Annotated in this window: 55 protein-coding genes, 2 pseudogenes and 3 riboswitches (1 of these 60 cut by a window edge); of the genes and pseudogenes, 30 read left to right on the top strand and 27 right to left on the bottom strand. The window is 71.7% G+C overall.

Translation table 11 applies throughout. The features are described 5' to 3' along the window. From AB0C62_RS06945 to meaB, 5 genes are all read left to right on the top strand, one after another. Positions 1–677, top strand: the end of a protein-coding gene (locus tag AB0C62_RS06945) for an ABC transporter ATP-binding protein (protein ID WP_362970292.1). 1,174 nt of this gene lie to the left of the window's left edge; the window shows 677 of its 1,851 coding nt (coding positions 1,175–1,851); its start codon lies off the left edge, out of view; its stop codon occupies positions 675–677. After that, positions 677–1,735, top strand: a complete 1,059-nt coding sequence (locus AB0C62_RS06940; RefSeq protein ID WP_362970290.1) for an ABC transporter substrate-binding protein — start codon at positions 677–679, stop codon at positions 1,733–1,735. Before AB0C62_RS06945 ends, AB0C62_RS06940 begins: the two co-directional genes overlap by 1 nt. Before the next feature lie 182 nt (positions 1,736–1,917). Further along, entirely contained in the window at positions 1,918–3,726 is a 1,809-nt protein-coding gene (locus tag AB0C62_RS06935) for a methylmalonyl-CoA mutase family protein (protein ID WP_362970288.1), read from the top strand. Then, positions 3,726–5,897 carry a methylmalonyl-CoA mutase gene (gene scpA, locus AB0C62_RS06930; protein WP_362970286.1) on the top strand — a complete coding sequence of 724 codons (2,172 nt, stop codon included), beginning with the start codon at positions 3,726–3,728 and terminating at the stop codon, positions 5,895–5,897. The genes AB0C62_RS06935 and scpA overlap by 1 nt, the downstream gene beginning before the upstream one ends. Then, a complete protein-coding gene (meaB, locus tag AB0C62_RS06925; protein WP_362970284.1) occupies positions 5,894–6,877 on the top strand; it encodes a methylmalonyl Co-A mutase-associated GTPase MeaB in 984 nt (327 codons plus the stop codon). The genes scpA and meaB overlap by 4 nt, the downstream gene beginning before the upstream one ends. A 36-nt stretch (positions 6,878–6,913) precedes the next feature. Here meaB and AB0C62_RS06920 read toward each other — a convergent pair. From AB0C62_RS06920 to AB0C62_RS06885, 8 genes and pseudogenes are all read right to left on the bottom strand, one after another. After that, positions 6,914–7,278 (bottom strand): annotated as a pseudogene (locus tag AB0C62_RS06920) (DUF2083 domain-containing protein); the annotation flags it as partial. Positions 7,279–7,383: 105 nt separating this feature from the next. Continuing rightward, a complete protein-coding gene (locus tag AB0C62_RS06915) occupies positions 7,384–8,142 on the bottom strand; it encodes a CbtA family protein (protein WP_362970282.1) in 759 nt (252 codons plus the stop codon). A gap of 21 nt (positions 8,143–8,163) precedes the next feature. Further along, positions 8,164–8,385, bottom strand: coding sequence for a CbtB-domain containing protein (locus AB0C62_RS06910; protein ID WP_362970280.1), 222 nt, complete (start codon positions 8,383–8,385; stop codon positions 8,164–8,166). A 40-nt stretch (positions 8,386–8,425) separates the two neighbouring features. Further along, positions 8,426–8,572, bottom strand: a riboswitch (cobalamin riboswitch). 108 nt (positions 8,573–8,680) lie between these two features. Then, complete coding sequence (locus AB0C62_RS06905; RefSeq protein WP_362970278.1) at positions 8,681–9,781, bottom strand: enoyl-CoA hydratase/isomerase family protein; 1,101 nt, start codon at positions 9,779–9,781, stop codon at positions 8,681–8,683. Positions 9,782–10,006: 225 nt separating this feature from the next. Then, positions 10,007–11,008 (bottom strand): ABC transporter substrate-binding protein, encoded by a 1,002-nt coding sequence (locus AB0C62_RS06900; RefSeq protein ID WP_362970276.1) that lies wholly within the window; start codon positions 11,006–11,008, stop codon positions 10,007–10,009. A 9-nt stretch (positions 11,009–11,017) separates the two neighbouring features. Next, positions 11,018–11,785, bottom strand: a complete 768-nt coding sequence (locus AB0C62_RS06895; protein WP_362970274.1) for an ABC transporter ATP-binding protein — start codon at positions 11,783–11,785, stop codon at positions 11,018–11,020. Then, on the bottom strand, positions 11,785–12,807 hold the full coding sequence (locus AB0C62_RS06890) for an iron ABC transporter permease (RefSeq protein WP_362970662.1): 1,023 nt from the start codon (positions 12,805–12,807) through the stop codon (positions 11,785–11,787). Before AB0C62_RS06890 ends, AB0C62_RS06895 begins: the two co-directional genes overlap by 1 nt. Positions 12,808–12,983: 176 nt before the next feature. Beyond that, a riboswitch (cobalamin riboswitch) is annotated at positions 12,984–13,125 on the bottom strand. A gap of 79 nt (positions 13,126–13,204) precedes the next feature. Then, positions 13,205–13,714: a cupin domain-containing protein gene (locus tag AB0C62_RS06885; RefSeq protein ID WP_362970272.1), complete on the bottom strand. Its 510-nt coding sequence runs from the start codon at positions 13,712–13,714 to the stop codon at positions 13,205–13,207. Between the two features lie 139 nt (positions 13,715–13,853). Here AB0C62_RS06885 and AB0C62_RS06880 point away from each other — a divergent pair, with 139 nt between their 5' ends. The 13 genes from AB0C62_RS06880 to AB0C62_RS06820 all read left to right on the top strand — a co-directional run bounded on the left by AB0C62_RS06880 (position 13,854) and on the right by AB0C62_RS06820 (position 27,925). Further along, on the top strand, positions 13,854–14,288 hold the full coding sequence (locus tag AB0C62_RS06880; RefSeq protein ID WP_362970270.1) for an Rrf2 family transcriptional regulator: 435 nt from the start codon (positions 13,854–13,856) through the stop codon (positions 14,286–14,288). Next, a complete protein-coding gene (locus AB0C62_RS06875) occupies positions 14,285–15,223 on the top strand; it encodes a DsbA family protein (RefSeq protein ID WP_362970268.1) in 939 nt (312 codons plus the stop codon). The genes AB0C62_RS06880 and AB0C62_RS06875 overlap by 4 nt, the downstream gene beginning before the upstream one ends. Positions 15,224–15,713: 490 nt before the next feature. Beyond that, positions 15,714–17,285 carry an ABC transporter substrate-binding protein gene (locus tag AB0C62_RS06870; RefSeq protein WP_362970266.1) on the top strand — a complete coding sequence of 524 codons (1,572 nt, stop codon included), beginning with the start codon at positions 15,714–15,716 and terminating at the stop codon, positions 17,283–17,285. Positions 17,286–17,316: 31 nt separating this feature from the next. Next, complete coding sequence (locus AB0C62_RS06865) at positions 17,317–18,345, top strand: ABC transporter permease (protein WP_362970265.1); 1,029 nt, start codon at positions 17,317–17,319, stop codon at positions 18,343–18,345. Between the two features lie 2 nt (positions 18,346–18,347). Further along, a complete protein-coding gene (locus AB0C62_RS06860) occupies positions 18,348–19,238 on the top strand; it encodes an ABC transporter permease (RefSeq protein WP_362970263.1) in 891 nt (296 codons plus the stop codon). Further along, a complete protein-coding gene (locus AB0C62_RS06855; protein ID WP_362970261.1) occupies positions 19,235–20,128 on the top strand; it encodes an ABC transporter ATP-binding protein in 894 nt (297 codons plus the stop codon). Before AB0C62_RS06860 ends, AB0C62_RS06855 begins: the two co-directional genes overlap by 4 nt. Continuing rightward, a complete protein-coding gene (locus AB0C62_RS06850) occupies positions 20,125–21,012 on the top strand; it encodes an ABC transporter ATP-binding protein (RefSeq protein WP_362970259.1) in 888 nt (295 codons plus the stop codon). Before AB0C62_RS06855 ends, AB0C62_RS06850 begins: the two co-directional genes overlap by 4 nt. 34 nt (positions 21,013–21,046) lie before the next feature. Next, positions 21,047–22,387, top strand: coding sequence for an LLM class flavin-dependent oxidoreductase (locus tag AB0C62_RS06845; protein WP_362970257.1), 1,341 nt, complete (start codon positions 21,047–21,049; stop codon positions 22,385–22,387). 177 nt (positions 22,388–22,564) lie between these two features. Beyond that, positions 22,565–23,599, top strand: a complete 1,035-nt coding sequence (locus tag AB0C62_RS06840) for an LLM class flavin-dependent oxidoreductase (protein ID WP_362970255.1) — start codon at positions 22,565–22,567, stop codon at positions 23,597–23,599. Between the two features lies 1 nt (position 23,600). Next, positions 23,601–24,377, top strand: a complete 777-nt coding sequence (locus AB0C62_RS06835) for an alpha/beta hydrolase (protein WP_362970253.1) — start codon at positions 23,601–23,603, stop codon at positions 24,375–24,377. Between the two features lie 49 nt (positions 24,378–24,426). Beyond that, positions 24,427–24,984, top strand: coding sequence for an NADPH-dependent FMN reductase (ssuE, locus tag AB0C62_RS06830; protein WP_266853046.1), 558 nt, complete (start codon positions 24,427–24,429; stop codon positions 24,982–24,984). Between the two features lie 434 nt (positions 24,985–25,418). After that, positions 25,419–26,777, top strand: coding sequence for a bifunctional o-acetylhomoserine/o-acetylserine sulfhydrylase (locus tag AB0C62_RS06825; protein WP_362970251.1), 1,359 nt, complete (start codon positions 25,419–25,421; stop codon positions 26,775–26,777). Next, positions 26,774–27,925: a homoserine O-acetyltransferase gene (locus tag AB0C62_RS06820; RefSeq protein WP_362970660.1), complete on the top strand. Its 1,152-nt coding sequence runs from the start codon at positions 26,774–26,776 to the stop codon at positions 27,923–27,925. The genes AB0C62_RS06825 and AB0C62_RS06820 overlap by 4 nt, the downstream gene beginning before the upstream one ends. 42 nt (positions 27,926–27,967) lie before the next feature. Here the strand turns inward: AB0C62_RS06820 and AB0C62_RS06815 are convergent, their stop codons facing one another. From AB0C62_RS06815 to AB0C62_RS06770, 10 genes are all read right to left on the bottom strand, one after another. After that, positions 27,968–29,092: an LLM class flavin-dependent oxidoreductase gene (locus AB0C62_RS06815; RefSeq protein ID WP_362970249.1), complete on the bottom strand. Its 1,125-nt coding sequence runs from the start codon at positions 29,090–29,092 to the stop codon at positions 27,968–27,970. 16 nt (positions 29,093–29,108) lie between these two features. After that, entirely contained in the window at positions 29,109–30,200 is a 1,092-nt protein-coding gene (locus AB0C62_RS06810) for an LLM class flavin-dependent oxidoreductase (protein ID WP_362970247.1), read from the bottom strand. Beyond that, the gene (locus AB0C62_RS06805) at positions 30,197–31,573 is read right to left on the bottom strand and encodes an NtaA/DmoA family FMN-dependent monooxygenase (protein WP_362970245.1); all 1,377 of its coding nucleotides are present in this window, start codon (positions 31,571–31,573) and stop codon (positions 30,197–30,199) included. The genes AB0C62_RS06810 and AB0C62_RS06805 overlap by 4 nt, the downstream gene beginning before the upstream one ends. A gap of 20 nt (positions 31,574–31,593) precedes the next feature. Beyond that, entirely contained in the window at positions 31,594–32,805 is a 1,212-nt protein-coding gene (locus tag AB0C62_RS06800) for an LLM class flavin-dependent oxidoreductase (protein ID WP_362970244.1), read from the bottom strand. Between the two features lie 72 nt (positions 32,806–32,877). Next, complete coding sequence (locus AB0C62_RS06795) at positions 32,878–32,994, bottom strand: putative leader peptide (RefSeq protein WP_362970242.1); 117 nt, start codon at positions 32,992–32,994, stop codon at positions 32,878–32,880. A gap of 110 nt (positions 32,995–33,104) precedes the next feature. Then, complete coding sequence (locus AB0C62_RS06790) at positions 33,105–33,878, bottom strand: GNAT family N-acetyltransferase (protein WP_362970240.1); 774 nt, start codon at positions 33,876–33,878, stop codon at positions 33,105–33,107. A 90-nt stretch (positions 33,879–33,968) separates the two neighbouring features. Then, entirely contained in the window at positions 33,969–34,994 is a 1,026-nt protein-coding gene (locus tag AB0C62_RS06785) for an ABC transporter substrate-binding protein (protein ID WP_362970238.1), read from the bottom strand. Positions 34,995–35,144: 150 nt separating this feature from the next. Next, on the bottom strand, positions 35,145–35,909 hold the full coding sequence (locus AB0C62_RS06780) for an amino acid ABC transporter ATP-binding protein (RefSeq protein WP_362970658.1): 765 nt from the start codon (positions 35,907–35,909) through the stop codon (positions 35,145–35,147). A 98-nt stretch (positions 35,910–36,007) separates the two neighbouring features. Then, complete coding sequence (locus AB0C62_RS06775) at positions 36,008–37,012, bottom strand: amino acid ABC transporter permease (protein ID WP_362970236.1); 1,005 nt, start codon at positions 37,010–37,012, stop codon at positions 36,008–36,010. Between the two features lie 167 nt (positions 37,013–37,179). Further along, positions 37,180–37,314, bottom strand: coding sequence for a hypothetical protein (locus tag AB0C62_RS06770; RefSeq protein WP_266610415.1), 135 nt, complete (start codon positions 37,312–37,314; stop codon positions 37,180–37,182). Positions 37,315–37,470: 156 nt separating this feature from the next. After that, a riboswitch (SAM riboswitch) is annotated at positions 37,471–37,615 on the top strand. Between the two features lie 36 nt (positions 37,616–37,651). On the opposite strand from AB0C62_RS06770, the gene AB0C62_RS06765 reads away from it, so the two are divergent. After that, entirely contained in the window at positions 37,652–37,717 is a 66-nt protein-coding gene (locus tag AB0C62_RS06765; RefSeq protein ID WP_323178258.1) for a putative leader peptide, read from the top strand. A 120-nt stretch (positions 37,718–37,837) separates the two neighbouring features. Continuing rightward, complete coding sequence (locus AB0C62_RS06760; RefSeq protein WP_362970234.1) at positions 37,838–38,674, top strand: cell envelope biogenesis protein OmpA; 837 nt, start codon at positions 37,838–37,840, stop codon at positions 38,672–38,674. Positions 38,675–38,775: 101 nt separating this feature from the next. Here AB0C62_RS06760 and AB0C62_RS06755 read toward each other — a convergent pair whose 3' ends face one another. From AB0C62_RS06755 to AB0C62_RS06730, 6 genes are all read right to left on the bottom strand, one after another. Then, positions 38,776–40,062 carry an MFS transporter gene (locus AB0C62_RS06755; RefSeq protein WP_362970232.1) on the bottom strand — a complete coding sequence of 429 codons (1,287 nt, stop codon included), beginning with the start codon at positions 40,060–40,062 and terminating at the stop codon, positions 38,776–38,778. Positions 40,063–40,118: 56 nt separating this feature from the next. After that, positions 40,119–41,243, bottom strand: a complete 1,125-nt coding sequence (locus tag AB0C62_RS06750) for a PP2C family protein-serine/threonine phosphatase (protein WP_362970656.1) — start codon at positions 41,241–41,243, stop codon at positions 40,119–40,121. A gap of 237 nt (positions 41,244–41,480) precedes the next feature. Beyond that, a complete protein-coding gene (locus tag AB0C62_RS06745; RefSeq protein WP_164370096.1) occupies positions 41,481–42,239 on the bottom strand; it encodes an IclR family transcriptional regulator in 759 nt (252 codons plus the stop codon). 75 nt (positions 42,240–42,314) lie between these two features. Then, complete coding sequence (locus AB0C62_RS06740; RefSeq protein ID WP_362970230.1) at positions 42,315–42,773, bottom strand: MarR family transcriptional regulator; 459 nt, start codon at positions 42,771–42,773, stop codon at positions 42,315–42,317. Between the two features lie 61 nt (positions 42,774–42,834). Then, entirely contained in the window at positions 42,835–43,197 is a 363-nt protein-coding gene (locus AB0C62_RS06735; protein ID WP_362970228.1) for a DUF6204 family protein, read from the bottom strand. A gap of 145 nt (positions 43,198–43,342) precedes the next feature. Further along, positions 43,343–43,726 carry a hypothetical protein gene (locus AB0C62_RS06730; protein ID WP_362970226.1) on the bottom strand — a complete coding sequence of 128 codons (384 nt, stop codon included), beginning with the start codon at positions 43,724–43,726 and terminating at the stop codon, positions 43,343–43,345. 378 nt (positions 43,727–44,104) lie between these two features. On the opposite strand from AB0C62_RS06730, the gene sigK reads away from it, so the two are divergent. The 8 genes from sigK (at position 44,105) to AB0C62_RS06690 (ending at position 52,153) form a co-directional block, all read left to right on the top strand. Beyond that, positions 44,105–44,701 carry an ECF RNA polymerase sigma factor SigK gene (gene sigK, locus AB0C62_RS06725; protein ID WP_362970224.1) on the top strand — a complete coding sequence of 199 codons (597 nt, stop codon included), beginning with the start codon at positions 44,105–44,107 and terminating at the stop codon, positions 44,699–44,701. After that, the gene (locus AB0C62_RS06720; protein WP_362970222.1) at positions 44,698–45,435 is read left to right on the top strand and encodes an anti-sigma factor; all 738 of its coding nucleotides are present in this window, start codon (positions 44,698–44,700) and stop codon (positions 45,433–45,435) included. The genes sigK and AB0C62_RS06720 overlap by 4 nt, the downstream gene beginning before the upstream one ends. A gap of 204 nt (positions 45,436–45,639) precedes the next feature. Next, complete coding sequence (locus tag AB0C62_RS06715) at positions 45,640–46,494, top strand: MIP/aquaporin family protein (protein ID WP_267051802.1); 855 nt, start codon at positions 45,640–45,642, stop codon at positions 46,492–46,494. A gap of 24 nt (positions 46,495–46,518) precedes the next feature. After that, positions 46,519–48,036, top strand: coding sequence for a glycerol kinase GlpK (glpK, locus tag AB0C62_RS06710; protein WP_164370102.1), 1,518 nt, complete (start codon positions 46,519–46,521; stop codon positions 48,034–48,036). A 253-nt stretch (positions 48,037–48,289) separates the two neighbouring features. Further along, on the top strand, positions 48,290–48,781 hold the full coding sequence (locus AB0C62_RS06705) for a peptidylprolyl isomerase (protein ID WP_362970220.1): 492 nt from the start codon (positions 48,290–48,292) through the stop codon (positions 48,779–48,781). Positions 48,782–49,107: 326 nt separating this feature from the next. Then, complete coding sequence (locus tag AB0C62_RS06700; RefSeq protein WP_362970218.1) at positions 49,108–49,788, top strand: hypothetical protein; 681 nt, start codon at positions 49,108–49,110, stop codon at positions 49,786–49,788. Positions 49,789–50,078: 290 nt separating this feature from the next. Then, positions 50,079–50,525: a DUF485 domain-containing protein gene (locus AB0C62_RS06695; RefSeq protein ID WP_362970216.1), complete on the top strand. Its 447-nt coding sequence runs from the start codon at positions 50,079–50,081 to the stop codon at positions 50,523–50,525. Then, positions 50,522–52,153 (top strand): cation acetate symporter, encoded by a 1,632-nt coding sequence (locus tag AB0C62_RS06690; protein WP_362970214.1) that lies wholly within the window; start codon positions 50,522–50,524, stop codon positions 52,151–52,153. Before AB0C62_RS06695 ends, AB0C62_RS06690 begins: the two co-directional genes overlap by 4 nt. A 36-nt stretch (positions 52,154–52,189) precedes the next feature. Here AB0C62_RS06690 and AB0C62_RS06685 read toward each other — a convergent pair whose 3' ends face one another. After that, positions 52,190–53,788 (bottom strand): helix-turn-helix transcriptional regulator, encoded by a 1,599-nt coding sequence (locus AB0C62_RS06685; protein WP_362970212.1) that lies wholly within the window; start codon positions 53,786–53,788, stop codon positions 52,190–52,192. After that, positions 53,785–54,096, bottom strand: a complete 312-nt coding sequence (locus AB0C62_RS06680; RefSeq protein ID WP_362970210.1) for a helix-turn-helix transcriptional regulator — start codon at positions 54,094–54,096, stop codon at positions 53,785–53,787. The genes AB0C62_RS06685 and AB0C62_RS06680 overlap by 4 nt, the downstream gene beginning before the upstream one ends. Before the next feature lie 298 nt (positions 54,097–54,394). Between AB0C62_RS06680 and AB0C62_RS06675 the strand changes: the two genes are divergently transcribed. Together AB0C62_RS06675 and AB0C62_RS06670 are read left to right on the top strand one after the other, a co-directional pair. Then, on the top strand, positions 54,395–54,769 hold the full coding sequence (locus AB0C62_RS06675; protein ID WP_266610444.1) for a hypothetical protein: 375 nt from the start codon (positions 54,395–54,397) through the stop codon (positions 54,767–54,769). A 200-nt stretch (positions 54,770–54,969) separates the two neighbouring features. After that, a complete protein-coding gene (locus AB0C62_RS06670) occupies positions 54,970–55,392 on the top strand; it encodes a metalloregulator ArsR/SmtB family transcription factor (RefSeq protein ID WP_362970208.1) in 423 nt (140 codons plus the stop codon). A 45-nt stretch (positions 55,393–55,437) separates the two neighbouring features. Here the strand turns inward: AB0C62_RS06670 and AB0C62_RS06665 are convergent. Continuing rightward, positions 55,438–55,698, bottom strand: a pseudogene (locus AB0C62_RS06665) (toxin Doc); the annotation flags it as partial. Between the last annotated feature and the right edge of the window lie 82 nt (positions 55,699–55,780).

The following is a 55,780-nucleotide window of genomic DNA, read 5'->3' as shown; positions in this document are numbered from 1 at the left end:
GGGTCGCCCTGGTCGGCCCGAGCGGCGCGGGCAAGACCACGCTCGCCAAGCTCATCGCGGGCGTGCACCGGCCGACCGCCGGTTCGGTCCGGCTGGCCGGTTCCGGCCTTCCCGCCGACGGGCTGCCGGTCGCGCTGGTCACCCAGGAGACGCACGTCTTCGCCGGGCCGCTCGCCGAGGACCTGCGGCTGGCCCGGGTGGCGGCCACCGACGAGGAACTGCGCACCGCGCTGGCCGTGGTCGACGCGCTCGAGTGGGTCGAAGCCCTGCCCGAGGCTCTCGACACGATCGTGGGCGAGGGCGGCCACCGCCTCACCCCCGCCCAGGTGCAGCAACTCGCCCTGGCCCGGCTGGTCCTGGCCGATCCCCCGGTGGCCGTGCTCGACGAGGCGACGGCCGAGGCGGGGAGCACCGGCGCCCGCCTCCTGGAGAAGGCCGCCGCCCGGGCCGTCGAGGGCCGTACGGCCCTCGTCGTCGCCCACCGCCTCACCCAGGCCGCCACCGCGGACCGGATCGTGGTCATGGAGGACGGCCGGATCGTCGAGAGCGGCCACCACGACGAGCTGTGCGCGGCGGACGGCACCTACGCCTCGCTCTGGCAGGCCTGGTCCGGCACGCGCGCGACACCCGAACACCCCCCGCACACCATCACCGCTCCGACCCTGAAGGACCACTGATGCTCGGCTCTCTGAGAGGCACCCGGCTCGCCGCGGCGCTCGCCTCGGCCCTCCTGCTCCTCGGCACCGTCGCGGCCTGCGGCTCCTCGGACGGCTCCGGGGCCGGCTCCGAGAAGCCCACCGCCGCGAACAAGGCCTTTCCCGTCACCATCGCCCACAAGTACGGCAGCACCACCATCAAGGCCGAGCCCCGGCGGATCGTCACGGTCGGTCTGACCGACCAGGACTCCGTGCTCGCCCTCGGCAAGGTGCCCGTCGGCACCACCGAGTGGCTCGGCGGCTACAAGGGCGCCATCGGCCCCTGGGCCTCCGACAAGCTCGGGGACGGCAGGACCCCGACCGTCCTGAAGGACACCGGCACCGGCCCGCAGACCGAGAAGATCGCGGCCCTGCACCCCGACCTGATCCTCGCGGTCTACGGCGGCCTCACGAAGGCGCAGTACACCACGCTGTCGAAGTTCGCTCCCGTGGTGGCCCAGCCGAAGGAGTACAACGACTTCGGCGTGCCGTGGCAGAAGCAGACCGAGATCATCGGCAAGGCGCTCGGCCAGGAGGCGAAGGCCACGTCGGTGGCGAGCGGGGTCGAGGCCGACTTCAAGGCGGCCGCCGCGAAGAACCCGGCGTTCGCCCGGTCCCAGGGCGTCGTGGCCACGCCCTACGAGGGCACCTTCGTGTTCGGCAGCCAGGACCCCCGTTCGCGCGTCCTGACCGACCTCGGCTTCACCCTCCCGACCGATCTCGACAAGGTCATCGGGGACGAGTTCGGTGCCAACATCAGCAAGGAGCGCACCGACCTGCTGGACACCGACGCGATCGTCTGGATCGCCGGGGACCCGGCCAAGGACGAGGCCAAGCTGCACAAGGACGCCCTGTACGGGGACCTGAAGGTGGCGCGTCAGCAGCGTGAGGTCTACATCAAGGAGAGCAGCGACTACGGCAACTCCGTCTCCTTCGTGACGGTGCTCAGCCTGCCGTACATGCTCGACCGGCTGGTGCCCCAGCTGGCCGCCGCCGTCGACGGCGACCCCGCCACGAAGGTGCCCGCCCCCTCCGCGTGACACCTCCCGACCCGGGCCAACCACCGGGGCCGGGAGCACGGCCCGCCGCGCTCCCGGCCCCGGCCCGTACCCCGGCCGGGCGCCCGCCGGTGACCCTGAGATCTGGATCACCGAAGCCAAGAGGCCAAGGTCACAGGCGCCGCCTCTGCTGCCGCTCAAGAACTCTGGCCTAGCATCCGAGCATGACAGTCCTGCCCAATGACGGGCTCGCGCTGGCCGCCGAGTTCCCGTCCGCGACCCATGACCAGTGGCAGCTCCTGGTGGAGGGCGTGCTGCGCAAGTCGGGCAAGGAGGTCTCGGGCGCGTCTGCCGAGGACGCGCTGTCGACCTCCTTGGAGGACGGGCTCCGCACCAAGCCCCTGTACACCGCACGCGACACGGCCCCCGATCCCGGCCTCCCCGGATTCACCCCCTTCGTGCGGGCGGCCCGCCCCGAGGGCAGCACCGCCGGCGGCTGGGACGTGCGCCAGCGGCACACCGCAGGCGACAACGCGCTGGTGCTGGGTGATCTGGAGAACGGCGTCACCTCGCTGTGGCTGGCCGTCGGCGAGGGCGGTATCCCCCTCGGCTCGCTCGGCCCCGTGCTGGACGGCGTCTACCTCGACCTGGCGCCGGTCGCCCTCGACGCGGGCCGTGACACCGAGGCCGCGGCGGCGGAACTGCTGCGGCTGTACGAGGAGCGCGGTGTGGCTCCGGGTGCGGTCCGGGGCAACCTCGGCGCCGACCCGCTCGGCCACGAGGCCCGCACGGGCACCCCGATGGACTTCGCCCCGGTCGCCGCGCTCGCCCGGCGGTGCGCCGAGGACTACCCCGGGCTGCGGTCGCTGACCGTGGACGCGCTGCCGTACCACGAGGCCGGCGGATCGGCCGCGCAGGAGCTGGGCGCCTCCCTGGCGACCGGCGTCTCGTACCTCCGGGAACTGACCCGGGCCGGTCTGACCGTCGAACAGGCCTGCGCACAGCTTGAGTTCCGGTACGCGGCGACCGCCGACCAGTTCCTGACCATCGCCAAGCTCCGGGCGGCACGCCGCCTGTGGGCGCGCGTCGCCGAGGCCTGCGGGGCGCCGGCCGCGGGCGCTCAGGTGCAGCACGCCGTGACGTCGCCGGTGATGATGTCGCGCCGCGACCCGTGGGTGAACATGCTGCGGACGACCATCGCCACGCTGGCCGCGGGTGTCGGCGGCGCGGACGCGGTCACCGTCCTCCCGTTCGACCACGCGCTCGGTCTGCCCGACGCGTTCGCGCGCCGCATCGCGCGCAACACCTCGACGATCCTCATGGAGGAGTCGCACCTGTCCCGGGTCATCGACCCCGCGGGCGGCTCCTGGTACGTGGAACGGCTGACCGACGAACTCGCGGGCGCGTCCTGGGAGTTCTTCCGTTCGATCGAGCAGGACGGCGGCCAGGCGGCCGTGTTGCGCTCGGGCCGGCTCGGTGACGAGCTGGCGAAGACCTGGGCGGCGCGCTCGGCGAAGCTCGCCACCCGGCGCGAACCCATCACCGGTGTCAGCGAGTTCCCGCATCTCGCCGAGCGCCTGGTGGAGCGCGCACCGGCCCCCGCCCCGCCGTCGGGCGGCCTGCCCCGGGTCCGGCGCGACGAGGCGTACGAGGCGCTGCGGGCCCGCTCCGACGCGCATCTCGCCGCCACCGGGTCCCGACCCCGCGTCTTCCTGGCCACCATCGGCCCCGCCGCCGCGCATTCCGCGCGGTCCACGTTCGTCTCGAACCTCTTCCAGGCCGGCGGCATCGAGCCGGTCACCGACGGCACCTTCGAGGACAGCGGGGCCACCGAGGCCTGCCTCTGCTCCAGTGACGCGCTCTACGAGGAGCAGGCGGCGAGCACGGCCGAGGCCCTCACGGCGGCAGGCGCCCGGCACGTGTTCCTAGCCGGCCGTCCCGGGCAGTACCCGGGTGTCGACTCCTACGTCTTCGCGGGCTGCGACGCCGTCGCCGTCCTCTCCGCCACGCTCGACCGCATGGGAGTGTCCTGATGGGAATCCCCGACTTCTCCGGGATCGAACTGGGGACGCCCACCGCCGACGGCACCGCCGAGGAGTGGAGCGCCGCCGCGGCGAAGGCCACCGGCGGCGAGGCGCTCTGGGAGACCCCGGAGGGCATCGCGGTCAAGCCGCTGTACACCGGGCGGGACACCGAGGGCCTGGACTTCCTCGACACCTACCCGGGCATCGCGCCGTACCTGCGCGGCCCGTACCCGACGATGTACGTCAACCAGCCCTGGACGATCCGTCAGTACGCGGGTTTCTCCACGGCCGAGGAGTCGAACGCCTTCTACCGGCGCAACCTGGCGGCCGGCCAGAAGGGCCTGTCGATCGCCTTCGACCTGCCCACGCACCGGGGTTACGACAGCGACCACCCGCGCGTGACGGGCGACGTCGGCATGGCGGGCGTGGCCATCGACTCCATCTACGACATGCGGCAGCTCTTCGACGGCATCCCGCTGGACAGGATGACCGTGTCGATGACGATGAACGGCGCCGTGCTGCCCGTTCTCGCGCTGTACATCGTGGCGGCCGAGGAACAGGGCGTACCGCCCGAGAAGCTGGCCGGGACCATCCAGAACGACATCCTCAAGGAGTTCATGGTCCGCAACACCTACATCTATCCGCCGAAGCCGTCGATGCGGATCATCTCCGACATCTTCGCGTTCACCTCGCAGCGGATGCCGCGGTACAACTCCATCTCGATCTCCGGGTACCACATCCAGGAGGCGGGAGCGACGGCCGACCTGGAGCTGGCGTACACGCTCGCCGACGGCGTGGAGTACATCAGGGCGGGCCGGGAGGCCGGCCTGGACGTCGACGCGTTCGCGCCGCGCCTGTCCTTCTTCTGGGCGATCGGCATGAACTTCTTCATGGAGGTCGCCAAGCTGCGGGCGGCGCGCCTGCTGTGGGCGAAGCTCGTCAGGCAGTTCGACCCGCAGAACTCCAAGTCCCTCTCCCTGCGCACTCATTCGCAGACCTCCGGCTGGTCGCTGACGGCGCAGGACGTGTTCAACAACGTGACGCGTACGTGTGTGGAGGCGATGGCCGCCACCCAGGGACACACGCAGTCGCTGCACACCAACGCGCTCGACGAGGCGCTGGCCCTGCCGACCGACTTCTCCGCGCGGATCGCCCGCAACACGCAGTTGCTGCTCCAGCAGGAGTCCGGCACGACCCGGGTCATCGACCCGTGGGGCGGCAGCGCGTACATCGAGAAGCTGACGTACGACCTCGCCCGCCGGGCCTGGCAGCACATCGAGGAGGTCGAGGCGGCGGGCGGCATGGCGCAGGCCATCGACGCCGGCATCCCCAAGCTCCGGATCGAGGAGGCGGCGGCGCGCACCCAGGCGCGGATCGACTCCGGTCGCCAGCCGGTGATCGGCGTCAACAAGTATCGGGTGGCGACCGACGAGAAGATCGACGTCCTCAAGGTCGACAACTCCTCCGTGCGCACCCAGCAGATCGAGAAGCTGCGGCGGCTGCGGGCGGAGCGCGACGAGGGCGCGTGCCAGGACGCGCTCGACGCGCTGACGCGCGCGGCCGGCGGTGAGGGCAACCTGCTGGAGCTGGCGGTGCGCGCCGCACGCGCCAAGGCGACGGTCGGTGAGATCTCCGACGCGCTGGAGAAGGTGTACGGGCGGCACGCGGGCCAGATCCGTACGATCTCCGGGGTGTACCGCAACGAAGCAGGGGAGTCCCCGTCCGTGGACCGCACCCGCACGCTGGTGGACGCGTTCGAGGAGGCCGAGGGCCGCCGCCCGCGCATCCTGGTGGCCAAGATGGGCCAGGACGGGCACGACCGCGGCCAGAAGGTCATCGCCACGGCGTTCGCCGACCTGGGTTTCGACGTCGACGTCGGCCCGCTGTTCCAGACGCCCGCCGAGGTGGCGCGCCAGGCGGTGGAGGCGGACGTGCACATCGTGGGCGTCTCGTCGCTGGCCGCGGGGCACCTCACGCTCGTTCCGGCGCTGCGTGAGGAGCTGGCGTCGGAGGGCCGCGAGGACATCATGATCGTGGTCGGCGGGGTGATCCCGCCCCAGGACGTTCCGACGCTGCTGGAGATGGGCGCGGCGGCGGTGTTCCCGCCCGGCACGGTGATCCCGGACGCGGCCTACGACCTCGTCCGGCGGCTCGGGACGGACCTCGGGCACGAGCTGTGATCGCGCTCGACACCTACGTCAAGGGCGTCCTGGAGGGGAGGCGGGCACTGGTCGCCCGCGCCATCACCCTCGTGGAGTCCACCCGCCCCCAGCACCGGGCACTGGCGCAGGAGTTGCTGACCGAGCTGCTCCCGCACAGCGGTACGGCGCGGCGGATCGGGATCAGCGGGGTTCCGGGTGTCGGCAAGTCGACGTTCATCGACGCGTTCGGCACGATGCTGACCTCGCTCGGCCACCGGGTCGCGGTGCTCGCCGTCGACCCCTCCTCCAGCCGGACCGGCGGCTCGATCCTCGGCGACAAGACGCGGATGGAGCGGCTGGCCGTGGACCCGGACGCGTTCATCCGTCCCTCCCCCACGGCGGGCACGCTCGGCGGGGTCGCCAAGGCGACCCGGGAGTCGATCGTGGTGATGGAGGCGGCGGGCTACGACATCGTGCTCGTGGAGACGGTCGGGGTCGGCCAGTCGGAGACCGCCGTCGCGAACATGGTCGACTCGTTCCTGCTGCTGACGCTGGCCCGCACCGGGGACCAGTTGCAGGGCATCAAGAAGGGGGTCCTGGAGCTGGCCGACGTGATCGCGGTCAACAAGGCGGACGGACCGCACACCCGCGACGCCCAGACCGCGGCCCGTGAACTGGCCGGTGCGCTGCGGCTGATGCACGGCAGGGACGCGGCCTGGACGCCGCCCGTGCTCAGTTGCAGCGCCCGCGAGGGTGCGGGTCTGGACACCGTCTGGGCCCGGCTGGAACAGCACCGCACCCTGCTCGACTCCTCCGGCCGGCTCGCCGACAAGCGCCGTGACCAGCAGGTCGACTGGACCTGGACGATGGTCCGCGACGAGCTCCTCGGCCGGCTGCACGCCGACCCGGAGGTCCGCGCGCTGGCCCCCGACCTCGAACGGCAGGTCCGCGAGGGGTCGTTGACGGCGACACTGGCCGCCGAACGGATCCTGAAGACCTTCAGCGGCGAGGACGACTAGGGCCTGACCCCCGGCGCGGCGGCCGGTTCGGTCGGCCACCGGGTACGGGACGAAGGTGCTGGCGTTCTGGTCGATCCGCAGGGGCTGCCGAGCGGTGGAGCGGCCCGCTGGGGGCAGTCGAGGCGTTCGCAGACGCGGCAGCCCATGCCGATGCGGGTGGCCGCGGCGGCGTTGGCGAGGTCGAGGCCGTCGGAGTAGACGGGGCGGTGGGCGTGCCGGATCTCGCAGCCGAGTCCGACCGCGAAGGTCTTGCCGGGTTCGCCCCATCCGCCGCGGTGCCGGGTGATGGCCCGCGCGGTCCACAAGTAGCGCTGTCCATCCGGCATTTCCGCGGTCTGCACGTGGATGCGGCCGGGTACGGCGAACGCCTCGTGGACGTTGCACAGCGGGCAGGTTCCGCCGGGGTTCCACAGGTACGGCGGGGAGCGGGCTTCGTAGGCCGGTGCCTCCCCAGGAACGCGAAGGGCCCCCGGACGGTGCCGGGGGCCCTTGGCGTTGCCGGGGTCTCAGCCGGCGGCCGGGACCGACCGCCCGGAACCGACGGCTGCGGGCTTCGGGTTCAGCAGGCGTTCGGCCAACTCACCGAAGACCAGGCCGAATCCGCCCCACAGTGCTGCCTGGATGGCCAGGGCCGAGAGCCGGAACCGCCACAGCAGGGTGGCCGGGAAGTCCTTGGGCACCTCGTTGATCACGGGCAGGAACTCGTAGGCCAGGCCGATCACGACGGCGAAGGCGGCCACCGCGACGACGGTCGCGTACCAGGTGCCGGTCCTCGGGGCGAGCCGCTTGCCGAGGAGGGTGGCGGCGACGGCCAACAGCACGCTGAGGACCATCATCAGGAAGTACAGGGTCGTCCGCTTGCCGATGGTGTCGGGGTCGCCGACCGACGGCGGGTTGGCCGGGTACTTCAGGAACGGCACGACGTAGACGGCGAGCAGTGCGCTGCCCGACAGCAGGAGAGCGGTCGCGCGCGCTCCGAACCGGCCCACGCGGCCGAGGGCGAAGCAGTAGGCGAGCGCGGCGATGCCGCCGAAGGCGATGCCGTAGAGCAGGACACCGGTGGCCAGGCCCGCGGTGGACTGCAGGCTGCGGGAGACGAGTTCGACCTCGTGCTCGTGGGCGGGGGCGTGCGCCTCCTCGAAGCCGATGGCGCTGTCGACGCTCGGTTCACCGAGGAAGTAGGCGACCACCAGCGCGAGCACGCCGGCCGCGAGGCCGGCGAGCATGCCGCGGACGAGGAGGTTTCTTACCGTTGCGGAGTTCATGAGTGTGCTCTGTCCCTCGCGTCAGTGGCAGGGGAAGCCGAGCAGGTGGCGGGCGTCGTGAACCCACTCGTGGACGTTCTCGCCCGAGACGACGGCGGTGGCGCCCTGTTCGGCGCCGACGAAGTAGAGCAGGACCAGCATCAGGATGCCGAAGAAGACCGCCCAGGGAGCAATCGCCTTCAGCGGCAGCTTGGCGGGTACTACGGCGGTGGTGGCTGTCGGCGGAGCGACGGTCTGCGCCATGGCAGGACCTCCTCGGGAGTTCGCGTCCCATCTCGGTGGTGCACTGGATGACGTCTACGGGTCTGACTTGCGAGGTGTCCAGCGTGCTGGAGCGTCTCGTTCACAGTGGCGCGACCGTGCCGGATTTCCCACCGGCTTCCGTCCTGACGTCATCGATATCGGACCGACCGTACCGCGTGGCGAGTACATGGCCAAGACCGCGCCACCTGGCGTGATCTTCCTCTCGCACCAGGTGGCCGGTCCGCGGGGGCGGTGCGTCAACGGCGCGCCCGGCCCCGGGGGTCGACGGGGAGCGTCACGCTCCCGCTCCGCCCGCCTGCGTGACGATGCCCGGGACCACGAGCCCGAGTTCGCGCTCGCCGAGCGGAGCGAAGAAGCGCTCGACGTCCGCGTCGGTCACCTCGGCGAGCATGGCCGGGGTCCAGTGCGGGTCGCGGTCCTTGTCGATGATCTGCGCCCGGACGCCCTCCACCAGGTCGGGAGCGGCCAGGAACGCGCAGGAGACGCGGTACTCCTGGTTCAGGACGCTTTCCAGCGGACCCGCCCGACGGGCCCGGCGGAGAGAGGCCAGGGTGACCTTCAGCGCGGTGGGCGATCGGCTGAGCAGGGTCTCCGCCGCCTCCTTGGCGGCGGGATCCCCGAAGGCGTCCAGCCGCCGGAGGATCTCCTCCACGGTGTCGGCCGCGTAGCAGGTGTCGATCCACGCCCGGCAGTCCGTCAGCGGCGCGTGCGGCGGCGGCTGGGTGTACCGGGCCAGTGCCTCCCGCACGGGCCGGTCCGTCAGTTGGGCGAGGAACGCGGGGAGGGCGGCGGACGGGACGAAGTGGTCGGCGAGCCCGCACAGCAGGGCGTCGCCGGCGGTGACCGAGGTTCCGGTCAGGGCGAGATGGGTGCCCAGTTCGCCCGGGGCGTGGACGAGCAGGTGGGTGCCCCCGACGTCGGGCACGAAGCCGATGCCCGTCTCCGGCATGGCGATCCGCGAGCGCTCGGTGACGATCCGGACGCTGCCGTGCGCGGAGATGCCGACGCCGCCGCCCATGACGATGCCGTCCATGACGGCCACGTACGGCTTGGGGTAGCGGGCGATACGGGCGTTGAGGTGGTACTCGTCACGCCAGAACGCGGCGGAGGCGGTGCCGTCCCCGTCGCGGGCGTCGTCGTGGACGACGCGGATGTCCCCGCCCGCGCACAGGCCCCGGTCTCCGGCGCCTGTGATGACGACGGTCTCTACGGCCGGATCGTGCTCCCATGCGGTCAGGGCCCGGTCGACGAGGTGCACCATCTCGTGGTTCAGGGCGTTCAGGGCGCGGGGCCGGTTGAGGATGATGTGGGCGGCCCGTCCCTCGGTCCGCACCAGGACGGAGGGTTCGGCGGCGAGTTCCTCGGTGCCGTTCATCCGATAACCTCCGTCGGGCCGTTGGCCACGATGTCGTGCATGATCTCGTTCGTTCCTTCCGGGGCCGGGTGGAAAGCGCAGCTCGGTGACGATCTTCTCAGCGCCCGTGCCGGCCGGGGGAGCCGGTTCCTTCGAGCGAGTGCGGGGCGCTGTCGGCGTCCGGGTACCCCGGATCGCTCACGCGGACGACCGACGCCCGGCAGGCGAGGGTCGGACCCCGGTTGTTCAGCGCTTCTCGGCCGTGCGCAGGTAAGCGCCCAGCCGGGCGACGGCCGACGGATTGCGGGGGCTCTCTACGAGGTCGACGTAGTCGAGGACGAAGACGCGCCGGTTCTTCACGGCCGAGACTCCGCGCAACGGCGGGTGGTTCAGCAGGAACTTCCTCTTCTGCTCGGCGCTCGTGTCCCCGTAGTCGCAGATCACGATCACGTCGGGATCCCGCTCGACGACGGTCTCCCAGCCGACGGTGGTCCAGGAGTCCTGGACGTCGTGCATGACGTTGACACCGCCGGCCTCGCTGATGATCTGTTCCGGCGCGGCGTAGCGGCCGGCGGTGAAGGGGGTGTCCTGGCCGCTGTCGTACAGGAAGACCTTCGGCCGGTCCGCGCCCTTGGGTGCCTGCGCCCGCACCTCGGCGATCCGCTTCTTGAAACCGGCGACCAGCGCGGCGGCCCGGTCCTCGACGCCGAACAGCTTCCCGAGGTTGGTGAGGTCGGCGTAGAGCGCGTCGAGGGGCGGCATGATGCCGCGGGCGGATCCCGAACGGCCGTTGTGGCAGGACTCGGTGAGGACGTAGGAGGGGATGCCGAGCTTCTTCAGGGCGCCGGGGGTGAAGCCGTCGTCCTCGCGGAAGCCGTAGTTCCAGCCGGCGAAGACGAGGTCGGCGCGGGCGGCGAGGACGTTCTCCTTGGTGAGTTGGTCCTTGGAGAGCCACTTCACCTTCTCGTAGCCCTCCTTCCAGGGCACGCCGGTCAGGTCGCCCTTGTCGTCGGGCATGGCGAACCCGGCCATGCGGTCCTCCAGGCCGAGCGCGAACATGATCTCGGTGATGCCGACGTCGTTGGTGACCACGCGACGCGGATCGCGGTCATAGGTGACCTCGCGGCCGCAGTTGGTGAGGGTGACGGCCGAGGACCCGGCGTCGTCGGACGTCTCGACGTTCGCGCCGCAGCCGGAGGTCGTGACGGTGGCGGCGAGACAGAGGGTGGCAATGAGCTTTCGGCGCACGGGTGTTCCTCAGGAGGTGGTCGGAAGGAGGTCGAAGAGAAGCTGGACGGCGCCGGTGACCGGATGCCGTACGGGGTGGGCCCGGACGCCGAACACCTCGGCCAGCAGCTTGGGCCGGAGCACTTCGAGCGGCGGCCCCGACGCGACGATCCGGCCGTCCGCGATCACGTACAGGACGTCGCAGTGCGCGGCGGCGAGGTTCAGGTCGTGGAGCGCGGCCAGCACGGTCGGGCCGCTGTCACGGACCAGTGCGAGGACATCCAACTGGTGGGCGATGTCCAGGTGGTTGGTGGGTTCGTCGAGGACGAGGACCTGGGGCCGCTGGGCGAGTGCGCGGGCGATGAGAACGCGCTGCTTCTCACCGCCGGACAGGGCCAGGAACCCGCGGTCGGCGAGATGGGCGACGCCCGTGCGGTCCATGGCTCCGGCGCAGATCGCCCGATCGTCGGCGGCCGTCCGGCGCCGGTGCGGGAGCCGGCCCATCCCGACGACTTCGGCGACCGTGAAGTCGAACTCGGCGGAGGACTCCTGCGGGAGCGCGGCCAGCAGTCGCGCGGCTGCCCGCGCGTCCATGGCGTGCAGGTCCTCGCCGTTCAGCCGGATCACTCCCCCGGCGGGCCGCAGCGCGCGGTAGACGCACCGCAACAGGGTTGATTTTCCACTGCCGTTGGGGCCGACGAGACCGACGAACGTCCCGCTGTCCGCGGCGAGCCGGATGTCGTCGAGGAGCCGCACCGTACCCGCGTCGGCCGAGACTCCCTCGATGTCGAGTCGCATCAGTGGCCCCCGAACGCGTAGCCGCCGCGCCGCATGAGCAGCAGGAAGGCGGGCACGCCGACCACGGCGGTGATCACGCCGACCGGCAGCTCCGCCGGGGCGAGCAGCAGACGGGAGAGGACGTCGGCCCACACGAGCAGCACCGCGCCGGCCAGGGGTGCGACGGCGAGCACCCGCCGATGGTCGGCGCCCACCAGCATGCGTACGACGTGCGGCACCATCAGCCCGACGAACCCGACGGCGCCGCTGACGGCGACCACGGTGCCGGTCACCGCGGCCGTGACCAGGAACAACTCCCCGCGCAGTCGGCCGGGTCGGACGCCGAGCGCGGCGGATGTCTCGTCTCCCATGGCGAGGGCGTTGAGCGACTCGGCCCGCAGCCTGAGCCACGCCCAGCCGACCGCCACGGTCACCGCGGCGACGGGTATCTGGGCCCAGGTCGCCCCGCCCAGGCTGCCCAGCAGCCACATCATGGCCGACCGTGCCGCTTCGCCGCGTGCGGCGCCGAACACCATGAGCGTGGTGAGTGCCTCGAAGCCGTAGGCCAGCGCGGTCCCGGTGAGGATCAGCCGCAGCGGGGTGAGGCCGTGCGGCGACCGTGCCACCGCATAGACGAGGACCATGGCCGCGAGGGCGGAGGCGAAGGCCGACACGGACAGCGCCCACACGCCCAGCCCGGCGAACGCGCCCAGCAGGATGACGGCGTTGGCGCCCACCGCCGCGCCGGAGGAGATGCCGAGGACGAAGGGGTCGGCGAGCGCGTTGCGGACCATGGCCTGAACGGCGACACCGACGGTCGCGAGACCGGCTCCGACGACCGCGCCGAGCACGACCCGTGGGAGCCGGATCTCCGAGACGATGGTGTAGGCGGCGGCGTCCGAGGCGTGCACGGTCCCGCCGGTGGCACCGGCCCACAGGAGGCGCAGGACGGCCGCCGTCCCGATCCCGGTCGCGCCCAGGGCGACGCCGCAGACGAGGGAGATCAGGAGCACGACCGCGAGGCAGCCGAGGAGTGGCGTCAGCGGCAGGCGGCCGGGGGCTCTGTCCCGGGTCCGGCCGGGTCCGGGTATCGGAGTCGTCGTGGTGGTGCGCACGGGGCGGTCCTTCGCCTGGGGCCGCCTGGTGAACCGAGGCAGGAGAACAGCCCGTACAGCGCGCCGGCCGTGCGGTCCCCTGTCGCATTCCACGGCGAGCAGTCAACGGGTCGCGTGCTCCCCGCGGGCGATCGGACTCACGTGACGGACCATCAGGTCGCCACGCACACCGTTGCGGGTCAGCGCCGGATTCTCACCGGACTTCCCCCGCGGGAGGCTCGGCGAGCGTAACAGGCGGGACCCTCGGCGCTTCGGCGCCGTCGGCGCCGGACCGGGCCGCGCGGACGCACGCGGACGGACGGCCCGGTACCACGGACGTCTTCCGTCAGGCCTCTTCCTCGGTGTGCAGGACGTACAGCTCCGGCAGGTTGACCACGATCGCCTCCTGCGTGCTGCGGGCGATGACGACGACGGCCTCGTCCGCGGGATCGGGGTTCTCCTCGCGGTGCGGCACGAACGGGGGCACGAAGATGTAGTCGCCGGGCGAGGTGCGCAGCCGGATCTCCTCGGGCTGTGGGCCCGTGTCGTCGAGGAACACGAACTCGGGGTGCCCGCTCACGACGTAGATGGCGGTCTCGGACGCGCCGTGGTGGTGGTCGGAGGACGCGGTCGCGGGGGCGACGTGGGTCTGGCCCATCCACAGCTTCTCGGAACCCACCGTGTTGCCGCTGACGGCGGCGAACCGGCGCATGCCGCCGGACTGCGCCGTGTCACCGTCGAGCGCGTCGGCACGGACGTGGTGCAGGCGGGTGCGCAGCGGGGACGGCGACTGCCCCGCACGGTCCGTGAGATGGGGGTGGAAACCTTCACCGGGGGTCGTCAGCGGCTGGCTCATGTGGGGGGACGCTAGAGCTGTCCGGAAAAGGATGTCAAGAGGTGTCCATTGTCCTTCACCTGCGGCAATGTTCCCGCAATGTAGGTGAGGAAGCGGTGGAAGCGCCCGCGTCGGGCGTCCCGTCGGGCATCATGGCCGCATGCATATCTCCGCGAAGGCGGACTACGCCACGCGGGCGCTGCTGGAGCTCGCCCGCGAACCCGCCCGACCGCTCACCTGCGAGGCCATCGCCTCCTCTCAGCAGATCCCGTTCCGTTTCCTCAAGTCCGTCGTCGGCGAGCTGCGCAGGGCGGGCCTGGTACGCAGTCAGCGTGGCTGCGAGGGCGGGTACTGGCTCGGCCGGCCGGCCGGCGAAGTCACCCTGCTCGACGTCGTACGCGCCGTGGACGGCGAGCTGATCACCCTGCGGGGCGAACCGCTGGCCGGACTGGACTACCCCGGTCCCGCCACCGGGCTGCCCGGTGTGTGGCGGCAGATCGAGGCGGACGCCGCGGCGGTGCTCGGCGGGACGACCCTGGCCGCGCTGCTGCCCGCCGCGCCGGCGGAACAGCTCAGCCACCAGGGAGCCGCGTGACGGCCGCGCCCGACGCCGGGACGCAGGCCGTGCGGCACCCCGGGGTGGAGGTGATCGAGTACACGGACCCGCTGTGTCCGTGGGCCTGGGGTTCGGAGCCGGTGTTCCGCCGACTGCGCGCCGGGCTGGCGGACCGCGTCCGCTGGCGTCGCGTGTACTGCCTGCTCTTCGACCACGACGACGACCCGCCGCCCGATCCGGCGGCGGAGACCGCCTGGTACGCGCGCTACGTCGAGGACGTCAGCGCGCACACGGGGGCCCCGAGGCCCGCCCGGTTGCGCCGGGTCGCGGCGAGTTCGTGGCCGTCCTCGCTGGTCGCCAGGGCCGCCGAGCGACAGGGTGCCGAGGTGGCCGACCGGGTGCTGCGGCGGCTGCGGGAGAGCGTCTTCGTCCTCGGCGAACCGGCGGACACCATGCGGCTCGCGCTGTCGGCGGTACGCGGCGTGCCCGGCCTGGACCAGGAGCTGCTGGCCGCCGACGCGGCCTCGGCCGAGGTGCTGGACGCGGTGCGCGCCCACCACGCCGAGGCGCGTCGTCCGGTGCGCGAGGTGCTGTCCGTGCCCGGCGGGTCGCCGCACCCCGGCGCCGCGAAGGAGACCGCGGACGGGGGCCACCGGTACGCGCTGCCGACCCTGCTGATCCGCACTCCGACGGCGTTCCGGGTCGTACCGGGCTGGCGGCCGTACGAGCAGTACGCGGCCGCCGTGGACGAGTTGAGCCCGGGGCCGCCGGCGGACTCCGCACGGCAGACTCCCGCCCAGGCACTCGCCCGGTACCGGAGCCTGACCGGCCCGGAGGGCCATCTGCTGGCCGACGGGCCGTGGCCCCCCGCGGAGGCGGTCCGCGTCGACACCGGCAACGGCCCGCTGTGGCTGCATCCGGAGGAGGCCGCGGTGCATCCCGCCCGCCGCGCAGGTCCGCTCTCAGCGTCCTGACAGGCTTCTGATCAGGGGTCAGAGGCCGTCCCGCCCAATGAGACACCAATTGGTGTCCATTGACAGCCGCCGAGCCCGGCCCCCAGGATGTGCCCATGCTCACGACGCATCCCGGCGTGGAGTGCCGCTACGTGGACCTGCGGCGCACCTGCAGCGCTCTCTGTCGCTGACCGCCCGCCCACCGCGGCCCCCAGGCGCCTGACGCCGCTCTCCTCGGCACCGGCACCGGTCTCCCACCGGTTCGCCGCCCGACGCCCGTCATCGCGCGCCGCCCCCGCAGCGCCTCGTCGTTCTCCCTCCCTCGGCCTTCCGGCCGCCCCTCTCGCGATCCGCCGACGCCTCACGCCCTGAGCGCGGCATGCCTCCGTGCGCACCGACGCCACGCCGGCATGCCCGTCCGGGCTGCGCGGAGTCGGCGAGGGGCGCGCCGTCCTCGCTCCCGTTCCGGTGCCCCGGCGCGGACGGGAGCCCTCGCAGAAAGAACAAACAGATGTCCGGACGACTCACGCCCGAAAGCCCCGCGACAGGACTCCGCTCCGCCCGACCCGCCCGGCTCCGTGCCGCCGCCCTGGGGACCGCCCTCGCCGCCGTGCTCGTCCCCGCGCTCGGCGCCTGCGGTGGTGAGGCGGCATCGGCCGGCGGCGGCGCGGCCGCGCTGAAGTGGACCTCCTCCTACTTCCCCACCCACTGGGACCCGGTCGTCGGCGGCAGCGGCGCGCAGTTCCGCGAACTCGCGCTCGTGTACGCCTCGTTGACCCGCACGGACAAGAACGGTAAGGCCGTCCCGGACCTCGCCAAGAGCTGGGAGTACAACGCCAAGGGCGACGTCATCACCTTCCACCTGCGCCCCGGGCTGAAGTTCAGCGACGGGACACCGGTCGACGGTTCCGCGGTGAAGGCGGCGATCGAACGGGCCAAGAAGCAGAAGAACTCGGCCCTCTTCGGCGACCTGACCTCCATCAAGTCCGTGGAGGCCAAGGGGCTCGACGCGGTGATCCGGCTCAGCCAGGTGGACTACCAGATACCCCAACTGCTCGGCGAGCGCGTCCTGCAGATCGCCAGCCCCAAGGCGTCCGCCTCGCCCGACAAGCTGGACCAGAACCCGGTCGGCGCGGGTCCGTTCATCGTCACCCAGCTCGTGCCGGGCACGAAGGCGGTCCTGAAGAAGAACCCCGACTACTGGGACGCCAAGAACATCCACATCGACAACGTCGAGCTGACCTCCGCGCCCGACGCCTCCACCGTCGTCTCGGGACTGCAGACCGGTGTCTACAACTTCGCCGACATCGCACCCAGTCAGGCCGACGCGGCCAAGAAGGCCGGCCTCGACGTGTTCGTGCAGCCCGGCTTCAACGCCTCCAACATCAGCCTCAACGTGAACAAGGCGCCGTTCGACAACGACAAGGTCGTCGACGCGGTGCGGTACGCGGTCAACCGTCAGGAGTTCGTCGACAAGCTGACGTTCGGCTACGGCTCGGTGACCAACCAGCCCTTCCCCAAGGGATACGTGGCCTTCGACCCGCAGTCGGAGAACGCCTACGCCTACGACCCCGCGAAGGCGAAGAAGCTGCTGAGCGAGGCCGGTTACCAGGCCGGGGAGATCAAGCTGAACCTGGTCATCCCGGCGGAGGACCCGCAGGCCGAGATCGTCCAGGCGCAGTTGGCGAAGGTCGGCATCAAGGTCACCATCAAGATCGACAAGAACTGGGCCACCCCGTTCTTCGCGAAGGACCTGACCTTCTCGCTCTACGGAACGACGGGGCGAGACTCCGCCGCGCAGACCCTCACCGCGCACTTCGGCCCGGACGGGCCGCTCAACCTCAGCACGCCCTACGAGCCCGCCGGGTTCGAGGCGGCCATCGCCAAGGTGCGGCAGACGCCGCTCGACTCGCCCGACTACACGAAGGTCCTCCAGGCGGCGACCCGGGCCGGGCTCAAGAGCAAGGCGCTCGTCTTCACGTACTCCTCCCCCAACCTCATCGCCAAGAGCAAGTCCATCTCGGGCCTGCCGAAGAACCCGGCCCACATCGACTGGACCGGCGTGACCATCTCCGGCAACTGACCCTCCGTCCACCCCAGAGAGGAGGCACTCCATGACGACGACGGAGGCACCGGCCCCGCCCGACGTCCGTCTTCCCGCCGCCGCGGCCGGGACACGGCACACCCTGTTCCGTGTCCTGGCCACCCTCGCCCGGTCGATCGCGATCTTCGTGCCCGTCTTCCTCGTCGCGACGTTCGTGACGTTCGCGCTGAGGTCGCTCAGCGGGCTCAGCCCGGCGCGCATCCAGCTCGGCGAGGAGGCGACGCCCGAGGCGGTCGCCCGGGTCGAGGCCCAGTGGGGGCTCGACCGGCCGTTCCTGGTCCAGTACGCGGACTGGTTCGGCGGCGTCCTGCACGGGCAGCTCGGAACGAGCTGGACCAACGGCGCCGACATCTCGACCCTCATCGGCCTCGGCCTGGGCGTGAGCCTGTCGGTGGCGACCTTCGCCCTGCTCATCGGCGTGGTCGCCGGCTTCGCCCTCGGCACGATCGCGGCACTGCGCCGCACCACCTGGGTGGATCGGGCGATCACCGGGTTCGTCACCGTCATCTCGGTGATGCCTGCCTTCGTCGTCGGGATCGTCCTGGTCGCGGTCTTCGCGGTGGGACTGCACCTGCTCCCGTCGGCCGGATACGTGCCGGCGGAGCAGGGGTTCGGGCCGTGGCTCGCCCACATCACCCTGCCCGCGATCGCGCTCAGCTTCGACGTCGTCGCCGACGTCGCCCGCCAGTTGCGCACCAGTCTCATCGCGGCCTACCGCGAGAACTACGTGACGGGCGCGGTGGTCCGGGGGCTGAGTCCCCGCAGGATCTTCTTCGGCCATGTGCTGCGCAACGGTCTCGGGCCGGCGCTCGCCACGCTCGGCCTGAAGTTCCCCGCTCTCGTCGGTGCCTCCGTCGTGACGGAGTGGATCTTCGGGCTGCAGGGCTTCGGGCGGTTCGCCAACGACTCCGCGCAGGCCGGCGACGTACCGGCCGTGCAGGGCGTCCTCGTGGTGTCGATCGTCCTGGTCGTCGTCTTCAACCTGATCGTCAACCTGGTGCTGGCGCGCGTCACGCCGGCTTCGCAGCGGGGGGTGTGACCATGGTGCGCCGCGTCCTCGCCCTCACCTCCGGCCGGATCGCCGTGGCCGTTCTCGTCGCGGTCGCCCTGCTGGCTCTGCTCGGGCCGCTGCTGGCCCCGCAGAACCCCCTGGCGACCAGCGACCACACGCTGGCCGCCGCCTCGGGTGCCCACTGGCTGGGGACCGACTACCTCGGCCGTGACGTGCTCAGCCGACTGCTCGACGGCTCACGCGTCAGCGTCCTCGGTGCCCTGGAGGTCGCCCTCACGGCACTCGCCATCGGCGCCGTCCCGGGCATCCTGTCGGTCTACCTCGGCCGGGCCTTCGAGTGGATCACCCTCCGGCTGGCCGACACCCTCGTCGCCCTTCCGTTCCTGCTGTTCGCCGTCGCCGTGATCGCGCTGCTCGGCAACGGCCTCACCCAGGCGATGCTGGTCACGGGCGCGCTGGTGTCCCCGCTGTTCTACCGGGTGGCCCGCGCCGCGACCCTCTCCGTCGCCCGCTCGCCCTACGTCGAGGCGGCGCTCATCTCCGGTGCCTCCATCGGCTGGGTCGTGCGCCGTCATGTGTGGGCCAAGGTTCTCCCGCCCATCGCGGTCGCCCTCGCCCAGACCATCGGGGTCGGGTTCGTCATCGTGTCGAGCCTCACCTTCCTCGGTATCGGCGTCCAGCCGCCGGCCCCGACCTGGGGCGGCCTCCTCGCCTCGGACCTCGGCTATCTCAGTCACCAGCCGTGGGCGCCGGTCGTACCGGCCCTGCTGATCATGGTCACCGTCTGGGCCTGCAACCTTCTCGCCGACGCGATCCGCGACGTCTCCGGCGAAGCGGGCCGCGCGCTGGTCAACAACCGCAAGGCCCGCGCGAACCGCCGCCGCGACGCCGACCCCGCCCCCGTAGGAGGTGTGCGATGACCACCCTGTCCGAGAAACTCCTGCCCGAGGCCGAGGAGATCACCGGCCCCGACCCGGCTCACCCGGCCGAACGGCCCGCTCCCGTACTGGCCGTGCGCGACGTCCGCATCGGTGACCTGGCCGGCGACCGGGAGATCGTGCACGGCGTGAGCTTCACGCTCACCCCCGGCAGGGCCGTCGGCATCGTCGGCGAGTCCGGCAGCGGGAAGACCCTCACCTGCCGGGCCGCGCTGGGCATCCTGCCCACGCACTTCGAGATCACCGGCGGCTCTGTGGAGATCGACGGCAACGACATCGCCGGTCTGTCCCCGGCCCGGTGGACGGAACTGCGCGGTGCGACGATCAGCGCGGTCTTCCAGGACCCCGCCTCGTATCTCAACCCGTCGATCCGGGTGGGCGCGCAGATCGCCGAGGTCGTGCGGGTCAAGAACGGGCTGAAGCGGCGGGCCGCGCACCGCCGCGCGCTGGAACTGCTGCGCGCGGTCCACCTGCGGGACCCGGAGCTGGTCCACGGCCAGTACCCGCACGAGCTGTCCGGCGGCATGCTCCAGCGCGTCCTCATCGCGGCGGCGATCGCCGCGGGACCGAGGATCCTCATCGCCGACGAGGCGACCACCGCGCTCGACGTGACAGTCCAGGCCGAGATCCTCGACCTGCTGGCCGACCTGCGGGAACGGACCGGCCTGGCCCTCGTCGTCGTCTCCCACGACCTCGCCGTGGTGGCCCAGTTGTGCGACGAGGTCCTCGTCATGCGCCAGGGCGAGGTGGTCGAGCAGGGTCCGACCCACGACGTGCTCCACCACCCGCGGCACGCCTACACCCGGCTGCTGATCGCCGAGCACGAGCAGTACGGCCTCGACACGTTCCTCGCGCCCGGGGAGGACGCATGAGCACCACCGACGCCGTCACCGCCGAGCCGTCCCCGGCGACCGCGGCGCCCGACGCGCCGGCGAGGCCCGTCCTCGCGGTCAGGGACCTCGAGGTCCACTACGGGCTGCGCCGACGGCGCCGCCGCGCCCTGCACGGCGTCAGCCTCGACGTCACACCGGGTGAGACGGTCGGCATCATCGGCGAGACGGGCTCGGGCAAGTCCACGCTGGCGCGGGCGGTGCTGGGGCTGGTGCGCGCCTCCGGCGGGTCCGTCGTCGTCGACGGCGAGGACGTCACCTCCCACAGCCCCCGCCAGTGGCGGGCCCTGCGCCGCCGCGGAGTCGTCCAGTACGTCTTCCAGGACCCCCTCCGCAGTCTCGACCCGGACCTCACCGTCGAGACCTCCCTCGCCGAGCCGCTGCTCGTCGCGGGCGTGTCCCGCGACGAGGCCGCGCGCCGGGTGCGCGCGTTCCTCTCCCGGGTCCGTCTCTCCGAGGACCTGCTCGACCGGCTCCCCGGAGAGCTGTCCGGCGGCCAGCGCCAACGCGTCGCGGTGGCGCGGGCGTTGGTCACCGAGCCGCGGCTCGTCATCCTCGACGAGCCGGTCAGCGCACTCGACTCCGCGAACCGCGTCCAGATCCTGCAGATCCTCAAGGAGCTGCGCGACGACGGAGTGGCCCTCGTCTTCATCTCCCACGACCTCGGTTCCGTCGCCGGCATCGCGGACCGTGTCGCGGTGCTCTACCAGGGCGAACTGGTCGAGGTCGGACCCGTCCGCGACGTCATCACGCGGCCCCGGCACGCCTACACCCGCCTGCTCGTCCGCTCCGCGCCCACCCTGCACTCCGCTCCGGCCGACCGGGCCGAACGCGAAGCCCTGCGCGCCGCTCTTCTGCACTCCTGACCCGCCACCGACTCGACAGACAGGACCCGACACCATGCCCCGCACGATCCATCTCGCCCTGCACCCCTACGGCGTCGGCGGCCCCGGCCAGCACGGCCTGTGGAAGGACCCGCGCGTCGCGAAGAACTCCAGCATCGACATCGACTACTACATCCGGCTGGCCAAGGCGGCCGAACACGCCCTCTTCGACGCCCTGTTCATCGTCGACAGCCAGTTCATCAACTCCACCTACCCGGCGCACTACCTCAACCGCCTGGAGCCGTTGACCCTGTTGTCGGCGGTGGCCACCCACACCCGGCACATCGGCCTGGTGGGCACGGCGAGTTCGACGTACAACTCGCCCTTCAACCTGGCCCGCCGGTTCGCCTCCCTCGACCACATCAGCGGCGGCAGGGCCGGCTGGAACGTCGTCACGAGCTTCGACACCGGCACGTCCCGCAACTTCGGGCTCGACGAACACCTCGACTACAGCACCCGCTACGGCCGCGCCCTGGAGTTCGTGAAGGTCGCCCGGGGACTGTGGGACTCCTACGAGGAGGACGCGTTCCCCGCCGACGTGGACCAGGGCGTCTTCCTCGACCCGGCCAAGCTGCACGCGCTCGACCACGTGGGCGAGCACTTCAAGGTGGCCGGCCCGCTGAACCTATCCCGCTCCCCGCAGGGCCAGCCCGTGATCTTCCAGGCCGGCGTATCCGAGGAGGGCCGCGACCTCGCCGCCCAGGTCGCCGAGGGCATCTACGCGCCGGGCGGCACTCTCCAGCAGGCGCAGGAGTACTACGCGGACATCAAGAAGCGCACCGCCTCCTACGGCCGCGACCCCGAGCACATCAAGATCTTCATCCACGGGGGTCCCGTCGTCGCCACCACGGACGAGGCCGCCCGGCGCCGGGAGCGGGAGATCTTCGAGGAGGACAACGACTTCGAGCGCAACCTCGCCCTGCTCGGCCGTGCCTTCGGCGCCTACGACTTCAGCGTGCACGACCTGGACGCGCCGTTCCCCGACGTCGCCCACCTCGCCGAGAAGGGCGGCCGCACGGGTGCGGCCAAGCTCATCGAGCGGGCCGCCGAGCAGAATCTGACCTTGCGTCAAGTGGCCGAGTCGGTGAACCAGTTCCGCACCTCGCCGTTCGTCGGGGCGCCGCAGACCGTGGCCGACACCATCGAGGAGTGGTTCGACGCCGGCACCTTCGACGGCATCAACCTCGCCTTCCGTACCGAGGAGGAGCTGAACCTCTTCGTCGACGGCGTCGTCCCGATCCTCCAGAAGCGCGGCCTGTTCCGCACCGAGTACGCGGCCGACACCCTGCGCGGCAACCTCGGCCTGCCCGTCCCGGCCAACAGCAACACGCGCGAGCCGCAGCTCGTGAACGACTAGGGCCCGTCGTCCGTCGACTGCCGTCCCGCGCCGCCTCCGGAGCGGTGGAACACACCGGACCACACCCCCTCCACCTCCCCGCGGCGCCCTCTCCGCCTTCTCCCCTTGCGGCGCCGCCGGCCGGCGGCTCTCCCTGCCACCGGCCGGCGGGTGCCCGTCACCGAAAGGCATCACCTCATGACGAGCGAGCGACCACGCTTCCGGCTCGGCTTCCTCACCCATGTCCAGGGACGCGACCAGGACATCGCCCGCACCTACCGCAATGCCCAGGAACTGTTCGTCGTGGCCGACGAGTTGGGCTTCGACGTCGGCTGGGTCGCGCAGCACCACGTCGCCCTCGGAGGCGGCGGACTGTCCTCGCCCTGGACCTTCCTCGCGCACGCCGCCGCACGCACCACCCGGATCCGCCTCGGCACCGCCATCACCGTCCTCCCGCTGGAGGATCCGGTCCGGCTCGCCGAGGACGTCGCCACCGTCGACGCGCTCAGCGGCGGCCGTGTCGAGATCGGTGTCGGCAGCGGGACGAGCGGCCTGGAGTACGCCGCGTTCGGCAAGGACGTCAGCCGCAAGCGGGAACTGACCAGCGAGAACCTCGACGTCCTGCGCCGGGCCCTGTCCCGGGACGACGTGGGAACGCCGGGCTTCCGCATCCAGCCGCGGCCCGGCGACTTCACCGACCGCGTGTGGCAGGGCGTGTTCAGCTCCCAGGGCGCGGAGTACGCCGCGAGCCGCGGCTCCCATCTCCTGCTCAACCGGGCCGCCTACGGATACGACGCCCCCACCGACGAGGTGCAGCGCCCCTGGGCGGACGCCTACCTCGCCGCGTGGGACCGGCCGCACCGTCCGCGCATCGGCCTGTCCCGCTTCGTCTTCCCGGCCAAGGACCGGCGCACGGCGCTCCGCGCGATCGGCGACGACGTCCACCGGGCGGCGCTGCGCATGGCGGAGAACGGCGCCTTCCCCAAGGGCCTCGACGCGGACGAGGCGCTGCGCCGATTCCACACGTTCTACGGCCATCCCGAAGAGATCGTCGAGAGCCTGCGCCAGGAGAAGGTCCTGCCCGTGGCGACCGACCTGATCACGCAGTTCAACCCCGCCGTACCCGACCACGACGCCGCCGTACGCGCCCTCGAACTCATCGCGACCGAGGTGGCGCCCGCTCTCGGCTGGCAGCCCGCGCGCACGGCCGAACCCGCATCCGCAGGAGTGTGAGATGACCCAGTACAGCGACCACCACGGCCCCCAGGGCCTGCTGATCCGCGGCACGATCATCGTGGTGCCCGGCCGCGGTGAGACCCGGGACACGTACACGCGCTTCGCCCGGCGGCTCGCCGCCGACGCCTACCGCGTCCGGGTGATCGACGCCCCGGTCCTCGACGCCGGGGACCCGGACGGCTCCCTGACCGGCCTGGCCGAGCGACTGACGGAGGCGATCGGGGGCACCGCCTCCGAGGGCGGCGTGGCCCTGCCGGTCGTGCTCGTCGGGGCGGACACGGGGGCCGCGGCCCTCGCGGCGCTCCTCGGCCGGACCGGGAGGTTGCCGGCCCCGGAGCCGGACGCGCTGGTCCTCGCCGGGCTCCCCGGCCCGTCCACCGAGTCGACCGCCGGGGTCGACACCTGGGACGACGAGTTGGACGTCCGCACCTCGTGCCCGACCCACCGGGGGACGCTCACCGAGGACACCGGCGTGCGGCGCGGGTCGCTGGGCGACGCGGTTCCGGACGCCGTGCTCGGCGCGGCCTACGAGAGCGAGACCGCCGTGCCCACCCTGCTTCTCGCCGGTGACACCGACCCGCTGGCCGACCACGAGGCGCTCGCCCGTGCCGCCAAGTCGCTGCCCCGGGCCCGCCTCTCGGTCGTCCACGGGGCACACCACGACGTCCTCAACGACCTGCAGCACCGTTCGGTCGCCGCCGAGGTCGTCACGTTCCTCGAAGCGCTGCGCAACGACCTGCGGCCGCTGGTCACCGTGCGGTCGAGCGCCTGGTGACGTTCCGCCGCCCCTCGACGCATCCGAACCCCGACCCGGAAGGCCCGTCATGGCTGTGATTCTGTCCGTCTCCGGAAGCCCCTCCCCCACCTCCCGCACCACCCGCCTGCTGCGTCACCTCGACGAACGACTCCGCCTCCAGGGCCACGAGGTGATCCCGCTGGAGGTGCGTACCCTGCCCGCCCAGGCGCTGCTGGGAGCCGACTTCCGGCACCCGGCGATCGTCGAGGCGACGGCGCAGTTCGAGCGCGCGGACGGCGTGGTCATCGGAACGCCCGTCTACAAGGCCGCCTACTCGGGCCTGCTGAAGTCGCTCCTCGACCTGCTCCCGCAGTACGCGCTGACCGGCAAGACCGTGCTGCCCCTGGCCACCGGAGGCAGCACCGCCCATGTCCTCGCCATCGACTACGCGTTGCGTCCGGTGCTGAGTTCCATGGGCGCGTCGCACATCGTCCCCGGCTGGTTCACCCTCGACAAGGACATCGTCGTCGGCGAGGACGGCACACCGGCCGTGGCACTCGCCGCGGCCCAGGCCCTGGAGCAGGTCACGGACCACTTCTCCGCCGCGCTCGGAGGACGGACGACGGTACTGGCGTCGACCGGCTGACGTGGTCGCGCCGGCGCACCGCCCGGACCGCGGCGACGGGCGGTGTCGCGTCCGGCCGGCGCGCCGCCGGGTCCGGCCGGCGCGCGCAGTCGCCAACTCCCCGCGCAACGGGCGGCCTTCGTCGGGCCCCACCAGGGTGCCGATCCGCTGGTGTGCCGTGACCATCTGTGGTTACCTGGCTGCATGACCGTGCTCGTGACCCGCCGCCACGTCGACTACGTGCGTGTCACCACCACGGCGTGTCGCGCCGTGAGCTGACGCTCCGCTCCGCGCCCGATCAGCTCCTCCTCCCCTTATTCGGCACCGCGCTTCGCCGTGCCCGCGCCCCTTCGGGGCGTCGCGCGCAGGGCCGCGGTGCGTCCGCCCACACCTCCGGTCGCGTACATCCGCGCACCCGTGCGCCTCCGTACCCGCACACCGCACAAGGGAGAACCATGAGCCAGCCCATCGACTCCGTGACCGCGGGGCACACCCCCGACGAAGAGCCCGGCCCCGACACGTCCGCCTGGTCGTTCGAGACCAAGCAGATCCACGCCGGTGCCGTGCCCGATCCGACGACGGGGGCGCGGGCGGTGCCGATCTACCAGACGAGTTCGTTCGTCTTCCGCGACACCCAGCACGCGGCGGACCTGTTCTCGCTGGCCGAGCCGGGCAACATCTACACCCGTATCCACAACCCGACCCAGGACGTCTTCGAACAGCGCGTAGCGGCACTGGAGGGCGGGGTCGCGGCCGTGGCGCTCGCGTCCGGTCAGGCGGCGGAGACCCTGGCCATCCTGACACTGGCGTCCGCCGGCGACCACATCGTCTCCAGTACGTCGCTGTACGGCGGCACGTACAACCTGTTCCGCCACACGCTCCCCCGGTTCGGCATCGAGGTGTCGTTCGTCGACGACCCCGACGACGCGGAGGCCTGGCGTGCCGCGGTCAGGCCGAACACCAAGGCACTGTTCGCGGAGACGCTCGGCAACCCGCGCGGCAACGTGCTCGACGTACGGGCCGTGGCGGACGTCGCGCACGAGGCGGGCGTCCCGCTGATCGTCGACAACACCGTGCCGACGCCGTACCTGCTGCGGCCCCTCGAGCACGGGGCCGACATCGTCGTCCACTCGGCGACCAAGTTCCTCGGCGGACACGGCACCACCATCGCCGGTGTCGTCGTCGACGGCGGCACCTTCGACTTCGGTGCGCACGCCGACCGCTTCCCGGACTTCACCGAGCCGGACCCCAGCTACCACGGGCTGCGGTACTGGCCGGCGCTCGGTCCCGGCGCCTTCGCGGTCAAGCTGCGGGTGCAGCTGCTGCGGGACATCGGCCCGGCGCTCTCGCCGCACTCCGCGTTCCTGCTCCTCCAGGGCGTGGAGACGCTCAGCCTGCGCATCGAGCGGCACTCCTCCAACGCCCAGGCCCTGGCCGAGTGGCTGGAGCAGCGCGACGAGGTGGCCGCCGTGCACTACCCCGGACTGCGGTCCAACCGGTGGTACGAAGCGGGGCAGCGCTACCTGCCGCGCGGAGCGGGCGCGGTCCTCGCGTTCGAGCTGCGGGACGGCGTCGAGGCCGGGAAGCGGTTCGTGGACGCCGTCGAGCTGTTCAGCCACCTGGCGAACATCGGAGACGTCCGAAGCCTGATCATCCACCCGGCCTCGACGACCCACAGTCAGCTGGACGAGGCGCAGTTGGCGGCGACCGGAACCTCGCCGGGGCTGGTGCGGCTGTCGGTGGGCATCGAGAACCTGGTCGACCTCAAGGCGGATCTGGAGGCAGGTTTCCGCGCGGCGAAGGGTGTGTCCTGAACACCGAGGTCACTCCGTCAGCGGTTCCCCTCCCGCCGCCCTCCGGGGGCTGGCGGGAGGGGGACCCGCCCGGACGCCGGAAGTGGCACCTCCGCGACAAGGCGCTGCCCTTGGAGGCGGGCGGTGAACTGCCGGACGTGCGACTGGCGTTCGAGTCGTGGGGCCGGCTCGCGCCGGACGGGTCCAACGCCGTGCTGGTGCTGCACGCGCTCACCGGCGACAGCCATGTCGCCGGACCGGCCGAGCCCGGTCACCCGACGCCCGGCTGGTGGGACGGCTTGGTCGGTCCCGGTCTCGCCCTGGACCCGGACCGCTGGTTCGTCGTCGCGCCCAACGTGCTCGGCGGCTGCCAGGGGAGCACCGGTCCGTCCTCGGCCGGTCCGGACGGACGCCCGTGGGGCGGCACGTTCCCGTTCCTGACCCAGCGCGACCAGGTGGCGGCGGAGGCCGGTCTGGCCGACGCGCTCGGTGTCGACCGCTGGGCGCTGGTGATCGGCGGTTCCATGGGCGGCATGCGCGCCCTGGAGTGGGCGGTGTCGTACCCGGAACGCACGGACGCGCTCCTGCTGCTGGCCACCACGGCGGCGGCGAGCGCGGAGCAGATCGCCTGGGCCGACATCCAGACGCGGGCGATCCGGAGCGACCCGAACTGGCGCGGCGGCGACTACTACGGTGCCGGGGCCGGCCGGGGGCCGCACGCGGGCCTGGGCCTGGCCCGTCGCCTCGCCCATGTCACGTACCGCAGCGAGCCCGAACTGGCGGTCCGCTTCGGCCGTACGCCGCAGGGCGTGGAGGACCCGTTGCACGGCGGCCGCTACCAGGTGCAGTCCTATCTGGACCACCATGCCGCCAAGCTGGTGCGCCGCTTCGACGCGGGCAGCTATGTGACGCTGTCGCAGGCCATGAACGCTCACGACGTCGGGCGGAGTCGTGGCGGCACGCGTGCGGCGCTGAACCGGGTCACGGCGAGGACGCTGGTCGCCGGTGTCGATTCCGACCGCCTCTATCCGCCGTCCCAGCAGGCCGAGTTGGCGGCGGGCATCTCCACGGCGGACCGGCCGCGGGTGATCGAGTCCCCCTACGGGCACGACGGCTTCCTCATCGAGGTGGAGCAGGTCTCCGCCCTCGTCCGCGAGCTGGCGGGCTGACGGCCGGGCGGGAACTCCGCCCCGCCGCCGTCCGGCAGCTGTTCAGCGTGTGCGCCACTCCTCGGCCAGCAGCTCGTACGACCGCACCCGGTCCGCGTGGTCGTGGGTGATCGTGGTGATCAGCAACTCGTCCGCGCCCGTGGCCTCCTGGAGCTGGGCCAGCTGGTCCGCCACCCGGCCCGGGGATCCGACGAACTGGGTGTCGAGGCGGTCCTGGACCAGCGCGCGGTCGCCGTCGGACCAGACGTGCGCGCGTGCCTCGTCCGGGGTGGGGAACGGGACGGCTCCCTCCGCGTTGCGGATGCTGCGGACCCAGAGGCCGTAGCCGGTGGCGAGTTCACGGGCCCTCTCGTCGTCCTCGGCGACCACCACGTCCGCGGACACGCTGACGTACGGCTTGTCGAGAACGTCGGACGGCTGGAACGCGGCGCGGTAGCCCTCGGCCGCCTCCAGCACGGTGGCCGGACTGACGTGGTAGTTCGCCGCGAACCGCAGGCCGTTGCGGCCGGCCACCTCCGCGCTCACCCCACCGCTGCTGCCCAGGATCCACAGCTGCAGATCCGCGCCCTCGCCCGGGACGACGTGCGCCTCGACGCCGTCGGCCGACCGGTAGGTGCCCGCGAGGAGAGCGAGGATGTCGTCGATCTGCTCGCCGTACTCCTGCGACGCCGCGTTCGGCTGCTGAAGCAGGGTGCGTTGCAGGGCCACCCGCGGTGATCCGAGCAGGTGCTCGAACGAGAAACGGGGCGGGATGCGCAGCCCGTTGGGAGTACGCCCGTCGACGACGGGCGTGGTGGTCGGCCGGGCTGAGGGACCGCCCGGCGGGGCCCCGCCCGAGCGGCCCAGTCCCAGGTCGAGGCGCCCGGGGTGCAGCGCGTCGATCAGGCCGAACTCCTCGACCGTGGACAGGGCGGTGCGGTGGCCGAGTTGCACGGCACCGGAGCCGAGCCTGATGGTCGAGGTCGCCGACGCGGTCAGGGCGAGGAGGACCGCCGGCGAGGTGCCGGCGACACCCGGGTTGAGATGGTGCTCGGCGAACCAGTAGCGGGCGTATCCGAGCTCCTCGGCCCGGCGGGCCAGGTCGACGGAGTTGCGCAGCGCCTCGGTGGCGGTGGCGCCGGACGGGATCGGGACCAGGTCGAGGACGCCGAGAGGGATGTCGGACATGACGGTTCGGGGCTCCTCAGTGGTCGGCGGGCGCGGGTTCGCGGGTGGATGGTGCGAGGACCGGCCCCCAGGGGAACGGCGGGTCGGGGATCTCGCGGCGCAGCACCGGTGCCACGTCCGACTGGAAGAGTTCCAGCGCCGTCCGGTGCTGACGATCCGTCAGTCCACCGGCGTCGGCGTGCAGATGCAGCACGCTGTGCCCGAACTCCTCGTGATAGCGGTGCACCTTCTCGATGATCTGCTGGGGACTGCCGATCAGCGCCGAGCTGCGCTCCACGTAGTCCTCCAGGGTCGGGAAAACCGGCTCCAGGCCCAGGCTCCTCTGGAACGCCAGGTTGCCTTCGAACACGGGTCGGTAGTCGGCGAGTGCCTCCTGGGAGGTCCGCGCCGCGTAGAAACCCGCGGTGCCGGCGCCGACCGCGATGGCGGCCGGATCGTGGCCGTAGTGCTCCCAGCGTTCGCGGTAGTAGCGGATCAGCTCGGCGTACGGCTCGATGGTGTTGGTGACGTTGGCGGAGAAGAGCGGGTCGCCGTAGCGGGCGGCCAGATCGACCGACTCCTTGCTGGTCGCGCTGCCGTGCCAGACGCGGACGGGCTGCTGGAGCGGTCGCGGCCACACCTCCGCGTCCCGGAGCTCGGGGCGGAAGCGGGTCGCCGCGGTGACCTTGTCCTGCCGCCAGATGCGCCGGAACACCTCGTAGCTCTCGGCGTTGCGGTCCCACTGGTCGTCGGTCGTGACCCGGAACAGTTCGCGCTGTGCTGCGCCGTTCCCCTTACCGACGATCAACTCCAGGCGTCCGCCGGACAGATGGTCCAGGGTCGCGTAGTCCTCGTACGCGCGGACCGGGTCGAGGAGGCTGAGCGTGGTGACCGCCGTGAACAGCCGGATCCGCGAGGTGAGCGCGGCGATGTGGCTCAGGACCACGGGCGGGGAGGACGAGATGAAGGGACGCTCGTGGCGCTCCCCCACCCCGAACCCGTCGAACCCCAGCTCCTCGGCGAGCAGCGCGTTGTCGATCACCTCGCGGAAGCGGTCGTTGGTCGGCTTCTTGATCCCGGTCACGGGATGGGGGGCGTGCACGATCAGGGTGATCGCCAGGAACTTCATGACGCGACCCGGTCGGTCCGCGGTTCGGCGTCGGGGTGCGCCAGGCCGAGGTGGTCGCGCAGGGTGCGCCCCTCGTACGCGGTGCGGTAGACGCCGCGTTCCTGGAGGAGCGGTACGACGCTGTCCGCGAAGGAGTCCAGGCCGCCCGGTGTGATGTGCGGGACGAGGATGAAGCCGTCGGAGGCGTCGGCCTGGACGAAGTCGTTGATGGTCTCGGCGACGGTGGCCGGGGTGCCGACGAAGGACTGCCGGTTTCCGGTCTCGATGACGAGGTCGCGGATGGACCAGTTGTTGGCGGCCGCGCGTTCCCGCCACTCGCGGGCGGTGGCCAGCGGGTCCCGGTACATCCGGACCTGGGCACGGCCCCGGGCGATGGTGTGTTCGCCGAGGTCCGGGTCGATGTCGGGCAGCGGACCGTCCGGGTCGTACGAGGACAGGTCACGGTTCCAGACGAACTCCAGGTGCTTGATCGCGGTGGCGCCGCTGACCTGCGCCCGCCGTATCTCGCGGGCGTGCTCCTCGGCCTCGGCGTCGGTGTCCCCGAGGACGAACGTCGCGGCGGGCAGGATCAGCAACTGGTCGTGGCGTCGGCCGTATCGGGCGAGGCGTCCCTTGACGTCGGTGTAGAAGGCCTGACCCTCCTTGAGGGTGGCGTAGCGGCTGAAGATGGCGTCGGCGCCGGCGGCGGCGAACTCGCGGCCCTCCTCGGAGTCCCCGGCCTGGAAGATCACCGGTCGTCCCTGCGGGGAACGCGGGACGTTGAACTGCCCCTCGATGTCGAAGTGTTGCCCCTGGTGGACGAAGGCTCCGGCCTTGGCGTCGTTCAGGAAGGTGCCGCTCTCCTGGTCGGCGACGATCTCGTCCCCGCGCCAGGAGTCGAAGAGTTCGTTCGCCGTGGCCAGGAACTCCTTGGCGCGCGAGTACCGCTCGTCCTGGGGCAGGAAGCCACCGCGGCGGAAGTTCTCACCGGTGAAGGCGTCCCAGGAGGTGACGACGTTCCAGGCGGCCCTGCCGTCGGAGAGGTGGTCGAGGCTGGCGAACTGGCGGGCCACCTCGTAGGGCTCGTTGAAGGTGGAGTTGATGGTGCCCGTCAGGCCGAGGTGTTCGGTGACGGCCGCGAGCGCGGTCAGGATGGCGAAGGTGTCGGGGCGTCCGACGACGTCCAGGTCGTAGATCTTGCCGCCCTGTTCCCGCAGGCGCAGTCCTTCGGCGAGGAACAGGAAGTCGAACTTGGCTCGCTCGGCGGTCCGCGCGAACTGCGCGAACGAGCTGAACTCGATGTGGCTGCCGGCCTCGGGGTCGCTCCACACGGTGGTGTTGTTGACGCCGGGGAAATGCGCCGCGAGGTGGATCTGCTTGAGCGGCTTGCTCATGGTCGGGGGGTCCTTCCGGCTCAGGCGGTAGTAGCGGCGAAGCGGTTCGCGGGGCGGGCGAGCCCGAGCAGTCCGCGCAGGGTGTCGGCCTCGTAGGAGGTCCGGAAGACGCCCCGGCGCTGGAGTTCGGGCACGAGGCCGCGGGTGATCGCGGGAAGGTCGTGTCCCGCGACGGCGGGACGCAGCCGGAAGCCGGAGAGGCCCGCGGCGGCCAGCTCCTGGAGGAGGTCGGCGAGCTGGGCGGGTGTGCCCGCGAAGATCCGGGCGTCGCTGGTGTACGGCTCGCCCGCCGACACGTCCAGCCGTTCCCGGCGGGCCTCGGCGGCGCCCGGTTCGTCGTCCAGGAAGACCACCAGATCGCCGAAGACGTGCACGCTGTCGTCGGCGCGGCCGGCCGCGGCCTGTTCGGCGCGGATCTCCTGGACGATGGCGCGGGCCTGGCCGGCGTCGTGCGGGGTGACGTAGCCGACGTCCGCGGACCTCGCGACCAGCCGGTACGGGATCGTCGCGTGGGCCAGGGCGGTGACGACCGGCTGGCCCTGGGGCGGGCGGGGTGTGATCGAGGGGCCCTTGACACTGAAGTGCCGGCCCTCGAAGTCGATGTAGTGCAGCTTGTCGCGGTCGACGAAGCGGCCGGTCGCGACGTCCCGGATCTCGGCGTCGTCCTCCCAGCTGTCCCAGAGCCTGCGGACGGCCTCCACATGGTCGGCGGCCTCGTCGAAGAGGTCGGTCACCACCTCCTGCACGGCGGGGGTGTCGTACTCCTCGAAGCGGAACGCGGGAATCGTGCGGCGTCCGAAGTGCGCGGCCTCGTTCTGGCGGGCGCTGACCTGGACGCGGAGACCGGCGCGGCCGGTGCTCACGTAGTCGAGGGTGGCGATCGCCTTGGAGATGTGGAACGGCTCCGTGTGTGTGGCGATCACGGTCGGCACCACACCTATGTGGTGGGTCAGGGGCGCGATCCGCGATGCGATGAGGACGGCGTCGAGGCGGCCACGGACCTGGTCGGTGCGGCCGTCCGGTTCGGTGGGCGAGGAGGACTGGAGGCCGAGGCCGTCCTCGATGGTCACGAAGTCGAGGAGGCCGCGCTCGGCCTCGGTGACCAAGTCGGCCCAGTAGGCGGCGGTGAGCAGTTCGCGGGGGCGGGCGACCGGTTCGCGCCATGCGGCCGGATGCCAGCCCGCGCCGTCCAGCGCGACGGCGAGGTGCAGGGGTGTGGGTGATGAGGACACGTGTGTGCCTTCCTGATCGACCGTACGAGGGAGCCCGTCCCGGCGAGCGGGACGCGGCTGCGTGGGAACGGGTCAGGGGCGACAGAGCGCGCCGGCGACCCGCAGCAGATCGATGTGCGGCCGGCCGTACAGGTGCAGGCGGCGGGGTGTGAGCGGACTCGGCGCGCGGTCGTGGGAGAGGCGACGCACGGGCCTCACCTCCGCCTTCTCGCCCCGGTGCTCCGGGGTCCCTGGTCCGCCCGGCCCTCGCGGGTCCCCGGCGGGACGCCACGTGGTCCTGGACAAGCACAACCGCACGGCTATGCCTTTTCTTCCGGCTGCCCGGATTCTTCCTGCCCGTTCCGGGTCTCCTGCGGGGTGCCGGGCGTGCGGACGAGTACGAACCTCGTGCGGCGGCGCAGGGTGAACCCGATCGACTCGTAGAGCCGGATCGCGTTCGTGTTGTCGGCGGCGGCGTGCAGGAAGGGGATGTCTCCGCGATCCCTGATGCCGGCCGCGACCGCGCGGACCAGGCGGGTCGCCAGGCCCTGTCCGCGGTGCTCGGGATGGGTGCACACCGCGCTGATCTCGGTCCAGCCCGGTGGGCGCAGGCGTTCGCCGGCCAGGGCGATCAGGCGTCCGTCCTTCCGGATGCCCAGGTAGGTGCCGAGTTCGACGGTGCGGGGCAGGAAGGGGCCGGGCCGGGTGAGGGCGATCAGGTCGAGGATCTCGGGCACGTCGGCGGGTCCCAGCCGGACCGCTTCGGGAGCGGGCGCGGTGTCCAGTTCGGTGGCGACCAACTGCACTCCGTAGCCGCTCTGTTCGGTCGTCCAGTCGTCGGGCACGGTCTGGACCGCGGTGACCGGGGTGACCGCGCCGGGTCCGAGAAGTTCGGCGAGATCGTCCCAGGAGCGGGGGTCGGCGGGGTCGGCGAGGGCGGCGAACGGGGACACGTCGGTGGGATAGCGGGCGGCGCGGCCCACGCGTTCGGCGAGGTGGGCGTGCGGACCGGTCAGCGCGGCCCAGGCCGCGTTGTCGAGGATGTGCGGGGCGGTCGGGCTCGGGGAGGGGGCGGGGTGGACGCTGGTGGACATGGCGGTGCGGGTCTCCGTATCGGGAAAGCGGCCGGACGCGCCCCGGGACCCCGCCGCGTGACGGCGGAGTCCCCTGAGGTGGGCGGTGGTTCAGGAGTTGCTGAGCGGCAGGCCGGGCGGGTTGACCTGGGAGGTGTCGACGGCCTCGTTGGAGAGGTTCCAGGCGGCCAGCCACTTGGCGTACTGACCGTTCTTGACGAGGTGGTTGATGGCGTCCGCGAGCGGCTTGGCGAGCCCGCTGTCCTTCTTCGCGGTGGCCGCGATCAGCCCCTGGAGGGTCTCCCCCGCTCCGGAGAACGTGCCCGCGTTGCGCGTCGGGTTGGGCGTCTTGGCGGTCTGGGTGACGTGGTAGGCGATGCCGGGGTTGGGGCCGAAGGACACGTCGATCTTTCCGCTGGACAGGGCCAGGGCGGTGGCGTTGTTGTCCTGGTAGTACTTGACGTTGAGCTTCTTGCCCTCCTTGGCGAGCTTCGCCTTCCACTCGAGGAGGATCTTCTCCTGGTTGGTGCCGGCGCTCACCGCGACGGTCTTGCCCGCCAGGTTCCGGTAGTCGCCGTCGAAGTTCCAGGTGCTCTTCTTCTGCACCTCGAAGCCGAGGTTGTCCTGCCGGTAGGAGGCGAACTCGTACTTCTTCTTGCGCTCCTCGGTGTCGGTGACGTTGGAGAAGGCGACGTCGACCTTGCCGCTGTCGATGCCGACGAAGAGGTTCTCCCAGGTCGAGTTCTTCACCTCCGGCTTGAGTCCGAGGACCGCGGCGACCAGCCGGCCGAGGTCGGGTTCGGCGCCGGTGAGCGTCTTCTGGTCCCCACCCACGTAGGCGAGCGGCGCGAAGCCGGCGGGCAGCGCGCCGACGCCGATCCTCAACGTGCCGCTCTTCGCGACGGACTTGGGCAGCTCCGCGCTGATCGACTTGACCTCGGACACCTTCAGCTTCGTCTCCTTGGCGGCGCCGTTGGAGAGCGCGCCGACGGTGACGGATCCGGCCGAGGCGTCCTGCGTCCGGGTTGCCGCGTCACTGTCACCCCCGCACGCGGCGAGCCCGGCGGCGAGGGAGGCGACGGCCGCTGTGGCGGTGACGCCGCGAAGAATTCTGCTGTTCAAGGGGAGGGTGCGCATGACTGTCCTTGTCGGGTGTGTGCGGTGAGGGTGTGGGGGGCGCGGTCCCGGCGGGCCGCGACATCGGGTGGGCGTGGTCGTGCGTGCCGGCGGGCCGTGCGGAGGCCCGCCCCGGCAGGTGGCCGGCTGTTGCTCGGCGTCGGGGGTCGGTCAGAGGACCTTGCTCAGGAAGTCCTTGGTGCGCTCCTGCCGCGGGTTGTCCAACACCTGCGCGGGCGGGCCCTGTTCGACGATGCGGCCGCCGTCCATGAAGACGACCCGGTCGGCGATCTCGCGGGCGAAGCCGATCTCGTGGGTGACGATGACGAGGGTGGTGCCGCTTCTGGCCAGATCCTTGATGACGGCGAGTACCTCGCCGACGAGTTCGGGGTCGAGCGCGGACGTCGGTTCGTCGAAGAGGATGACCCCGGGCCGCAGGGCGAGGGCGCGGGCGATGGCCACCCGCTGCTGCTGTCCGCCCGACAACTGCCTCGGGTAGGCACCGGACTTGTCCGCCAGGCCCACGCGGGTGAGCAGATCGCGGGCCAGTTGCTGGGCCTCGGGCTTGGACAGTTTGCCGGTCGCCACGGGTGCCGCGGCCACGTTGTCCAGCACGGTCAGGTGCGGGAAGAGGTTGAAGTTCTGGAAGACGAACCCGATGCGGCTGCGCTGGCCGAGGATGACGCGCTCGCTCAGTTCCTTGAGGCGCTCGCCGTGCCTGCGGACCCCGATGAGCTCGCCGTTCAGGCTGACATGGCCGACTTCCGGCTTCTCCAGATGGTTGATGACCCGCAGGAGGGTCGATTTACCCGACCCCGAGGGTCCGAGGATGACCGTGACCTCACCGGGTCGCACGGTCAACTCGACTCCGTCCAGCACCTGGTGGGCGCCGTACCACTTGTGCACGTCGTGCACCTCGACCGCGGCGGGCTGGATCTCCAGCGCTCCGATCACCTCGGTCGCCGAGGCCGCGTCCGGCACGGCGTCCTCGGGAGCCGTCCTCGTCTTCACCGTCGTCCGACGCGCTTCGCCGCTCATGTCGCCGTCTCCCTGCGGAGTCGGGCCTGCGCGTCGCGCAGACCGTTCCGTACCTTCTGCAGCGGGGTCGGCGGCAGGGTGCGCAGCGCGCCCCGCGAGTAGTGCCGCTCGACGTAGAACTGGATGACGGACACGACGCTGGTCAGGATCAGGTACCAGGCGGTGGCGACCAGGAGCAGCGGCACGATGTCGCCGGGATAGGTGCTGCCCATGCTCTGCACGGAGCCGAAGAGGTCCAGCAGGGAGACGTAGAAGACCAGGGAGGTGCCCTTGATCAGGCCGATCAGCTGGTTCACGTAGTTGGGGGTGATGGAGCGCAGCGCCTGCGGGAAGACGATCCTCGCGAACTGGTACCGCTTCGGCAGGCCCAGCGCGGAGGCCGCCTCGTGCTGGCCCTGGTCGACCGAGAGGAGGCCGCCGCGCACCACTTCGGAGGCGTAGGCCGCTTCGTTGAGGCTGAGGCCGATGACGGCGACGGCCATGTCGGTGGCGAGACGGGACTCGTCAAAGGAGAAGAAGGCCGGCCCGAACGGCACTCCGACACTCAGCGTCCTGTACAGGGCGCTGAAGTTGTAGAGGAAGAGCAGGACGACGATGAGCGGCACCGAGCGGAACAGCCAGGTGTAGACCCAGCTCACGGCGCGGAGCACCGGGCTCGGCGAGAGCCGGGCCAGCGCCAGCAGGATGCCGCCGAGAAGGCCCAACACCGCGCTGTACGCCGCGACTTCGAGCGTGATGAGCAGACCGTCGAGGATCGTCGGGCGCAGGAACCAGTACTGGAACCGGTCCCACTGGTAGAAGGGGTTGGTCACCAGGCCGTGGGCGATCTGGGCGACCAGCACGAGCACGACGGCCGTGATGATCCAGCGGCCGGGACGCCGGAGCGGAAGGACGCGCTGCGCCGTCAGGGGCTTCGGCGCGGCGGGGACGTCGGAACGGGGGATCACCTCGGCGGGCGGCGCTGATCCGGAGGACACAGCTATGCCCGGAGATTCACTCATGGAGAGCTCCAGCGGATTCGGACACCCCGGACCACGGCGAGCGGCAGCGTGATGTGGAGCCGTGAGGGCTCAGCACACGACGAGACACGGGCGCACGGGAACGGGGGCTGGACGGAGAGGGGGACACCGCGACAGCGGTGGTCGTCAGAGACTCGGAGGAAGAGCCGTCAGCCTTGGCGGAGGGTGCGACACATGCCCGTACACAGTGCGCTGTTGACGCGCAGCAGGTCGACGGAGCGGTCCGCGCACAGCACGTCGCGGCCGAGGCGCCGCCAAGCGGCCGTCCCGTCAGCTGCGTACATCGCTGTCACCATCACTTCTCCGGCCCTGGGGCATCTCGTTGTGGGCCGCACGTTAGGCCCGGCCCGAAAAGAATGTCAATGCGCGTGCCCACCAGGTGAGACCGCGTCGTCCGCCTTCTTGACGGCGCCGCGGGGCGCATCGAGACTGGCATGGACGGTCACGATTGTCAGCGCCCACGGCGCGGGTTCGCCCGCTCCTGTGGTCATCGGCCCCGGCTCGCTGACAGGCAACCCTTCCACCGCGACGGGGTGCCCCGGGTGACGACCGGGTCCCGCCGGTGCGGTGGGGCAAGCGTGGTCTCGCGTCCCGCGAGCCCCGGAGGTGGGACCGGTGAGAATGCCGAGGAACGACTTGACGAGGCGCCTGCACATCGATCTGTTGCGCGTCTCCAGCGCCTACTGATCCGCTGCCGGCCCGTTTCGGTCCTGGCCCGCGCGTTCGGCGCGGTCGCTTCGCATTCAGCCGCTCATCGCCCATGCCCACAAGGCGGCGATGGCTTCCTCGTTCCCCCTAGGGAGAGTCATGCCCGAGACAGCTTCGCGCGGTTCCAGCACAGCCGGATCCCGTCCCTGCGGCCAGAGTTCGACCACCCACACCGATGACGGAGAAGGTCTGTTCACCCGCGCCGGTGGCCCGAGTCCGTCCCCTTCGGCCACCCGCTCCAGGACCTCCGTCCCGCCCCTCCCCCGCACCGCCCACAGCCGCATCGGAGTCGGTCTGGCCGGCGGCTTCTACCCGGCGCCGCACCGCTACGAGGTGTATCTCGCGGCGAGTTGTCCGCGCTCGCTGCGTATCTCGATCACACTCGGCCTGCTGGGCCTGACGAACTCGGTCGCCACGACCCTGCTCACCCACCCCGCCGGAACGCCCGACGCCTTCGCCTCGCTGCGCCGCGCCTACGAGGCCACCGAACACCACTACGACGGACCGTTCACGGCACCCGCGCTCTGCGACCGCTGGACCGGACGCATCGTCAGCAACGACACCTCCGACATCCTCCGCGACCTCACCGGCCTGCCGTCCGAGCACGCGGGGGGCGACGCGCCCACCCTGCTCCCGCCGTCCCTGGCGGCCGACATCGAGGCCCTTCGGGACCTTCTCGACCGGGACGTCACCCCGTCCGCGCGCCCCACGGACCGCACGGCGGCCCTGGATCTCCTGGACTGCCAACTCACCGGCGCCGCGTTCGTGTTGGGGGACAGCCTGACAGCGGCGGATGTGGACGCGTGGGTGGCTCTCTCCCAACTCGGCCCGGCCGAAGTCCTGTGCTCCCACCCGCGCCTGCGCGACTACGTCCACCGCCTCGGTGAGCTCCCCGCCTTCCGGACCGGGAACGACGGAGTGCGCGCCGCGGCGTGAGCCCCGGCCCGCGAGGAAAGGGCCGAAGTCCTCGCGGGCCTCTCCCACGACCCACTCGTGTCTGGCCACGCGGGCCCGCGGAAGCGGCAGGCGCCCACGGGTCAGCCGGCCGCCTCCTCGCCCGTCTCGCACTCCACGGCCCTGGGCGCGGGCACCGGTGCCGGGGGCTTGTCGACGGTGGCGCGCAGGCTGCGTACCTGGGGTGACAACAGGGTGGCCGCCGTGGCCAGGACGATCAGGGCGGCGCACCCCGCCAGGGCCTTGTCCGTCCCCACGGCGGTGGCGACGGGCCCGGCGACGAGCAGTCCGAGCGGTGCGAGAGCCAGCGAGCCGAACCAGTCGTAGGAACTGACGCGGGAGAGCACCTGCTCCGGGATCTCCCGCTGGATGGTGGTGGCCCAGAGCACTCCGAAGACGTCCGAGGTGACACCCGTGCCGAACATGGCCCCGGCGATCAGCCAGACCGGGGCCGCCACGCTGAGCAGGGCGATCGGCACGGCGGCCGGGAAAGTGCACAGGACGGCCACCAGAAGGGGTCGGCGCACGCGGACCCGGGCGGCGAGTCCCGCGCCGGCGACGGTGCCGACGGCCTGCGCCGCCACGATCACCGACCAGGCCCTCGCTCCGCCGAAGTGCCGCTCGGCCGTCAGTGGGCCGAGGACGCCGACGTTGGCGTTGAGTGCCGCGACGACCACCGCGTACTGCGCCACCACGGCCCACAGCCACTGCCGGGAGGCGAACTCCCGCCAGCCCTCGCGCAGATCGGCCCATCCCGACGTCCGGCCGCGCGGTCTCGTGGTCACCCGCAGCCGGGCGGTCAGCAGCGCGCTGACGACGAACGACGCGGCGTTGAGCGCGAGCGCCCACCCCGGGCCGACCAGCGCGACCGTCACGCCCGCCAGCGCGAGGCCCAGCAGGAGGGAGCTGTTGGTGGCCATCCGCAGCAGTCCGTTGGCCCGTTGCAGCCGGTCTCGTGGCACGACGAGCGGCAGCATGCCGTCCATCGCCGGCGCGAACAGCGCCGACGCGGTTCCGGCGGCCACCGCCAGCAGGCACATGGCCGCCAGGGGTGCGTGCCCGGTGAGCACCATCGCCGCGAGTCCGGCGTAGGCGCCCGCGCCGAGGACGTCCGCGAGGGCCATCAACCGCGAGCGCGACATCCGGTCCGCGATCACTCCGCCCATGAGGATGAACGCCAGTTGGGGCACGGCCTGGCAGGCCAGGACCAGCGACAGCCGGCCCGCGCTCGCTCCCGGCAGGGCGAGCACCGCGAACGCCAGCGCCACCCGCGCGAAACCGTTGCCGAGCACGGAGACGACCCGAGCGGAGGCGAGCAGGACGAACCGCCGGTCGCGCCACAACGTCGATTCACCCAGAGAGACCGTCACGGCCAGGCACCCTAGAGGGCCCCGACCGGCGCACGATGAGATCCAGCCAGTCGCGGTTACTCCACGCCCATGCCACAGCCCAGTCCGGAACCCGGGGCCGCGGGGCCGCTCCGGGCGACGGTCGTCAGGGCGCCGGCACCCGTGAGGACGGCGGGTGCCGGTTCCACGGAGTCCTGAACCGTCGGCTTGCGGAGCAGCAGCAGGGCCGCGTCGTCGTGCAGCCGTCCCCCGACGTGTGCCTGCAGTTCGGCGTCGAGGGCGTCGAGAGTGGCCGCCGGCTCGTCGGAGACGTGCCGGGCCAGGCCCTCGGCGAGGGGATAGAACGCCCGGCCGTGGTCACGGGCTTCGGTGACCCCGTCGGTGTAGAGGAGGAGCTGGTCCCCGTCGGCCAGCGGGAGCACCTGCAGGCTGGGCGTCTCGCACGTCAGCCCTCGCAGTCCGAGCGGCGGCGCCGGGTGGGCGGGCTCGACCGACGACACGTGTCCGGAGGCACGGACGTGCAACGGCGGCGCGTGTCCGCAGTTGACGACCTCCAGCCGGCCCGGCTCCGGGTATCCGGCGACCACCGCGGTGACGAAGTCGTCGTATCCGAGGTTGCGTGCCAGGCTCCGCTCTATCCGGCCGACCACGGCGAGCAGGTCGGGTTCGTCGTAGGCGGCCTCGCGGAAGATGCCGAGCACGAGCGCGGCGGTGCCCACGGCGGGAAGTCCCTTGCCCCGGACGTCGCCGATGATCATCCGGACGCCGTAGGGCGTGGGGACGAGGGCGTAGAGGTCCCCTCCGATCCGGGCCTCGGCCGCGGCGGCGCTGTAGCGGACCGCCACCTGGAACGGCCCGACGCTCGACGGGATGGGTGCGAGGACGGCGTGCTGCGCGGCTTCGGCGACCGAACGGACCGCCGCGAGCACCCGCTCACGGCGCCACCGGAGCGCACTGGTCAGGGCGCTCGCGAGGGTGACGGCGGCCAGGGCGGAGAGGACGGCCGCCTGCTCGGCGCCGTCGACACCGCCGCGGATGCCGAGCAGCGCGGCGAGGATTCCGGCGAGGAGACCGACACAGAGGACACCGCGCGGCCGGCTCGTGGCGGCGGCCATCGCGGGGCCCGCGGCCAGCAGCGACAGCCAGATCACGCCCGTTCCGGCGGTCAGGTCGACGAGCACGATGGCGACGACGACGAGCAGCGGAAGCACCGGGGTGCCGAGGGCGACGCGGGCGGCGGCGCGCTTACCGCCCGCCGCCGCTCCGTTTCCGAGGATGCGGTTCCTCCCCGCATCCCTCCCCGCACGTTTCCGTCCGTGTTCGCCGACGTACTCTCGGGCCTGACTCATATCCGGGCGCAGTCCTCACCTAGATTCTTCCTGAAATGTCCGTTTCATCTAGGAAATACGTTCGAGGTAAGTACCGCAAGGAGCGGGATTTCAGATAGTGAGCGACAGCCCCCGCGTCACCCGGTTCGCCGTCGGCACGAGCCGCGTCAGCACCTCCCGGATCCGGGGCAGCCGGTCGGCGGGCAGTGAGACACCGAGCGAGCCGAGCGTGTCCCCGCTGTAGACCGGCACGGCGACGCAGACGGTACCGAGGGCGTACTCCTCCAGGTCCGTGACCGCGGGGGCCACGGGCGACGAGGCGAGCCGGCGCAGCAGTTCCGGCCGGCTGGTGATGGTCCTGGGTGTGAGGTCGGCGAGGGTGTGCCGGGCGAGGTAGTCGTTGCGGGTCTCCTCGTCCATCTCCCGCAGGACGGACTTGCCGAGGGCGGTGGCGTGTCCCGCGTCCTCGAAGCCGACCCAGAGGTCGACCCGGGGCGCCCGGGGACCGTCGACGATCTCCGCGACCCGGATCTCGCCGTCCTCGTAGAAGGTGAGGTAGGCGGCGCTCGCCAGTTCGTCGCGCAGCGCGGCGAGCGTGGGGCGGACCCGGCCGAGCAGTTCCTGCCCGCGGCCCCGGGTGTGCAGCGTGCGCACCTTGTCGCCGAGGATGAACCCGCCGTCGTCGAGTTTGCGGACGTATCCGTCGTGGACCAGGGTCCGCAGCAGGTGATACGCGGTGGCCAGCGGCAGGCCTGTCTCGCGCGCCAGCTGCTTCGCGGGCGCGCCGTTCTCGTGCGCGCTCACCGCCTCCATCAGGCGGAAGGCCCGCTGGACGGATGTGATGAGCGTCGGCCCGTCGCGAGCTCCCATGTGACCAGGGTGCGCCGAGGTCGCGGGACCGGCAAGGCGCGGGGCTGGAGGAGGGCTCCGGTGCGCCTCGCGGGCTCAGAGGCGGGCCGACCCTCCCGGGGTCAGTCCGGTGCCGCCGAGCCGGGTGAGCAGGTCGGCGAGCCGCCCTGTCTCGTCCTCGGTCCAGGCGGGCTCGGCGAACACGTCGCGGGCGACGTGATCGGCGGTGGAGCGCATCTCCGCCAGCCGTTCCCGGCCGGTCTCGGTCAGCGCCGCGTAGGCGACCCGGGCGTCACGCGCGTCGGCGTCACGTCGCACGAGCCCGATGCGCTCCAGGGGCACCAGCCCCCGGGTGACACCGGAGGCGGTCAGCCCCAGCGCCTCGGCCAGATCCACCCGGCGCATCCGATCGCCCGGCGCCTGGGACAGGCGCAGCAGGAGCGTGAAGTCGGCCAGGCTCACCCCGTGCAGCCCACTCAGACGCGCGTCGAACCGCTTCACCAGGGCGGCCTGCGCCCGCATCAGGCGCAGGGCCGCGTCGAGTCCGCTACTCATTGACACCTCCTTGACTGCTCAAGCATAGCCACATGCGCAAACGTCGAGGAGGCGTACGGGATCAGGGGGTCGTGTTCTGGGCGATCGCCCGCCGTTGCCGCTTGCCGAGGGGAGCCTGGGAGAGGTCCTCGCCCTGGGCCCTGAGGCGCTTGAAGCCGTAGCCGCGGCCGGCGAGCCAGGCCGTCGCGGCGGCCTCGGCCCGTTCGACCGCGTCCAGGATGTCCTCCTCGGCCTCCCCCTCGTCCAGGAACCGGAAGGTGAAGGCGGGGCGGGCGGCCAGGTCGTAGCTGAGGTGTCCCTCGGCGGTGAAGGCCGCCTGCAGAACGTCGTGCTCCGCCGCCTCGGCGAGGAGTTCGGCGCGTTGATCGGTGCCGAGTCCGTCGAAGACGCCGCGGACGGTGATCCGGAAGGTACGTGTGGTCATCCGCGCAGCCTAACGAGCGAGGTCCGGAAGGCTCCACCGGGTTTGCGGCCCGCCCGTCCGCCCGGCCCGCCCGTCGGCCCGCCCACCCCGCACAGGAGGGGACCGGAGCGGAGTCGCCCCGGTCCTCACCTGCGGTCAGGAGTGCTCAGCGGTGGTCGCAGTCCCAGTGACCCTTGACCCACTGGTGGTCCCAGTGACCGGGGACGTAGACCCACTGGTTCTTCCAGTCGTGACTGTGATGGCCCTGGTGCCAACCGCCGTGGCTGTCACGGTAGCCCTGGTGCCAGGTGTCGTGGTTGACCCACTTCTTGACCCAGTGACCCGGAACCCACTTCTTCTCCCAGTGGCCCTTCTTCCACTCGCAGCGGTCGTGATGGCCGTGGTGGTCACCGGTCACCACCGAAGGCGCGGATGTCGGTGTCGGAGCTGCGGCGGCGACACCGGACATGCCCAGCGCGGCACCACCGGCCAGCAGGCCTGTCGCGGCGGCACCGGCCAGCAGGCGCCGGGTGCTGATGCGTGCGGTCATCGGACTCACCTCCCTCTCAAGCGTCAACGGCGTGCACAACGGGAGCCGACGTCACGGGAGTTCACACCTTGCGTACCGGTGCGACCCGAGGCTCACGATGTGCGGGACAGAAGGTATTCGGAGCCGTAAAAGGTATGTATGAGGATAGACCCGTACGAGTTTCCGGGAGGCATCGGGGCCGCCACCCCGGAGTGACCTCCGGCCCCCGCCCGTGCCGGACGGCGCGACGGTCATACGCGGGGCGGGGTGGCTACGAATACAGGGTGGAGGCGCGCCGGCCCAGGAGTCCCTCAGGCTGCGGAAACGGTCACCGGGCCGGAGAGTCGAACCGACGAGAAGGAAGCTCGAGAAGGAAGCTACGGACGGATTCTGGGAGCGATGTCCAAGAGCGGCCAGCACGGACACGGTTCGCCGCGGCGATCCTCGGCCGAGGCATGGCTCGACTCCCGGCTCAAGCGGGCCGCGACGGGCGACCACGACGCCTTCGCCGATGTCTACGACACGCTCGCCCGGCCGGTCATGGGCCTGATCTGTCGCGTCCTGCGGGACGAGGCACAGGCGGAGGAGGTGACGCAGGACGTGATGGTGGAGATCTGGCGGACGGCGGACCGCTACCGCCCCGAACTCGGCGGCGCCCGCGCCTGGGTGCTAGCCCTGGCCCACCGGCGGGCCGTGGACCGGGTCCGGCACGCCCAGGCCAGCACGGCCCGGGAGCAGCGCAGCGCCCTGCTGGCCGAGGACCGCCCCTTCGACGAGGTCGCCGAGACGGTCGAGCGCCACGAGGACCGCCGGCACGTCCGGCGCTGCCTCGCCGCCCTGGAACGGCATCAGCGCGTACCGCTGGTGCTCGCCTACTACCAGGGCATGACGTACCTGGAGGTGGCCGCCTGTCTGGCCACCCCGGCCGGCACCGTGAAGTCCCGGATGCGTTCCGGGCTGCGCCAGCTCCGCAAGTGTCTGGAGGCCAGGTCATGACCGCCGAGGACCAGCACCAGCTCGTCGGCGCGTACGTCCTGCACGCCCTGCCGCCGGCCGAGGAGGCGGCGTTCGACAACCACCTGGCCGACTGCGCGGCCTGCCGGGAGGAAGTGGCGGAACTGTCGGCCGTCACCCTCGAACTCGCCTCGGACCACGAGGCGGACCCCTCCCCCGAGCTGCGCGGGCGCGTCCTCGACCAGATCACCCGAACCCGGCAGGAGCACATCGCGGCCCCCGCTCCGAACCGCCGTCGCAGCCGGGTCCTGCGGGTGGCGCTCGCCGCGTGCCTCGCCCTCGCCGCCGCGCTCGGCGGCGTCGCCGTGTGGCAGCACCAGCAGGCCGACGAGGCACGGACGGAGGTGTCGCGCGAGCGGGCGAGAGCGGCAGCCGTCACCGACATCATCACCGCGCGGGACGCCACGATCACGACGCAGAAGCTGGACGACGGCGGCGACATCAGCGTGGTGGCCTCCCGGACGCAGGGCCGCGCGGCGGTGGTCGCCGCGGGCCTTCCGCACCTCGGGAAGGACCGGGTCTACGAACTCTGGTACGCGGCGAAGACCGGCGGCCTGCGCCCGGCGGGCCTGCTCCCCGGTTCGGGCGGCGGCCACGCGCAGGTGCTCCGCGGCTCGCTGGAGGATGTCGCCGCCGTGGGGATCACGGCCGAGCCCGCGGGGGGATCGGAGCAGCCGACCAGCGAGCCGCTCGGCATCGTCACGGTGCCCGCCTGACCCTCCCCTTCCACCGCGCAGCCGACACCGGCCGGCGAGGCCGCTCGACGCCCCGACCTGGGCGCACTTCGCCCATCACACGGAGCATCAGAACGCGATATTTCCCTTTTGATGCGGTTAGCTCTTGATCATCCTATGCTGATGTCAGGGAGGGCTCTGGTGGCAGTAGTCGGCCGGTCCTGAACCGGCGGGAAGCGGGCTTCCATGGCTGAGCGGTTTAAAAGGCTGGGGATCATCGGCGAGATGTCCGCCGAGTTCCTCGGCACGATGATTCTCATCCTCTTCGGGTGTGGCGTGGTGGCCCAAGTGGTCGCCGGCGGCGCACTCACCACGCCACCGGGCGGTCTGGGCGACCACGACAGCATCGCCTGGGCCTGGGGTATCGGCGTCACCATGGGTGTCTACGTCGCGGCACGTATCAGTGGCGCGCACCTGAACCCCGCGGTGACTCTGGCGCTGGCCACCTTCAAGGGGTTCCCCTGGAAGAAGGTGGCGCCCTACATGGTGGCGCAGACGATCGGCGCCTTCGTGGCGGCCCTCATCGTGCGCTGGAACTACACGGACGCGCTGGCCAAGGCGGACCCCGGACACACCATCAAGACCCAGGGCGTGTTCTCCACCCTGCCGGCCAACGGCAACCCGAACCTGCCGGTCCACGAGTGGGGCGCGTTCCGCGACCAGATCATCGGCACCGCCATTCTGCTGCTGGTGATCCTGGCCATCACGGACCTGCTCAACACGCCTCCCGGGGCGAACCTGGGCCCCTTCATCACCGGTCTGCTCGTGGTGGGCATCGGCATGGCATGGGGCACCCTCGCGGGCTACGCGATCAACCCGGCACGTGACTTCGGCCCCCGTCTCGCGAGCTTCATCACGGGATACGGAGGAGCCTGGCGAGATCAGTACGGGAACATCTACTTCTGGGTGCCGATCATCGGCCCCCTGATCGGTGGACTGGTCGGCGCAGGCATGTACAAGCTCTTCATCGGCAGGTTCCTGCCGTCGGCGGAGCCCGAGCCCGCGGGACGTATCCCGGTCTCCGAGCAGCCCAAGCCCTGACACCCAGAACTGAGGCGGCACTCCATGGCTGACTTCGTGGGCGCGGTGGACCAAGGCACCACCAGCACCCGATTCATGATCTTCGACCACGCCGGCAACGAGGTGGCGAAGCATCAGCTGGAACACGCACAGATCCTCCCGCGCTCGGGTTGGGTCGAGCACGACCCGGTGGAGATCTGGGAACGCACCAACTCGGTGATCCAGAACGCCCTGCGCCACGGCGGCCTGTCCGCGGAGGACCTGGCGGCGATCGGCATCACCAACCAGCGCGAGACCACCGTCGTGTGGGACCCGCGCAACGGACGTCCCTACTACAACGCCATCGTCTGGCAGGACACCCGCACCGACTCCATAGCCGCCGCCCTCGACCGTTCCGGCAAGGGCGACGTCATCCGGCGCAAGGCGGGCCTGCCTCCGGCGACGTACTTCTCCGGGGGCAAGATCCAGTGGATCCTGGAGAACGTCGACGGCGTCCGCGAGGCGGCGGAGCAGGGCAACGCCATCTTCGGCAACACCGACGCCTGGGTCCTGTGGAACCTGACGGGCGGCCCCGACGGCGGCATCCACGCCACCGACGTGACCAACGCCAGCCGCACCATGCTGATGGACCTGGAAACCCTCGACTGGGACGACGAGTTGCTGGGATTCTTCGGGATCCCGCGGGCCATGCTGCCCAGCATCAACCCGTCCTCCTCCGCCGAGGCGTACGGCACGACGCGGACCTCCCGGCCGCTGCGGGCCTCCATCCCCATCGCCGGGGTGCTCGGCGACCAGCAGGCGGCCACCGTCGGACAGGTCTGCTACGCCCCCGGCGAGGCCAAGAACACCTACGGCACGGGCAACTTCCTGGTCCTCAACACCGGGACGGAGCTGGTCCGTTCGGAGCACGGCCTGCTGACCACCGTGGCCTACCAGTTCGGTGACAGCCCCGCGGTCTACGCCCTGGAGGGGTCGATCGCGGTCACCGGCTCGGCGGTGCAGTGGCTGCGCGACCAGATGAAGATCATCAGCGACGCGGCCGAGAGCGAGACGCTCGCCCGCACCGTGGAGGACAACGGCGGGATGTACTTCGTCCCGGCGTTCTCGGGCCTGTTCGCCCCCTACTGGCGCTCCGACGCCCGGGGAGCGATCGTGGGCCTCGCCCGCTACAACGACAGCGGCCACCTGGCCCGGGCGACCCTGGAAGCCATCTGCTACCAGAGCCGCGACGTCGTCGAGGCCATGGAGCAGGACTCCGGGGTGCACCTCGACGTGCTGAAGGTCGACGGCGGCGTGACCGCCAACGACCTGTGCATGCAGATCCAGGCCGACGTGCTCGGCGTACCGGTCAGCCGGCCCGTGGTCGCCGAGACCACCGCGCTCGGCGCCGCGTACGCGGCGGGCCTGGCCACCGGGTTCTGGTCCGACACGGACGAGCTGCGCACCCACTGGCAGGAGTCCAAGCGCTGGGAGCCCCAGTGGTCGGAGGACCAGCGCCAGGAAGGGTACGCCGGCTGGAAGAAGGCGGTGGAGCGCACACTCGACTGGGCGAAGGTCGAATAGACCCGCCGGCCGGTCCCGCACCTGCTGCAGGGTCGCGAGTGTTCAGCCCCTGACGCGTTTCACGTCAGGGGCTGAACACTGCGCCGGGCCCTCCCGCGCGAGAATTCCCGGCGCCGTCCGGCGCCCGGTGGGCCCGCCGCGAGACACGGGGCGAGGACGGGCCACGGACCGAATGATCACCCCCGGTCACGCCCCCGCCGCCCTGGGCTCTCTATGCTCGGGGACGACCATTTGAATTCAGAGGAGCAGAGCAATGAGCGAGAACGTCTTTTTCGAGGTCACGGCCGACGGCGAGCCGATGGGCCGTATCGAGTTCAAACTCTTCGACGACGTCGTCCCGAAGACGGCCCAGAACTTCCGTGAGCTGGCCACCGGCGCGCACGGCTACGGCTACAAGGGCTCGCCCTTCCACCGGGTCATCCCGGACTTCATGCTCCAGGGCGGTGACTTCACCCGGCAGAACGGCACGGGCGGCAAGAGCATCTACGGCGAGAAGTTCGCCGACGAGAACTTCACGCTGAAGCACACCAAGCCGGGTCAGCTGTCGATGGCCAACGCGGGTCCGAACACCAACGGCTCGCAGTTCTTCATCACCACGATCGTCACCGACTGGCTGGACAACAAGCACGTCGTCTTCGGCGAGGTCGTCGAGGGCATGGACGTCGTCAGGGCGATCGAGGCGCTCGGCAGCCGTTCCGGGGACACGAAGAAGAAGATCGTCATCTCCGACTCCGGCACCGTCTGAGCGGTCCGGCGACCTGGGGTCACCCACGGACGAGTGCCGACGGAGGCGGTGGTACGACCGCCGCCTCCGTCGGGCGTCTCCGGCCCGGGACCTCGGCGGCCGACGGCGCCGCCGCTCCGACGGTCGCACACGCCCCCTCCGACAGGCCGAGACCTCACGAACCACCGCATGCCTCAGGCGACGGGCCCTGCCCCCTGAGCGCCCCGGCAGGAAAGAGTTCGGCCTGATTGGTGGCCGGATCTCGCCCTCCGCACGGTCGGACCCCCTCCGGTGGGTAGCCCTAGCCAGACGCCGAGGCGCGCGAGGGTTGGGGGGAGCTGGCCCGAGTGACAACGAGGGGGAGAACACCCGGGAAAAGCCTGTCGGGTCGGGCGCGGCGACGGTCGACGGTCCGGCGGCTGCGGGCGGAGGGGCGGTACGGTCCCGGGCTGCGCGAGGTGCTGCCCGCGCTCGCGGGAGTCGTCGTCGTCCTCTGCGCGGTGGCGGCCGCACTGGCCGTGGGTTACCGCGTGGTCGGCGTCGCCGTGCCGCTCGGCGCCCTGGCCCTCCTCGTCGTTCTCGGCCCGGCCCTGGTCCGCAGGCACCGGCCGCACGCCCGGCGGCGGCTCGGCTTCTACACCGCCGAGGAACTCGCGGAGCTGGACACCCAGGGACTGGCCCTGGCCGTGTCGCGGATGCTGCGGCGCGACGGCTGGCGGGTGCTCCCGGCGCCAAAAGTCCAGGACCGCCCCCATGTCCGCGCGCGGGACGGTCTCGGGCAGCGCCTCGAGGTGGCGTTCCGGCCGGTGGCCGAGCCGCTGCCGGACGAGGACCCGCCCCTGTCAACCCGTCCCGGGCGCCGGGACAGCGGCAGCGCCCCGGTCCGTCTCGTGGTGCACCGCGGCGCCTTCAGCCGCCGCGACGTCCAGTGGGCACGCCGGCAGGGTGGTGTCCGTCTCATCGACGGTTCCTGTCTCACCCGGTGGGCGCACGGCACACCGCTGCACGAACTGAGCGAGTCCCCGTGATCGCGCGCCCGCGTCCCCGCCCGCTCCCGCGCGGCCCTCCCCCGGCCCCCTCTCCGCCGCCGCGGACGGCATCCGCCGGGACGCCACATCGCTCACTCACAGCCCTCGGACCACAGCGGTTTCATCGACAACATCCGAGGTCAGCGACATGGACGTAGTCCGACCAGGTACTTGAAGGAAAGCCCTTCGCACTGGCCGACGGGCCGAATAGCGTGCGAGGACCCGAGCCGCGCCCCACCCCGTCCCGCGGTCCATGTACGCCGGGCCCGCATCCCCACGAGGAGACCGGCATGTCGTACGACAGTTCCGCCGCCCGTCCCGCGCGACAGCTCCACGGACAGCACGACGACGACGCCACCATCCCCGTCCGGCTCGTCCCGGACACCGGCGAACAGCCCCTGCGCGACGCGGCGTTACCCCGTGCCTGGACGGGACACCATCGCGATCTGCGCATCCTGCGGCGCGCCTACCGCAGGCAGCGGCGGGTGACCACGTTCGCGGTGCTCGGGTACTTCTCCCTCTTCCTCGGGCTGTCCGCGGGCGCCCCCGACCTCATGGACCGGCCGGCCGTCGGCGGTCTCTCCGTGGGCCTGCTGATCGCCCTCTCCCAGATACCCGCCACCTGGCTCGCCGTGCTGCTCTACGAGGGCACCGCCCGCCGCTACGTCGACCCGCTCGCACGCCGTGTGAACCGCAGTGTCCCCTGGGCCGGCGGCGAGCAGGAGCGGGAGCGGTGAGCCCCTTCACGGGCGCCACCCAGTCCTGGTCCCTCGTCGCCTTCAGCATCGCCGTCACGGTGACCCTGCTGCTGTGCGTACTCACCGGCCCCGACAGCGACGACCTCGCCGAGTTCTACACCGGGTACCGCTCGCTGTCCCCGCTGCGCAACGGTCTGGCCATCGCCGGCGACTACATCTCGGCCGCGACCGTACTGACCGTGGGCGGAGTGATCGCGCTGTGCGGGTACGACGGTGTCGTCCTCGCCCTCAGCACGCTGCTGTCCCTGCTGGTGCTGATGTTCCTGCTGGCCGAACCCCTGCGGAACACGGGCAAGTTCACGATGGGCGACGTCCTGGCGCGGCGCATGCCCGGGCGGGCCGTGCGCATCACGGCGTGCGCTGTCACGATCGCCGCCCTCGTCCCGATGATGCTCGTCCAGCTCGCCAGCACGGGACAGTTGCTGGCCTTCATCCTCGGCTTCTCCGACAGCTCCATGAAGACCGGCTGCATCGTGGGCGTCGGCACCCTGATGATCACCTACGCGGCGATCGGCGGGATGCGCGGCACGGCGCTGATACAGCTCCTGAAGATGGTGGTGCTCCTCGGCTCCGGGATCGTCGTAGCCGTGCTGATGCTCGGTCAGTTCCACTGGAATCCTGGAGAGTTGTTCAACGCGGCGGCGAAGCGCAGCGGCGCGCCGCACGCGTTCCTGCACGGCGGGCTCCAGTTCGCCGGTGGCCCGCACCCCCGGCTCGACATGATCAGTACGCAGTTCGCCATCGTCATGGGCGGTGCCTGCCTGCCGCACGTGACGATGCGGATGTTCACCGCGAACAGCGCCCGGCAGGTGCGCCGTTCGATGTCCTGGGCGGTGTCGTCCGTCGCCCTGTTCGTGATGGTCGCCAGTGTCATCGGCATCGGCGCGACGGCTCTGATCGGCCGGTCGCACATCGCCGCCGCCGACCCGCGGGGGCACACGGCGTATCTGCTCGGCTCCCGCGCCGCGTTCGGCCCCGTGGTGTCCCGGGCCGAGACCCTGGTGTTCACCACGGTCACGACGGCGATCTTCCTCACCCTGCTCGCGTCGGTCGCCGGGATGACGCTCGCCTGCGCCAACTCACTGGCCCACGACGTCTTCGCCGGCCGGAAGACCGCGCTGTCCCCGCAGCGCGAGACGGCGTTCGCCCGCGGCTCCGCGCTGGTCGTCGGCGCCCCGGTGATCGCGCTCGCGGTCCTCGTACAGCACCGGAGTCTGCAGCCGCTCGCCACCATGTCGTTCTGCGTGGGCGCCTCGGCGATCGCCCCCGCCCTCGTCTACAGCCTCTTCTGGCGCCGCTTCACCCGCGCCGGCCTGCTGAGCACGCTCATCGGCGGCACGCTCGCCGTCCTGGTCCTGATGCCGGGCACGAGTCTGGTGTCCGGCTCCCCCACAGCGGCCTTTCCCACGGCCGACTTCAACTGGTTCCCCTTCACCACGACCGGCCTGGTGTCCATCCCGCTGGGCTTCGCCTTCGGCTGGCTGGGCAGCTTGCTCTCCGGCCGCCGCGCCGCGGACCGGGAACGCCAGGTGTACGAGGGGGTCGAGAGCCTGATCCTCGCGGGCCCCCGGCGGAAGGTGGCGCCCACGAGGGCGGACAGCGGGTGACCGGCGCGACGTGGACGGCCTGCGGGGACCGGGACCTCAGGCCTCCTGGCCCGGCAGCCCGGGCAGGTCCCCGTCCCCGCCGATCGCGTAGATGTCCTTGACCTTCACCTCCGCGACGCCGCGACCCTCGGGGAACACCGCGCGCCAGTCGCCGGTCACGTGGAGTTCGTCGGTGCCCATCGCGCGGACCACCGTGAGGCCCTCGTCGTAGGCCCGGTACGCCTTCATCCAGAGGTTCGCGAAGGCCTGCGAGCGGATGAGGTGCATCCAGTCGGGCCGGTAGAGCTCCCGGTTGTAGTTCGACTCCCCCATCGTGGAGACGAACTTGGAGTACATCGCCTTCACGTACTCCAAGGTCACCTCGTCGCCCTCGGCGATCGCCCGGTCCCGGGCGTCCTTGAGCGCGACGCGGAACTTCTCCAGCAGACCCTCGGTCGCGCCAGAGGTGAACGACTCGTGGATCTCGGGCGGATCACACAGGCCGTACGTGGGTCCCGAAAGACGGAGCAGCAGCCGCAACGTGGGTTCGGTGATCCACAGCGGGCCCGGCTCGTCGCGGTTGCCCAGGGGGTTGGGCAGGACCGCGTCGTGGTCCCACGCCGGAGGCGTGACGAGGTGCACGCCGGCACGGCGCCGGTCGTGCTCCGGTGACGTCGAGTGCTCCAGTTGTCCGATCGGGAGATGGGTCTTGAGGGCGGACAGATAGGCGCCGTTGACGTCGAGCGCCGTGACCTCGTGCGTACCGGGCGGCAGTTCGGCCCGGGTCCACTTGGGCCGACCCTCCCAGATGTGGTCGGCGCCGCGGGCGCTCTGCTTGCGCAGGACGTCGGGGATCCAGGGATGGGCCACCACGTCGTAGCGGCCGCCCTTGCGCGTCTCGTCCAGCAGTGCCATCGCGTCCGGGATGGCCCGCCTCACCAGCGCGGCGGTGGCCGCCTCCACATCGCCCGTCGAGGCGGCGAGTTCGGCCGCCACGGCCCGGCCGATCAGATCGGGCGTGTCGGCGGCCTGCGCGCGTCGGCCGACCGGCACCACCCTGGTCGGCCTCGCCGGACGCCCGGCGAGGCTCCGGCCGGCCGGCCGCTCGCGCGGCGTCGGCGCGGCCGCCCGCTCCGCGGCGACGGAACCCGGTGGCGGCGACGGTACGGGCGCCCCGCACTCGGCGGGGTCGAGGTGCTGGGGGAATCCGGCGACCTGGTGCCGGGCCGGCTGCCCGCAGAGCACACAGGGCCGGGGCTGCGCGAGAGCCTCGACGTCGTCGGCGGAATCGTCGCCCGACCCCGTCTCCGCTCCCCCGTCGTCGCCGCCGTCACGGTCGTCCGGCGCGTCGCCGGGGCCGGTCTCGGTGTCCTCGGCCGCGACGTCGCCGGTGTCCTCCTCCCGCGCCGCCCGGTCCCGCAGTTTGCCGCGCGCTCCGTCGAGGAAGTACGCGTACTTCTCGCGGACCTCGCCGCTGGGGTCCCGTCCGGACTCCCAGCCGCCGACGGTGGACGGACCCACCCCGAGCGCCCTGGCCACCTGGGCACGCGAGAGGTTCACGCCCTCGCGAAGGGCCCTGCGCTCCTCGGCGGTGGGCAGCGGAACCTCCTGCCGGGCGGCGGCGAGCAGGGCGTCGATCGTCTCGAAATCCGTCATCGCGCCGATTCCTCCCGCGCCAGAGGGCGGACCACGGCGGGACGCCGGCCCGGGGACCGGCGCCGGCCCTCGGGAAGCGACTCGGAGGCCCGCGTCGGTCCGGACAGCAGGTCCAGCACGTCGATGCCGAAGTGAGCCGCCACGGCGTCGCAGTCGTCCAGGCTCCACGCGGCCGCGCCGGACTGACGGCGGCTCACCTGGGCCTGGCTCACGCCCAGCGCCGTGGCGAGGTCGGTCTGCGACTCACCGGTCGCGTGCAGGAGCGTGGCCACCGCCGACCGGACCCGCTCCGCCAAGGTCATCCGCATACCGTGGAATCTAACACTCACATCCCATGCTCTATACGTATTGAGCATGCCTGGATCAAGAGATCGGGAGGAACCCGCCGACCGCGCCGCCTCCCGCCCGCCACCCGCCGCACTCGGCCATCGGCGCTCACCAGTGGGACAACAACGATCAACAGAGGGTCCAAGGAAGGTCGTTTCGGTGCTCCTTCCGCCAGTCCCGAAAGAACTCGGCTGGCCACCGGGGACGGTCCGTAGGGTCCGGAGCACCGACGGGGCCGGAAATCCCCTGGCCGCGCGGTGACCAGGAGGGGACATCGGGATGGCGAATGTGGAGGTCTCCCTCAAGGAGACGATGACGTCGATCGAAGGCGCGCTGGGCGCCGCGCTCGTCGACTACACGAGCGGCATGGCGCTGGGCACGCTGGGGGGCGGCAACGACCTGGACCTGAACATCGCGGCGGCGGGCAACACGGACGTGATCCGGGCGAAGATGCGGACGATGGAGCACCTCGGGCTCAAGAGCGAGATCGAGGACGTACTGATCACGCTGGAGAACCAGTACCACGTGATCCGGCCGGTCAAGGGCCGCGAGGGCAACGGTCTGTTCCTGTACCTGGTGCTCAACAAGGCGACCTCCAACCTGGCCATGGCCCGCCACAAGCTCGCGCGCATCGAGGCGGAGCTGGAGGTCTAGCCGGCGGACCTCTCCGCGCCTCCGCACGCCCACGACTTGAAGACTTCTTCAATTGGGTACATCCAGATCAGGTCAATCCCCTGGGTGTGCGGAGGCGGAGCCGCGAGGATCGGTCCGTACGTCACCGCGCGTGGCGGCGCGTGAACAGCCGCCGCGCCAGCGGGAGAAGCAACCCGTCCGAGGCGGCAGGGAGCGAACGATTGACCAGGCAGGTGCCCCTCTACCAGGCCAAGGCCGAGTTCTTCCGCATGCTCGGGCACCCCGTGCGTATCCGGGTCCTGGAGCTGCTGCAGAGTGGTCCCGTCTCGGTGCGTGACCTGCTGAGCGAGATAGAGATCGAACCGTCCAACCTCTCCCAGCAGTTGGCCGTGCTGCGCCGCTCGGGGATCGTGGTGTCCATCCGTGAGGGTTCGACCGTCAGTTACGCGCTGGCCGGTGGAGACGTCGCCGAGCTGCTGCGCGCCGCCCGTCGCATCCTCACCGAACTGCTCTCCGGGCAGACCGAGTTGCTGGCCGAGCTGCGTCAGGCCGACCGCGACCCCGGACTGCCGGCCGGGCCGCACCCGGTGGCGCTGGTGACCACACCGTCCCCCCGGCCCGCCCCCGCGATCCGGGGACACTGACCGAAGCCCGTCCGACGCACGGACCGGCAGCGCCCGGTGCGGGCCTCAGACCTTCCAGGACCGCAGCTGATCGGCGACCGTGCCGATGGACAGGCGCGTGTCGCGGATCTTGCGCACGAGGTCGGACAGCGCGCCGTACGGCGGGTCGATGCCCTCGCCCGACTGGTCCATGTACTGGGCGGCGACGAACGCCGCGAACAGGCTGTTGCGATGCGGGAGCGGCTCCAGCCGGACGACGGTGTGCATCAGCGCGGCCGCGCGCCACGCGGCGTCCGGGTCGGCCGAGGCGAGGGTCGGCAGTTTGGTGGGGGGGGGGGCCCCCCCCCCCCCCCGCGCCGCGTTGTGCGGCAGCTGGGGAGAGGGGGGGGGTGGGGGGGAGTGGTGGTTG

The sequence above is a fragment of the Streptomyces sp. NPDC048643 genome, assembly GCF_040650615.1.
Taxonomy (GTDB): Bacteria; Actinomycetota; Actinomycetes; order Streptomycetales; family Streptomycetaceae; genus Streptomyces.
The sequence above is the reverse complement of the archived record's forward strand: the minus strand, read 5'-3'. Positions and strand labels throughout refer to the sequence as shown.

What these genes read in the sequence shown, in the direction of transcription:
- AB0C62_RS06940 (WP_362970290.1), top strand. Translation starts at nt 677, where the DNA reads ATGCTCGGCTCTCTGAGAGGCACCCGGCTCGCCGCGGCGCTCGCCTCG.
- AB0C62_RS06935 (WP_362970288.1), top strand. Translation starts at nt 1,918, where the DNA reads ATGACAGTCCTGCCCAATGACGGGCTCGCGCTGGCCGCCGAGTTCCCG.
- scpA (WP_362970286.1), top strand. Translation starts at nt 3,726, where the DNA reads ATGGGAATCCCCGACTTCTCCGGGATCGAACTGGGGACGCCCACCGCC.
- AB0C62_RS06915 (WP_362970282.1), bottom strand. Translation starts at nt 8,142, where the DNA reads ATGAACTCCGCAACGGTAAGAAACCTCCTCGTCCGCGGCATGCTCGCC.
- AB0C62_RS06910 (WP_362970280.1), bottom strand. Translation starts at nt 8,385, where the DNA reads ATGGCGCAGACCGTCGCTCCGCCGACAGCCACCACCGCCGTAGTACCC.
- AB0C62_RS06905 (WP_362970278.1), bottom strand. Translation starts at nt 9,781, where the DNA reads ATGAACGGCACCGAGGAACTCGCCGCCGAACCCTCCGTCCTGGTGCGG.
- AB0C62_RS06895 (WP_362970274.1), bottom strand. Translation starts at nt 11,785, where the DNA reads ATGCGACTCGACATCGAGGGAGTCTCGGCCGACGCGGGTACGGTGCGG.
- AB0C62_RS06885 (WP_362970272.1), bottom strand. Translation starts at nt 13,714, where the DNA reads ATGAGCCAGCCGCTGACGACCCCCGGTGAAGGTTTCCACCCCCATCTC.
- AB0C62_RS06880 (WP_362970270.1), top strand. Translation starts at nt 13,854, where the DNA reads ATGCATATCTCCGCGAAGGCGGACTACGCCACGCGGGCGCTGCTGGAG.
- AB0C62_RS06870 (WP_362970266.1), top strand. Translation starts at nt 15,714, where the DNA reads ATGTCCGGACGACTCACGCCCGAAAGCCCCGCGACAGGACTCCGCTCC.
- AB0C62_RS06865 (WP_362970265.1), top strand. Translation starts at nt 17,317, where the DNA reads ATGACGACGACGGAGGCACCGGCCCCGCCCGACGTCCGTCTTCCCGCC.
- AB0C62_RS06860 (WP_362970263.1), top strand. Translation starts at nt 18,348, where the DNA reads ATGGTGCGCCGCGTCCTCGCCCTCACCTCCGGCCGGATCGCCGTGGCC.
- AB0C62_RS06855 (WP_362970261.1), top strand. Translation starts at nt 19,235, where the DNA reads ATGACCACCCTGTCCGAGAAACTCCTGCCCGAGGCCGAGGAGATCACC.
- AB0C62_RS06850 (WP_362970259.1), top strand. Translation starts at nt 20,125, where the DNA reads ATGAGCACCACCGACGCCGTCACCGCCGAGCCGTCCCCGGCGACCGCG.
- AB0C62_RS06845 (WP_362970257.1), top strand. Translation starts at nt 21,047, where the DNA reads ATGCCCCGCACGATCCATCTCGCCCTGCACCCCTACGGCGTCGGCGGC.
- AB0C62_RS06840 (WP_362970255.1), top strand. Translation starts at nt 22,565, where the DNA reads ATGACGAGCGAGCGACCACGCTTCCGGCTCGGCTTCCTCACCCATGTC.
- AB0C62_RS06835 (WP_362970253.1), top strand. Translation starts at nt 23,601, where the DNA reads ATGACCCAGTACAGCGACCACCACGGCCCCCAGGGCCTGCTGATCCGC.
- ssuE (WP_266853046.1), top strand. Translation starts at nt 24,427, where the DNA reads ATGGCTGTGATTCTGTCCGTCTCCGGAAGCCCCTCCCCCACCTCCCGC.
- AB0C62_RS06825 (WP_362970251.1), top strand. Translation starts at nt 25,419, where the DNA reads ATGAGCCAGCCCATCGACTCCGTGACCGCGGGGCACACCCCCGACGAA.
- AB0C62_RS06815 (WP_362970249.1), bottom strand. Translation starts at nt 29,092, where the DNA reads ATGTCCGACATCCCTCTCGGCGTCCTCGACCTGGTCCCGATCCCGTCC.
- AB0C62_RS06810 (WP_362970247.1), bottom strand. Translation starts at nt 30,200, where the DNA reads ATGAAGTTCCTGGCGATCACCCTGATCGTGCACGCCCCCCATCCCGTG.
- AB0C62_RS06805 (WP_362970245.1), bottom strand. Translation starts at nt 31,573, where the DNA reads ATGAGCAAGCCGCTCAAGCAGATCCACCTCGCGGCGCATTTCCCCGGC.
- AB0C62_RS06790 (WP_362970240.1), bottom strand. Translation starts at nt 33,878, where the DNA reads ATGTCCACCAGCGTCCACCCCGCCCCCTCCCCGAGCCCGACCGCCCCG.
- AB0C62_RS06785 (WP_362970238.1), bottom strand. Translation starts at nt 34,994, where the DNA reads ATGCGCACCCTCCCCTTGAACAGCAGAATTCTTCGCGGCGTCACCGCC.
- AB0C62_RS06775 (WP_362970236.1), bottom strand. Translation starts at nt 37,012, where the DNA reads ATGAGTGAATCTCCGGGCATAGCTGTGTCCTCCGGATCAGCGCCGCCC.
- AB0C62_RS06770 (WP_266610415.1), bottom strand. Translation starts at nt 37,314, where the DNA reads ATGTACGCAGCTGACGGGACGGCCGCTTGGCGGCGCCTCGGCCGCGAC.
- AB0C62_RS06760 (WP_362970234.1), top strand. Translation starts at nt 37,838, where the DNA reads ATGCCCGAGACAGCTTCGCGCGGTTCCAGCACAGCCGGATCCCGTCCC.
- AB0C62_RS06745 (WP_164370096.1), bottom strand. Translation starts at nt 42,239, where the DNA reads ATGGGAGCTCGCGACGGGCCGACGCTCATCACATCCGTCCAGCGGGCC.
- AB0C62_RS06740 (WP_362970230.1), bottom strand. Translation starts at nt 42,773, where the DNA reads ATGAGTAGCGGACTCGACGCGGCCCTGCGCCTGATGCGGGCGCAGGCC.
- AB0C62_RS06735 (WP_362970228.1), bottom strand. Translation starts at nt 43,197, where the DNA reads ATGACCACACGTACCTTCCGGATCACCGTCCGCGGCGTCTTCGACGGA.
- AB0C62_RS06730 (WP_362970226.1), bottom strand. Translation starts at nt 43,726, where the DNA reads ATGACCGCACGCATCAGCACCCGGCGCCTGCTGGCCGGTGCCGCCGCG.
- sigK (WP_362970224.1), top strand. Translation starts at nt 44,105, where the DNA reads ATGTCCAAGAGCGGCCAGCACGGACACGGTTCGCCGCGGCGATCCTCG.
- AB0C62_RS06720 (WP_362970222.1), top strand. Translation starts at nt 44,698, where the DNA reads ATGACCGCCGAGGACCAGCACCAGCTCGTCGGCGCGTACGTCCTGCAC.
- AB0C62_RS06715 (WP_267051802.1), top strand. Translation starts at nt 45,640, where the DNA reads ATGGCTGAGCGGTTTAAAAGGCTGGGGATCATCGGCGAGATGTCCGCC.
- glpK (WP_164370102.1), top strand. Translation starts at nt 46,519, where the DNA reads ATGGCTGACTTCGTGGGCGCGGTGGACCAAGGCACCACCAGCACCCGA.
- AB0C62_RS06705 (WP_362970220.1), top strand. Translation starts at nt 48,290, where the DNA reads ATGAGCGAGAACGTCTTTTTCGAGGTCACGGCCGACGGCGAGCCGATG.
- AB0C62_RS06695 (WP_362970216.1), top strand. Translation starts at nt 50,079, where the DNA reads ATGTCGTACGACAGTTCCGCCGCCCGTCCCGCGCGACAGCTCCACGGA.
- AB0C62_RS06685 (WP_362970212.1), bottom strand. Translation starts at nt 53,788, where the DNA reads ATGACGGATTTCGAGACGATCGACGCCCTGCTCGCCGCCGCCCGGCAG.
- AB0C62_RS06680 (WP_362970210.1), bottom strand. Translation starts at nt 54,096, where the DNA reads ATGCGGATGACCTTGGCGGAGCGGGTCCGGTCGGCGGTGGCCACGCTC.
- AB0C62_RS06675 (WP_266610444.1), top strand. Translation starts at nt 54,395, where the DNA reads ATGGCGAATGTGGAGGTCTCCCTCAAGGAGACGATGACGTCGATCGAA.